Raw genomic sequence first — 57,671 nt, 5'->3', positions numbered from 1 at the left:
GCGTAGAAATACACTTCCAGCACCCGCTCCACGGCTTCAGGCTGTTCTTTGATCCATTTCTCGCTGGCCACCAGGACGCCGGTTTGATATTCGGGCATAAACTCCCAGGTTTTGGCCAGCACGTTCCCCTTGCCCGCTTGTTCCGCCATCGTGGCAAACGGCTGGTGGATAATCGTGGCATCGACTTCTCCGGATTCAAATGTCGCATAACCGGATTGATACACGCCGTTTGGAACGAGCTGCACATCTTTTTTCGGGTCAATGCCGTTCTGGGAGAGCACGTCCATCAACGTCAGGGCCATGCCGCCGATCGGCTGTGCGGAACCGACGACCTTTCCTTTCAAATCGGCTAACGATTTGATCTCGGGCTTGGCGATAATCCAGTAGGCCCCTCGGCTTCTCCACATGTTGCTGACGACTTTGATTTTGACGCCGTTGACTATGGCCGGGATGTAGGTCCCCGGATCTCCGTCGGCAATGTCGACTTCACCCGCCCCGAAAGCGGCTACCGGATTGATCGTATCGACAAAGTTCAAATGAATCCCGGCTTCATCGTACCAGCCCTTGGAGATGGCGAATTGATTGGCGATGCCGGTCATCCCCTTGGAAAAGCCGGCGGTAACCGCGACTTCCTTGTTGTCCCGTCCCTTCCATGGCGGAATGCCTGCCGCGATATCCACAGTCGTATTGTCCAGCGAACTCGGAGCGGCTGCTTCCGCACTCTTGCCCGCTTCCGGCGTAGTTGAAGAAGAAGGTACGGCTGTGGTCGAAGAGCCGCAAGCCGCAAGCGTAAAAACTAAAGATAACGTGATGACTCCGCCGATGGTTTTGTTAAACCAATGATTGTTAAACATCGTTCTCTTTCACACCCTTTATATGCATAAATTTAGGCAATGCGCCCCGGCATCCAGCGGCGGCATGCCAGCCTCTCGATCAAGTTGACCAGTCCGACGAACAGCACGGAAAGAACCGTCACCACAATAATGATCAGATACAGCCTTGGCGTGTTCAAGACAGCCTGGGACTCATTCAACAGGAATCCCAGACCGTTCTTGGCCGCAGCCATCTCGGCAAATACCACGCCGGTGATCGCCGTGGCGGCCGTCACCCGCAGCCCGTTAAATATGGAAGGAAGCGCGGAGGGCAGCAAAACCTTGAATACCGTCTGCGCCCGGCTGGCCTCGAAAACTTTGGCCAGTTTCAAATGCTCCATCCGGGTCTGCTTTGAGCCGGTTACGGTGTTATATAAGATGTTGAAAAAGCAAAACAGAATTACCAGGATGACTTTGCTTTTGAATCCAATGCCGAACCATACGATGAGCAGCGGCATGATGGCCGTTTTCGGAATCGCCATGATAGCGGCCATCAGAGGGTCGATCAGCTTCTCCAATAACGGAAACGAGACAAACAACACGCCGAGGCCGATTCCCGCCCCGGCGGAAATGAGGTAACCGGCCGCAACCTCCTGCAAAGAAACGGAAAGATGCGGCCAAAGGGTATTTTCTTTTGCCATATAAACGAATTCTTGAAAGATCTGGGATGGGGAAGCCAGGAAAACGCCGCTTACCCAATCCTTGGAAACCGCAAGCTGCATACCCGCCAGCAGCGCGGCTACAAACGCGATGTGCACAACTCGGATCCATAAGTTCTTCGTTCTTTTGTCTCTTTTGGTGCGTACTGCCATGCGATGCGCTCTCCTTTCCCTCCCGACGGCTGCAGCTATCTCAAATGATACAAGGAGCCGTGAATTTCTACATACTGCTCGGACACGCCGTCCTGACCGCTGTTCAATCCGATGATGAACGGCCGTTCCCCCCGTTCTTGCAAAACATTCCAGGCTGGTCCGTCGGTTTCGGGCTCAATAAACATGAGTAAAAGATTCTCCAGATGCAAGGCTTGTTTCTTGCCCTTCCAGTAGTCATCGTAAACCGCTTCCCCGGCCTTGAGGCCGAGCCAATTCGTCCAATTCCGGACCGTTTCCTGCAAATTCCGTACCGTAAAAGCCACATAATCCAGGGCAAGCGAGCCGCGCGCGTGATCCGTGATCGTTCCGTTCGACGATAAATCCAACCTTCTGGCCTCATCGGAATCATCCCATTGAATAAAGAAAGGAAGCGGCAGCCCTTCATCCGCTAAGCCGGCAAACAGGAGCTTCCAGCTGAGCAGTTTGCCGTCGGGTCTTCTTCGGGAGCAATCGATGGGACCGACCACCTCCAGGCCTTGACCGGCCAAATGGGCCGCCAGCTCATCGATTCGCTCCGTGCGCAGCGCAATCCGACTGAGTCCCTTCGCATATCCATCCCCTGCCAACGTATCAACCAGCCCAAATCGATGCGTCTCCTGATAAGGCGGCAGCAGCTTCGGATCAAATATCCCGATCCATTCGATATAGCTCAGATCAAAATACGTCAGCGCATTGTAGGTTCCTATCGATTCATGACGACCACCCGTCACCGTATGAATCCCCAGTTTGGCAAGCTCCGCAGGTAGATGCTCGGGCTTGTCCACAAAATGCACCGCATGGTCAAACGTTAAAGCTGTTCCCATCGTTGGTTCCCCCTTTATCGATTACGGATGAATGATAATTTTGCCGAAAAACTCCCGTTCTTCAATCAGCCGGTGCGCTTCCCGAATGTCTTCAAGCGGCAATACGCGGTCGATGACCGGTTTCAGCTTTTTACGGCTAACCAAATCCAGCAAAATATGCAGATCGTTCTCTCCCCAACCGTTGGAGCCGATAATCGAGATTTCCCTGACCCAGACGTACCGCAAATCCGTTACGGCCTCAAATCCCGTGGTCGCTCCGCAAGTAAGGATTCGTCCGCCTTTTCGGGTAGCTTTGATGCTCTGCGGCCAGGTGGCTTTTCCCGTATAGTCCACAACGATATCCGCGCCTTGCTTTCCGGTGATGGCCCACACTTCTTTGGAGAAATCGGCTTTATTGTAGTTGATCACGTAATCCGCCCCGAGCTCTTTCAGTTTCTCCGCTTTGCTGTCGGAGCCTGCCGCCGCGATAATGCGGGCTCCCGCCAGCTTGGCGATCAGTACGGCGGCATTTCCGACTCCGCCGCTGGCCCCCAAAATCAAAATCGTCTCGTTAGCCTGCAGTTTCCCCTGCGTGATGAGCATTCTCCAGGCGGTTCCATAAGCAATGGGCAGGGCTGCCGCTTCGTCAAATGAGATGTCGTCGGGAAGGGGAATCAGGTTATGGGCCGGGACTGCCACATATTCAGCCAGCCCTCCTGTCGTGTCCTCACCCAGTGCGCCTTTGCCCGGAATATGGGGATCAATCAAAACGCGGTCGCCCGGTTGAACATTCGCCACTCCTGGGCCAACCTCTTCTACAACACCGGAAACATCGCCGCCCGAAATATGCGGCAGCTCCAGCTTCCTTCCGGGAATCCCCCTTCTTACGAAAATATCCAGATGGTTAAGAGATACCGACTTCACCTTGACCAAAACTTCCCCCTGATCAGCGACCGGTTTCGGATACTCACCCACGATGACGTTATTGCGATCTCCATGTTCAAGAATAAGCGCTGCTCTCATGATTTTTTACTCTCTCCTTTTTGCAATTGTTCGGCTAACATTTGTTTCATTTTCGTCCGGTCCACTTTCCCTGGGCCCGTGAGCGGAAATGCGTCCAAGTCGTAAATTTCCCGCGGATGCGCGTAGGCAGGCCCCCGCTCAATGAAGAACCTTTTGATATCCTCCCTGGCGATTTTCTGCCGGGTGACGACGAATGCGACGGGAACTTCCCCTTTGAGCGCGTGCGGAATCGGGAGAACGCAAGCATCTTCGATCTGGGGATGCTGCAAAAGGATGTTTTCCACTTCCTTCGGATAGACGTTCTCTCCGCCAACGTTGATCATGTCGTCCTTTCGCCCGACGATATAGACATACCCATCCTCATCCTGCCACCCCATATCACCCGTCTTCAGCCATCCGTCCTCGGTGATCCGTCTTCTTGTCACATCCGGAAGGTTCCAGTACCCGTCCGCGACACCGGGATTACGAACCCACAGTTCGCCGATTGTGCCCTCGGGGACCGCTTCTTCCAAGAGGTTTACGATTCGAATCGAACATCCCGGAAGGGGGAATCCCGCCGACCCCGGTTTATGCTTTCCTTTCCTCGACTCCAAAACAACAGGTCCGCCTTCGGTTAATCCATACCCCTCATAGACCTCGATTCCCATCCACTTCCTGATATCTTCCAGAAGCTCCACCGGGGTATCGGATGAACCGCATACCGCATATTTCAAAGAGCCAAGATCGCAGGAGGCTGAAGACTCCTTCAAATGTGTCACGAGCATGCGGTATAGTGCGGGCACTCCGGAGATATAGGTGCATCGGTGCGTCTCGACCGCTTTTAAAATCTCGGCAGGCTCCGGGGCAGGAAGAATGACGGCAGATGAACCGGAATGAAACACCGCCTTCATGGAAAGCATGGCGTTCTTGTGGTATAAAGGCAGCGAAATCACAATGCGATCTTTCCGCTGAAGCTCCCTGATCTGTGCAATCGCGGCAACATTCCACAACTGCCCGCGGTGAGTGAGGCGGCAACCCTTGGGATTCCCCGTGGAACCGGAAGTGTACGGGAGCAGGCAAAGGTCTTCGGCCCGGGTTGGATACAGTTCCAGGCACGGGTCCTGCAATGGCAGCAGTTCGTCATACGCCAGAGAGTTCAACCCATTCGAAGATGGAAAAGAATCTGCGGTGCAGATCATGCTGACAGCGACGGATACCAGCTGATGAATGACGCGCGCCTTGTCTCCCAAGGAAACGTGATATACCAAAATGCGACTGCCGCTATCCTTGTATATGTAAGCCAGCGTTTCGGCACCCAGCTTCGAATTCATAGGCACCGGGACCGCTCCGATGGACATTAACCCGAAGCATATTTCCAAAAAACGGAAGTCGTTGATGAATAAAACCGCCACGCGATCTCCGGGCTGAATGCCAAGACTGGCAAACAAGTTGCCTGCCTGGTTGATGCGGCTTAAAAGCTCCCTGTAGCTTAAAGTCCTTCCTTGAGCGATGATGGCAATGTCGGAAGGAGCATGAGAAGTCGAGGTGCGGACAATGTCCGCAAAATTATATGTGCTCATAGCTGCTCCACCTTTACAATCTCTTCAAATTTCTATTACCGCCTACTCTTGTTTTGAACTGAACAACCCCCTTCCAATGGCGATTTGCTTGCCTGAAAGGTCGGTCACGACAATGTCCGCAATGCTGACGGTTCTCCCCAGCTTCACCACGGTAGCCGTAGCCAGCAGATCTCCCGCCCTGCCGGGCCGTAAATAGTCGATTTTCAGATCGACCGTCGGCACCGGCTGGTTGAGCAGGCTGAAAATCGCGAAGTAACCTGCAATGTCGATCATGGTTGCGAGTATGCCCCCATGGATATATCCGTCTGCCGATGTATAGAACAGCTCATTATAGGGCAGCCGGATCGTGATCGAGCGGTCCTTGATTTCCTCGAGCCGGATGCCAAGGAATTGGTTGAATTTGGAACCAGTCAAGACAGGCTCCATTTCTTCGCGGCTCAAACAGGCAGCCATTTTGATAGATACCTCCTTTATTGTTTGCCTATGAAACATTTTAATCATACTAAACCGATGGGATTTAAAAGTCTAATTGAACTTTTCTATTTTTGCCTAAAAAATTTCTATAGATCATTGACGCCTTACTTTGTTTAACCTATAGTTCTCACGTGGCCGAGCTCGATTGGCGATTGCTGGATCAAATCTCCCCTATCTCGGGAAGAACCGTGAATTTACAGGAAAACAAATCGATCATATTAGGCGGAAAGCCGTTTAAGATCATGGTTGGCGGCGGACATGCCGCGGGAAGCACGGGATTCTGGAATCAGGAGAAGCTTGCGCTGATTGGCGGGGATATGCTGCTTCAGAAGATTACTCCTAAATTTGCCTACAGCTGTTCCATAAGGTTTTCAACAAGGACAGTGCCAGATTCGCGCTGGGAGAAACGGCATCGCATCTGCGCTTTTTGGAAAGAAAAAAACTCTTGCGATTGCAAGAGCTTAAAGGAAAATATTATTTTTCTTCTATGTAAATGACACAGCAATGCCCTCTATGCTTCCGAAAGAAAGGCAGAGGGCATGTACGTTGCATCGACTTCCGTTATCGCGGGCAGGTTCCGCAATATTCTTACAACACAGTCAAAATTCGGGGCCCATCCTCTGTGATCACAACGGTATGTTCATACTGAACACAAATGGAATGATCCATGGTCCGGGCAGTCCATCCGTCATTTTCAACATAAGATCGCCAGCCGTCCAAAGTCAGCATTGGCTCAATGGCTAGAACCATGCCTTTTTTCAAACGTACCCCTTTGCCTTTAACGCCATAATGGGGAACTGCCGGTTCCTCCCACAGGTCCTTTCCTATTCCATGACCCGTAAATTCCCGAACATTGCCGTACCCAAATTGCTGTGCATGGCTGTCTATCGCAAATCCGATATCGCCCATACGATTGCCAATAGCGGCTTGCTCAATGCCGAGAAATAAACTTTGATGACAGACCTTCATTAAATTCTCGATTTCCTGCGAGACGTTGCCGACGGCGTAGGTCCAGCCGGAATCTCCGTGATATCCATTATAAAACGCGCCAATGTCAATCGTAATGACATCGCCATCAGCCAAAGGAACCGAATCGGGAAATCCGTGACAAATCACGTCGTTCTTGGCCGTGCAGATCGATGCCGTGAAACCATGATGTCCCTTAAAGCTGGGAATTGCGCCTCTCGCACGTATTTTTTCTTCCACCAATCGGTCGATTTACATGGTTGTTATCCCCGGGTTCATGATTTCGTCCAGCATAGCATGGCATTCGGCAACAATTCGGCCGGCTTCCCTCATGAATTCGATTTCTTCATCCGATTTTAAAATAATCATGCGTTTACCCCCTCGCTGCCATTATCCTGCTATCCTGCATATCCCTTTTCTTGATTAAATAATTGTAACGATTGCGGCATTTAGAGCTGCAGAATTTAGTAATTTGAGCACGCTGATAAGGGATAAACCAATGATCGCATTGAAAACACCGTTGCAAATCCAGCCGGTTTTTCTCCATGGCTTCAAGCAAACTTATCAGCGCTTCCATATACACTCGCCTCAGCTGGTCTGGTTCATCTATGAATTCTGTGTACAACAAAATTTGCTGCTGTTCATCAACGGAAGAAAGCCCCCTTTCCGAAGCAAGGCCTACTTTCAACTGAACGGCTTGGTATTCTTTGAACACGCCGTTGATTCTTTGTATGATCGCTGAGTTAAGCCCCAGCTTGTTTTCAACAGCCTGAGCAATATCCAATATAAGTTCTTGCAGCTTCTGCTCCAGGCTCCCAGTCTTGACTTGGTGGTGTTTAAATTCGTTAATTACGGTTAAGAAGAAATTCTCGCGAGACAACGAAGGGCTCATGAATAAGACGCTCCTAAGATAAATTAAATGGATTGATGCACTCAATCCGTTTATACCAATAAAACTGAAAAAAGTCAAACTTTTTCCAACACCTTTGTCCGAAAAATCCATCTCGAATGTAGGTTCAACCTCACCGGCTAGAGGATGCGTGCCTTCGGGCACGCAAACAAAAAACCGTGATAATCACGGTTTCTTACGTGTATGATCTTGTCCTTCAAATCCTCCGCGTGCCCCTTTTCGATCTTGTTCTCCTCGGGTCAACGTTCATCCATTGCATTTCGAATATCATAATCGTTAATATCGATATCCAGAGCCATTCCCAATGCCAACTTTGCCAGCTGGCTGCCCATAAAGGGGCCCATCGTCAGACCGGACGCTCCAAGTCCGTTTGCCGTTATAAGACCGTCCCAGCCGGGAACAACGCCTATCACCGGAAGGAAACCAGGCGTAAAAGGGCGAAAACCGACTCTTACCTCCTGAAACGCGCTGTTTGCTAATCCAGGTGCCAATGCTAACCCTTTATTCAGAATTTCCTGTATTCCGCCTGCCGTTACCCTTGTATCGTAACCCTCAATTTCATTTTCGTGAGTCGCCCCTATTACGATCTTCTGTTGATCGAAAGCCAAGAGATATTGATCAGAAGGAGGCATAACTACAGGCCAAGCGCCTGTGTTTTCTCTGTCAGGAACCTGCAAATGCATAATTTGCGCTTTTTGAAAACGAACCTTAAAGTGAATGCCCAATGGCTGCAGCAGTTGATTAGCCCATGCACCTGCACACACAATGACTACATCAGACGAGAAGCTTTCTGCGCCGACGGTTACTCCTGTTACATGATTCGACTGATATTGAAGTTTGGCATCGCCGTTTATCAGGACGGCTCCGTTTCTTTGTGCCGATCGGACCAAAGCATCGCGCAGCGCACGACCATCTATACGGGCGGCTCCGCTGATGTGTACGGAATGATAACCTTCTTCTAAAAGAGGAAACAGCTCATGGGTTTCTTTTTCATCAAGTCGGGTAATTCCGCCGATCTCCGGTGCATCCGCTTTTCGTAGTTGTGCCCGCTCTTCCATCTTTCTGATTTTCTCCAAATCATCATGAATGTTAAGAGCACCAACTTGAGCATATCCTGTTTCGGTTTCGCCTTCGCTTTTGAGTTCGTTAATCAACCCGGGGTAATAACGTGCGCCTGCCTTGGCCAGCCGGTACCATGCCTGATTACGTCTTTGCGATAGCCAGGGGCAGATAATGCCGGCAGCGGCATCCGTAGCCTGTCCTTTATCATTGCGGTCTACTATAAGGACATCTGCCCCCATCTTTCCCAACTGGAATGCCGTCGATGCCCCAAGAATTCCTGATCCGATGACGATCGCTTTCTTCATGAATTACATCCCTTTCCTCACTCAATGTATCCATTATAGCGAACACTGCATGAAAGTATAATCAAAGTCTGTTAGTTACTCACTAAATCGGCTGTCAGCCGGGGACAAGAACTTATATCGATAATATTGAAAAAGCCGCCAATATGGCGACTTAGTATACATGTATGTTCTTATTAACAATTTATTTTTTTTCCATTACCGCAAAGTAATTGTCTTCGTCATCTGCAAAGTTAAATACTCTGCCGGAAGGCATATTTACAATTTCCCCCACTTTGATTTTTTTATTGGAGAAGTCGCTATGTAATTCATCGAGATTTTCCACAAAAAACATTAAAGAAGGCGTACCCAGGTTTAATCCCGGAGACATTTTGGCAACGATTTCTTTATTGTGCAAAATGATGCTTGTTTCGGCGCCCTTTGTTGGAGCAATTTCAATCCATCTCATGCCCTGACCATTATTTTCTTCGGAAATAACGTCAAATCCTAATTTTTCCGTCCAAAAATTCACGGCCTCGTCTTGGTTATTTACATACAACATAATCTGACCGACTTTAGTAATCATAGATTCTTCACTCCCTTATTTTAAGTGGATACCAAACCCGGATGCTCCTAATCCTTTCCATCGCCAAGGTTTCCGATACCCGATGACAGCTTATCCGATACGGGCGGTTGATTGGAACAAATTTACTTAACGGCCCTGTAACCATAGCCCTTAACGATTTATAACTCGTATGCAGCATCCATGATCTTCCTTATACCATAGCATGTAAAATACGTTATGATTTCTTATCGATTGCGGAGATCGATTATTTGATATCGGCAATAACGATGTGCTTTAATAATGGCATTTTTCGCAGGGCTTGTCATCCCCCATTATCGTGGTTCCTGACCGATTTTTGCCCCGATCGCAAAAGGGACTATCGCATAACGATAGCCCTGTTCGACGACCCCGCTTATTTCCGTGCGAACTCTCTCGGATGACGGCGCATCAGTTCAGGCACGGCGTGCTCCCTCCCCGTCATCTTCAAACGTTCAATGTACATCGGCAAATGACCTTTGGCATGGTATGGCCCGCCTTCCCGGATCACGGTCCACAACGGATCGACGTCGAATTTCATCGTCTCCATCATGTGATCATGCCACTCGTTCAGCAAATAGACGGCTTCCTTGCAGAGATCCCTTCGCTCATGGGCCAGGTTGTTCTGCTCATGGATATCCTTCGACAGGTTAAACAGCATTTCCTTGTCAAACAGGTGATACCCGTCATGATACGTGCGAATGTACAGCCAGTCCCCGAACCGAACGCTGCGCTGGCAGACGTGAGCGCATTGGGACACCACCAAATAATCACGCCCGGCCGGCTTCCCGCTTCGCAAGCTATCGGCATAGCTGCTGCCGTCCCAGCTCTTCATCGGTTCAACGTTTAACAGTTCCGCTACCGTCGGCAGCAGGTCGAGGTGATAGTGGAACGAAGCATCGGCAATACCCTTCTGCAGCCCCGGCCACCGGATGATCATCGGGATGCGGCATGTGGCCTGATCCGCGGTTCCGTGTTCGCCGTAGATACCGAGTTCCCCCATGTTCTCGCCATGGTCGGCGGTAATGATGATGACCAGATCGTCCATGACCCCTTTTTCCTCCAGGAGCTTGAAGATTTTTCCGATATGGCCATCCATGTGCCGGACGCCGCAGTCGTAGCCGTCAATCATTGTTCTCAAATCGTCCATGGATCGAATTTCGCCCGGATGGCGGGGATAATCGGGCGACGTGCCGCTGTTATACATATTGATTTCGTTTGCGCCGTGAGGACCGACCTTTTGCTTGTGAAGTTCCAGAACCTCCTCCGTGATCCAATCCGGAAGCGGTTCGTTCTTGAACGGATTGCCGAAAGACTCCGGTGCGCGGTACGGGGTATGCGGGTCCCAATAATTTACGTACAGCATCCAGTCTTCCTGCTCCCCGTTACGTTCGATCCAGTCCAGCACGACGGGAGTAACCTCCTCGGCGGATTCCATGCCGCCTTTGCCCGTATTATAAATTTCGTTAAATCCGGCATAAAAGGTCCATGCGGAATGCCGCTCGCCAAACGGGCTTACCAATGCCGTCCTCATGCCCGCGCGCCGGAAAATCGCCGGGAAACTCTCCGTGGCCAGCTTGTCATGAAAATCCCGGTCCGCACCTTCATACCGGACGTCGGCAGCCGTTCCTCCATGCCCTACTACGCCGTTATGGATGCCGAAGCGGCCCGTCATCAGCGCGGAGCGCGACGGAAAGCAGGGCGCATCCGAGGTGTAATAGTTGTCGAAGCGGACGCCTTCGGCCGCGATCCGGTCAATGTTGGGGGAGGTATTCCGGTGGTAGCCGTAGCAGCCCAGGTGGTCCGGTCTCGTTGAGTCCAAATCCAGCAGTAACACTCTCATCGATTCATCCATCCTCTCCGGATATGAAATGCCTTTGCAGGTGAATTATAGGCATGCTCCGGTTCCAGCGTCCATGTATATTTCCTTTCTTCGTTGTACATTTCTATATCCATTTTCAAGATCCGTGCAGATTGCCCGCTCGGCATATTTACGTCCCTATCCCGGTATGATAGGGTTTCATTAAGGAAATGGGCAAAGAGGTGTTAAAGATGCTTCAGATGATGAGTGTAAATTTCGATAATCATATTCCCCATTGGCGGACCCAGCTCGAAACGATTACGCATAACGTTCTCGTGGTCGTTCGGGAGGGGCAAGTCCGGTATGAAATCAACGGAAACGTGGTGACCGCCGAAGCGGAAGACGTGCTCTTCATTCCCAAAGGAGCCCGGAGAGCAGGCGAAAATATGAATGGGGTCCCCCACCAAAAGTTTACCGTTTTATTTACGTGCGAGACGGGGGTTCAGACAGGGATTCCATTTGTGGATAAAGGACATTTCGTAAAATTCAAGCTATCCTCGAGTCAATACGCCTATCACCGCTGTGAAAGACTGTATGATGAGATGCGGAGCGGCAGGAACTACCGTTCCATCATCTGCCTCGGCATTCTGCAGGAACTGCTCGGCATGATCGCCAGGGAGCTGGATAGACCTACGCTTACACCGAGCAAGCTCAAATATGCCGAGACGATCAAGGCCTACCTGCTGGAGCATTACCGAGAACAGATCGAGATTTCGCAGTTGGCTGCGCTGATCGGCCGTTCACCCAATTACATCACCGCCGTCTTCAAAGAAGTGTGCGGCCTTTCCCCGATCCGGTATATGCATCAGCTGCGCATGCTGGAAGCCTACAGCCTGCTGCTGGGCTCGGATATGACGGTCGCCGACATATCGCAGTATCTCGGGTACTACGATACTTCGTATTTTCACCGGGTGTTCAAAAAGCACTGCGGCCTGTCGCCGACCGAATACGCAGCGCAAGCGAATCTGGCAGGAACTCCGCTGCTTTTCTCCTAATTCCATGATTGATTGGAGAACCATAATATGGCATGGAAGGCCGGTCCGCTTGCGATACGCGATTTTCTTTTCCTGATACTTTTTACTGCTGCCCGCCATTCCGAACTTTACTTCGGAATACCCGGTCGTCCAGCCATTTCATCAAAATGCTTGCAAACAAGTCGGGATCATCCTGGAATCCCATGTGCGAGGTTGGAGTTTCAACCCGGGTCAAATAGGAGGATTTGGCCTCGTAGCGTGCTTGCAGATGGTCATACAAACCAACGACCTCCAGCATGGGAAGGGTCGCTTGCTTAAGCGTTTCGACTTGATCAGGATGCGAGGCGATCGCGGAAAGCGCTGCGAGGATACCGGCTGCGGAGGATTCCTTGGCAACCTCTATTGCGAATCCGATCTGTTTCGGATCCGACCGCTCTGCAAAGAATCGTGGAATATGGCGCTCCGAAAACGGCCCAACACCATGCTCGATGACTTCCTGTTGCAATGTTTTGCAAAAAGAGGCCAATTCCTCGTTGGCTCCCACCGCTGTAGCATAAGCGAAGACGGCTGCATGTAACCTTTCAGGATACCGTTCGACAGCGGATTGGGCGATATATCCTCCGAGCGAATGGCCGATCCATACCGCTTGATCAATCCCGAGCTCATCCTGCAAGGCAAGCACCGCCTCGGCGTAATGCTCAACGCTTTTCGTATCTTCATCCGGATCGCTCTTCCCCTGCCCCGGTAAGTCTACGGCAATGACATCGTAGTGTAAGGCCAACTTCGGCATAACTTCCTCGAAAATCCTCCAAGTGCCGAGAAAGCCGTGAATCAGGAATAGCGGCTTCCCGGAACCGGCGCGAACATAATGCATCATTATCCTCTCCCCCTTCAGTACTTGATTGAGGTTAGATCAACCTGCCCGTATTCTAGCCGTACAACCAAGCGGCCATGATTTCTTCAGTTTTGGCGACCTGCTGCTCAGTCCATGTACACACGATCACCAGTTCCTTTTTTGCATCAATTCCATCATTTTCATCCACCCAATGCCGCAGCTCGGCAAACTCCCTGCAAGAGATGTTGAAGTAGAGTACTTTAAACATGTTAATTACCCGACACATAGCGAGACGTACTGCAGGATGGAACGGAGAAACCAAATTGCTGGGGAGATATGCCATGGATATTACCGAAGATTTCATTGATGAGCGTTTTAAGGCGTTTGTATTGGAGCAATTTTCCGGAAATCGCGAACGGATTCAGACGGGCGATGTGGAGGGAATCGTAACCCTGGAGATTGCGAATCAACGCTTTTCCAGTCTGAAAGGGATTGAATACTTCGCTTCTCTGGAAGAGCTTGATTGCTCGTTCAATCACTTGACGGAGCTTGACATTAGCAAGAATACGAAGCTGAGAATTTTAGAATGCGGGGGCAACAAACTCATTTCTTTAGAAACGGTTCATAATACGAACCTCGAAAAGCTATCTTGCAACAAAAACGAGATTCATTCATTGGATTTGACGGCCAATGTTAGATTGGAAGCGCTGGATTGCGGTTATAACCGCCTTTGGCAACTGGATGTCAGCAGCAATCCCAAACTCGCCACGTTGGTCTGTTATTGGAATATCCTTTCAGAGCTGCATTTAGAGCAGAACGTCGATTTAAAGGAACTTAACTGCGGCTATACCTCCATGTTTGGTTTGGAGTTGGATCAAAACACACAACTAACGCATCTTGATTGCGGAAACAATTATTTGATCGGCTTGAATATAAAAAATTGCAGGAACCTGGTGGAAATCCGCTGCAATAACAATCATTTACGGAATTTGAATGTAACCGGCAGCCCGGCTTTACGGAGTTTAAGATGCTTCAACAACCATCTCACAAGCTTGGACCTCGGACACAATCCGCTTTTGGCCGAGCTTTACTGCTCGGAAAATAAACTCTCGGAACTGGAAACCCGCCATAATCCGAAGCTGCAGCATCTGAGTTACGCCGATAATCTCATCGTTGAGCCGGACCATGCCATCAAGGGAATGGGAACTTTTCGATACGACAACTCGCTAACTTCCTATAAGGCCATCCTTCATTATAAAGGGAAGGAACTTTCCGTTACGGCGGATGTACCCGCCAAGGCGGACATGAAACGGCTGTCTCCCGTGATCCGAAAAGCCTGGGAACGAATTGACGAACTCCATGGTCAAGCGTTAAACCTGATTGCCCGTACGCATCCAGACGAAGATGTGAACGAATTAGTCTTTTCCGAGCTTGAATTTCATGAAGACGGCACCATTCGATTCGGGTACGATGCAGGAGACACTCCGGCCGGACAACTGATTATTTGCGCGGTATTTAATCGGAAGCTTGAGTTGGACAGCCAACTCGTCTATGAAACTTATTAATACGTTAATTTATCGATGTTCCTGAAAAATACGCCCGACTAACGATCCCGGCCATGGAAGCTGCCGAATTCGGGTCGGGCGAATTATATTTTCCAGGTAAGCAGGATACTTTGCGTTTATGCATGATCGACCAGTCCCTTTGGATAGGTTCAATATCTATATCCTTTAGCCGGATCCATACGTTTCCATCAGGGGACTCTTCTACCGCGTGGCAGATGAGCGCCCTTATACCGAGAGGCAACTGATCATGGATTCCCGGTACACCAAAGCTTCGCGTTTCCAAGTAATAGCAACTTCAACCTCAAATGTCTATGTGTATCGAAATCTATAGATTCGTTTACCTTATTTCATTGGATATGCACTCAGATGTTGGCTCAAACCTGCCCGTGGGCCTTCGGATAAGTGCCTACATCGTGCGGAGCAAAATCAAACGCCCAATCGCCGCTCTCGGCATACTCGAAAATAGGCCGCATCATCCAGAGGCGTTATTAGGATTCGGCCCCACGGTACGCCCTAACTCATAAACGGATGCGTTATTCCATCGAACAACTGGCCGCTCATTATTTCTTGGGCAATCGCAAAAATTTCATGTATTCGACATAACGAGGCTATGTACTTATGCTCATGTTTGCTACTTTTCCAATGTGTGCCATGAACTCCTCCGAATGTTGGTCATTACTAAATTGTCAAACAGCCACGACGTCAGCAGCCAAATCGCGAATTTTAAATAAAGGTACTCTTTTTTCTTTTTTCAAGCTTTTTAAAACCGACATAAACCAAGGCAATACAGATAATCAGCCCAATGATTGCAGGTAAAATAATGGACTTGCCCGAAGTGCCTCCAAATGCCACACTCCATAACATTTTAGCAACAGCCATAAAAACCAGAACGGATATACCAAGCCATAGGCTGCGTTTCCAGAGTGCCATGCTTAAAACCGTTAACGAGACTGGAATTAAAAGAGATATCAGGATTTTGGTTAATCCCCAGTCACCGGTTAAATAATCCTTTTCCATCTGCAGAAAAGCTCTTACCTGATCATCAACAGCAACTGGCGCTGGAAACCAGAACATGCTTGTTAAAAGCAAAAATATCGTTCCAAAAATTCCTGCCCAGCTTCGTCTGTATGAAAAAAAGCAGAAAGGAATCAAAAACAGCGGCCGAATGTACCAACTTAATTGATTTTGATGCCTGGTAAAAGCCCAGTCAAAAAAGCCTGTGTTCACGGCCATCAGTAAGATGAATAATATGGATGATACGCCAAAAACAATGGCTAAAGACTTATCGTAGCGTTTAAGTTTTTCGTTTTTCATGTTTAATTCTCTCCCTTGATTGTATGATTTGCCATTCCATGCCGAATAAAATAAACATAAGTATCAAGGTTGGAAATCATCCTTTCAAACTCAAAATCCTCGTCTTTATCAAAAATTTCATGGAAGTGGCTGAATAGATAGCTTAAAGTTTTAACTAAAAATTCTCTTGAATACTCTTTCTTAAAATTGCCCGCCTTTATTGCCTTGTCTACCATTCCACCAAGAATATCTTTCGTATCGCTGCCAAGATGATCCTGGGCAACTTTATATATTGGATTGCCCTGTTCTTTTGAAAACATCCTGCTAAGCTTATGATATTTGGGGTACTCCAGAGCAAACTCTATGGCAAGCCTTGCCTGCCGTTTAAAATTTTCAAAAATGTCCCCGTCTGTGCATGATTCCGGGTTGTTTGAATTTTTTTCATTTATGAATTTCCATTTTGCATATACTGAGGTTTTTAGCAAATACAAATAAAGTGCCTGTTTGTCAGAAAAGTGGTAGTAGAACGTCCCTTTGCTTATGCCAGCATCTTTTATAATTGTATTTAGTGATGCGTCATCATAACTTTTTGTAGTAAATTCATTTAGCGCAGCTTCAATCAGTTCTGTTTTTCTTTCAAATGTTTTGTCCTTCAATCATGACAGCTCCCTTTAAAACGGCATATTTTATTTATAGACCAGGTGGTCTATAAATAAAATATAATATCACGATAATAATGTCAATAAATAAAAATCGGCTTGCTTTGTGCCGTGAACAATGTCGTAATAACTGTTTTGCGATCATGTCACTAAGGGACGGGAGATTGCATTGAACAGGGAAGAACGGAAGAAAATTCACGGCAAAGCGTTTTTCTTGCGAGATAAGGATGGCTAATCTCTGTAGTTTATACTTTCTTATCTCTTAAAAAAAGCACCCATTAGAATTCCGGATAACCAGGGGTCATCCAATGTGAATTCTAAGGGGTGCACCTTAAAACATGTACATCTAAAAGAACCTAATACAAACTCTCCAGCTCATCAATAAGCGAACCTACGTAGGCTGCAGCGCTGCGGATCGGGTCAGGCTGCGACATATCCACGCCTGCCAGCTTCATTAGTTCGAGCGGGCTCATGGATCCTCCGGCTTTTAACACTTCGAGCCAGCGATCCACGGCAGGCTGCCCTTCCTCTCTGATGAGCTGTGCTACAGCCGTGGAGGCGGTAAGCCCAGCTGCATAAGTGTATGGGTACAAACTTCTATAATAATGCGGTTGACGCATCCAGGTTAACTTGGTATCCTCATCGATAACCACGCCCTCTCCCCAGAACGAAGACAGGATATCTCCCTTCAACTCACACAATTTCACGGCAGTAATCGGCACATTTTTCATGGCAAGATCATAAACCCGGCGCTGAAGCTCTCCTTCGAGCAAATGGGTTACGAAGTTGTGGAAATAGGTGCCAAGCAATTGGGAAATCACCCAGCGGCGCATTCTCGGATCGTTAGAACGTGCCAGCAAATGATCCGCAAGCAGGAGTTCGTTCATCGTTGAAGGAGCTTCAATGAAATACAGTGATGGTCTGGAGTTCGTCAACCGTTGATATTTGCTTGCCAGCATAAAATGACCGGCATGCCCTACTTCATGGGCAAGCGTAAAAGCGCCTCTCATGCTATCGGCCCAACTGATCAAAATATAGGAGTGGACTCCAGGAATCGACATGCAGAAGGCACCCGTTCTTTTCCCTGCGTTATCCGCGTAATCCACCCAACGATTGTTAAAGGCATCCGATACGATCTCCCCGTATTCCGGACCAAGGATGCTTAAGGCTTCCTTGATCAGCCCCCCCGCTTCCTGGAAAGAAATGCCGGGAATAAAATCAGGATCAAGCGGAGCTTTCAGGTCCGCAAACGTCATCTCGTCCAAATGGAGCACGCGTTTCTTGAGTGCGGCATACTTTCGCATGTGAGGCGCAAGCTCTTCCTGCAAAATATTCAAAATGTTGTTATACATTTCCGTTGTGACCTGCTGCGGAGTCAAGAGCATGTCTGTAACGGAATCATATCCGCGCAGACGCGATTCGATCACTTGTCGCTTCACTTCGGTACCGTAAGCTTCGGCAAACGTGTTGCGGTATTTGTATAGCGTCTCGCTAAAGGCCCTGAACGAATTACGGCGCAGATCCGTATCCGGAGATTCAACGTATTTGTTCTCATAAAGCGCAAACGAAACCGGCACTTCTTCCCCTCGGCCGTTCTTCGCAGACGGGAATGTCATATCGGCCAGCTTGCTGCGCTCATAAATTCGGTAAGGCGCCCCTAATACTTCGCCAAATGAAGCAAGAACCTTTTCCGTCTCCGCGGTCAGTCGGTGGGGCTTGGTTTGCAGAAGCAATCCGAGACTGCGTTCGAACTCCCGAAGTTTCGGTTGTTCCATTATGTACTGGTCTATCGTTCCGTCCGGAAGCGCGATAATTTCGGACTTGATAAAGGTAAGAGCCGAACTGACTTCCGATGTCAGATCGCGCGCTTTCGCGGCATTCATCTGATTTTCGGGATTGATGCTGTCTCCGGATTGATGCAGATGGGCATAGGCTCCTACCCGGTTGATTCTGCCTTGCAGCACTTCCTGGGCAAAAAGACAAGCCAGCAGCGTGTCTGCTCCTTCTCCGAGTCTTCCTTCATATTTCGTAACAGAGGAGATGTCCTGCCTTACAGCGTTTAATTCTGCTTCCCATGCCTCTTTTGTCTCAAAAATATCATTCAAATTCCATGTTGTTTCCGTATCCACTTCCGCTCGGGTTAAAATTTTCGACATACGCTATGCCCCTCTCCCATCATAATGAATTGACCAATGTATGGCGCCAATAAATCCCATTGTAACATAGATTCTTATGTTTTTTTCTTGCCTATTAGGTTCATTTTAGCTGATGAAGTTTATCGAGGAGTTCAGATATCGTAACCACCTCAACTTTGTCCTGGATATTTTCATGAGAACAACACACGGCTAACTCATAATCAGGCAGATGTTCATAAAGCTTAAAAAACCAGGTTCCATCTTTTGTTGATGTTTGTAACGATATATTTGTCTTGGATAAATCAAATGAAAAGCTGTCCAAGGGAATGGATAAACCTTTTCCGATTGCTTTAATGTAACTTTCCTTGAGCGTCCAAAATTTATAAAAATATCGCGTCATCATTGGTTTAGGTTGACAAAGTATCTGCCGGGTCTCTAAAGACGTAAAGAATTTTTCGCCGATCCTAAAATCAATCGGTTGTATTTTTTCAATATCAATCCCAATTGGACTGGTGTCCAATGCCACTACGACCCATTGACCGGAGTGAGAGATATTAAAATAACGATGAGATTGATTTTTTAATCGAGGCTTGCCGAACTCGTTATATTCAAAATGAATATCTTTATTTTCAATTCCCCACTCTTCCCACATGGATAATCGAACAAGCAGTTCGCCGATTACCGATCGAATTCTATCCTCGACAAAATGAAATTTATTAACCTTTTTTGCTCTCTCTTGGCTTATATGAGAGAAGAAACGGTTATATAAATCAGGATTTACCTTAAAATCATCTATGTATGCTGCAACTATTTTCATTTCGCTATACCTCTTATCCAGACCGTGGCTTCATAGATTAGAATCTCACTTTTGGAGCTGTTACGCAAGAGGCCAAGGGGGTATGGGGCAATAAAGGTAAGAGCAGCAATTGGACGGGGCCACCCGGATCAGTTCATCCTTCATACGCGGTTTCTCACCATAATGAACATAACAATAGAGGCTTCCCGGTATTTTCGCTGGAAAGCCTCCTTACTATTCATATTGATTATCCTTCTGGAACGTGTTGTGCCTTGATCCTCCAGCCCCCTAACTTCTGCTGCTCTTCCCACAATCTGAGATAGATTCCGCCCATGGACAAAAGTTCTTCATGTCTGCCTGCTTCCGCAATCCTTCCCTGATCTACGACTAAAATCCGGTCTGCCGCCTGGATTGTTTTTAAGCGATGGGCGATGACTATTACCGTTTTATGATATGCCAGCTTGCTGATCGCTCTTTGTAATAACACTTCGTTTTCCGGGTCAAGGGAAGCGGTGGCTTCGTCAAGAATAACGATAGGAGCGTCTTTGAGAATAGCCCGGGCTATTGAAATGCGCTGCTTCTCTCCGCCTGAAAGTGCTGCTCCGCCCTCCCCGGCAACGGTGTCGTAGCCATGCGGGAGATTCATAATAAAATCGTGGCAGTGCGCCGCTTTGGCCGCTTCAATCACCTCTTCGGCCGTAGCATCCGGTCTTCCCTTTCGGATATTGGCTTCGATCGTTTCATTAAATAAATAGGGCTGCTGTTGGACCGTGCTTACCATAGCAAGGAGTTCATCGCTTAACATATCTCGCACATCGATGCCTCCAATCTTCACGGCCCCACCCGATACATCCCAAAAACGCGAAATCAAACCGGCAATCGTCGACTTCCCCGCACCTGACGGACCGACCAAAGCGACCAAATGGCTTTCGGGAACCCGAAAATGAATCCCTTTCAAAATCTCCTTGTTTCCATAAGAAAAATGAACGTCCTGTAACTCGATATCGAACGAGGAAGGATGCTGCGGATGCTCCGGTTCAGGCAGTGCGGGTTCGGCAAACAGCTCGCGGATACGTTCTCCGGCTGAGGCCATGTAACGCATTTGTGTCAGCGCCGTTCCCGCCGACCGTAAAGGCTGATAAAACTTCATGCTTACCACAAGAAAAATCAGGAATGCGGACGTGTCCAGAACGCCGCCTGACAATAAATAACTTCCAATAAATAGTAAAAATACAAATCCGAGCTCCAGAATAATAGAGAACAGCATGACAACTGGAGAGGTTGCCACTTCGACCCGAATGCTGTCGTCTCGAAGCCGTGCCATTGCGGTGTCTAACCGCGAAAACCGTTGTCCTGTCTGATTATGGGCTTTGATCAGCCGGATCGTCTGAACGTATTCCAGCAGACGGGAGTTCACGGCAGCAGCTGCTTCCTGCCGCTTCTTGCTTCTCTTGCCCATCAGACCCTGTGACCAGAACAAGAGAGGAAGAGCCAGCGGTACGGAAACGAGCACCGCAAGAGCCAGCCGCCAGTCAATGAATACCAGAAATAGCGCACTTACGACCGGCAGGATGATCGAACCGATGACTTGATTAAAGAGGTGTGTCAATATCATTTCGATTTCATCCACGTTAGATAACAGGGTATGACTGATATCCCCCTGGTCCCGGCGTGAAAAGTAGCCCATGGGCAGCTTCCGCAAATGTTCGCCTAGACGCAGACGGACATCCTTCATGATGGAAGCTCCGCTGCTTTGAGCCTCAATCTGGCCACGACTGGCAAATAAAGCCTGTAGGGCAAACATTCCGACCAACCATGCCGACCACCAAAAAATTTGCTTAAACGTAACCTCCCCTTGAAACAAAGATGCCAAAATAACATATAAGAGACCGGCCGGAGCCGCGTTGGCGATCATTTCCAGCACGGTATACCAGGTAGCCCTGGACAATAATTTGCCGGACTGTCCCGTAATTAAACGAATGGTTTTAAACATGAGGCTCCTCCTTTCCTTCCAGCGACCAATCTCCGGCATCCCGATGGGCCTTCCACATGCTGGCGTACAGAGGGCAATTCCGAAGCAACTCCATGTGAGTTCCCGTTTCTATGACATGTCCATCGTCAAAGACGACGATACAATCCGCGTCTGCAATCGTGGACAGCCTATGCGCAATAACCACGACCGTCTTTCCCTGAAGCAAACGGCTTAACGCATCCTGTATTTTCGACTCATTTTCCGCATCGGCAAAAGCAAAAGCTTCATCGAGAATCAGGACCGGGGCGTTCTTCAAAATGGCGCGGGCAATGGCAAGCCGCTGACGTTCACCTCCGCTTAAAGGGATTCCCCCATCACCGATCAGCGTATCGTAACCGTCGGGCAGCGAGAGGATGAATTCATGAGCCTGAGCAGCTTGGGCTGCTTGGATCAGCTCGGTATCATCGGCATCATTTTTACCCATCCGCAAATTAGCGGATACGGTATCGCTGATCACCGGCACATCCTGGAATACAAACGATACCAGGTCCATTAATTGCTCGGGTGCGATGGAACGAAGATCGATGCCTCCGAGCGTTATTTCGCCACTGGCAGGATCGAAGAAACGGGCGATTAACTGGGCGGCGGTCGATTTACCCGCTCCGGACGGACCAACAAAAGCCGTCACCTTGCCATGCCCGGCTTTTAGATCGATCCCTTTCAACACCTCCCGGTTGCCGTACGAGAAATGAACCTTTTTGAATTCAATATCAAACCGCTGCGGCTGAACTGTCGTGGAATGTTCAGGTGCTTCTTGCTCATTTTCCGCTAGTACAGCTTCAATGCGGCGAACGCTTTCCAGATTGTTCTGCATCATATGGCTAAGCGTTGAAATTTGCCGTAATGGTGCCGTGAGCCCAACGCCCAGCAGCAGGAAGAGCAGCAAGACAGGGAATTCAATCGCATGATGACTATATAACCATAGCCCTGCAGGCATGATAAATAGCAGCCCCGATTCCAGCAGCAGCAGAAACAAGACATATAACGGCGTCTTTTTGCGGGCGATTTGCGTCCATAAGTCTGCATAATTCTTCACGGACTCATGGTAACGGGCAAATGAATGCACCGTTTGGTTAAACGACTTGATGACCGGCATCGCATGGACAAATTCCACGATGGCTCCGTTCATGTTTTCAGAAAGGTCATGCATTCGTTTCATATCGTCGCTCCGTCTGCCGCGTACTGTCATCAGTCCCTGAACAGCAAACGCGGCAGGGATCGGAAGCAGCGCAGCAATCGCCAATCGCCAATCGACCGCGAACAGATATGCCGCCGTTAGCAGCGGCGCTACGACTGAAGCGGTCAGATCAGGCAGATGATGCGCAATAAATGACTCGATCCGTTCAACATCATCTGCGATAATCTTCTTGAGCCCACCGGAATGCTGTGCACTGAAAAAACCAAGCGGCAGCTTACCCAACTTGTCGATCAGACGGACACGCAAATCATACAACACATGAAACGCCGCAGCGTGCGCCAGCATCGTTGATATCCCCATGAACGCAAACCTGAGTAAAATAGCAACCAGTGCAATCAGTATAAGCTTCTGAACCGCTGCTAAGTCGACAGGCTGTCCAAGAACGACTTCCGCCAATCGATACACGATAACAAACGGAATCAAAGCGCATAAAGCGCTGACTGCGGAGCTGAGACAGGATAGTATCAATTTTCCGCGCTGGTTGCCAGCCAGACGGAGCAAGAATCGAAATGAAGTTGACATGGCCTAGCCCCCTCTCTTGATGTGACGATAGCGCCTGTCTATTTTTTCAGAGCCTTCATGATTTCTTCGATGCCATCAATTTTGGCAAGAGCCATCGGTCCCGGAAGGGAAGGGTCCTCCAGTTCGTAAACGTGATTATTCTTCACCGCATTGAGGCCACTCCACACCTTGCTGTTTTTCATAGCCTCTTTGACGCCTCCTTGAATCGGATTTTGCCAGTTGTTGATGATGAAAAGATGATCAGGGTTGAGCTCGGCTAAACTTTCCAATGTTAAAGGTCCGTCGGATATCATGCCTTCTACCGGCTTTAGTCCAAGCCCCTTATAGAAGGGATCGAATCTGCCGTCCTTCCACGTAATAAACTGCTCCTTGCCGCTGTACATCGCAAACATGACGGATTCCTCGCTGCGAAACGCCAATTGCTGTTTGTATTCGGCGGATTTGCGATCAAAATCTGCCAACACGCTTTTGGCCTTATCCTCTTTGCCGATGACTTCAGCGATTTGCTGCAGTGTTTCCCTCCATTCCCCCGCTTGAGGAAATATAACGGTTGGAGCAATTTGGCTTAATTTCTCATACTGATCCTTCATGTCATCTGCGGCTATAATCAGATCCGGTTGAGCGGACAGCAACCTCTCCAAATCAACTTCCATGCCGAGATCCATGATCTCCTTCCCTTCCACACGCTTGCTGAGACTTGGAAAATTCCGTCTGATCGTTTCAACACCTTGTGCGGCAACAGGGTATTCATCCAAAACGGCTAGGTAGTCGACAAAAGCGATATATGGCGTGGCGATTTTGATTGGCTTTGCTTCAACCACCGTCTCGCCTTTTAAATGTGAAATGGTTCTGGGATATGTAGAAGAGGTGCCATTTTCTTTAGTTTCAGCATGGTTAGGCACATCCTCCTTCCCTACCATAGACCCCGAATTTGTTCCCCCGCAGCCTGCTACCAATCCAATCAGGGCAACAATGATGATGAACGAAACTATTTTTATTCCCCGCATTTCCATTCCACTTCTCCTTTTCCTTGCATCTTGTCGCCATGCATCTTTTCAGAGCTCTTATGCATCGCGATTCATTGCAAATGAGTATCATTATCAATGGGATAATGATACTATCTGTTCTCATCATCCCTCTACCCGTAGCCGGAGTATTAAACTGGTTAGCGGGAATTTCAGGTACAAAAAAACTGCTCAGAAAGAGCAGTTTAGGGGAATTCTCTACTTATTTCCTATTTCTTTTTCTACCATCTATTGTTCTGAAGCTAACAGAGAGGCAGGAGCAGGCTTTTTGACGAGTTTGCCGGGATTGACCCCGTATTTTTGCCGGAACACCTCTGAGAAGTAACTTGAATTGGAATAACCAACGGCGCATGAGGTCTCATTAACGTTCAAATTGCCTTGTTGCAATAAGAGTAAAGCCTTCTCCAACCTTATATCTCGCAAATAACCGAATACGGTTGTTCCGAACATTTCTTTGAATCCGGACTTTAATTTGCAATCATTCATGCCGATCAATCGGGAGAGCTCAATCAGCGTCGGCGGATCTATCATACGTTTTATCATGATGTCCCGCGCTTCCCTGATTTTTTGCATATCGCTTTTAGACAACTTCGTCATCCCTGAAGAGCCGTCTGTCAAAAATGATTGAAAGGCCATGGATAATAGCTCTAACACGCTGCATTCGATTTCCAAATTTTTGGTGCCGCGATTTTGAAGAGATCCCAGCATTCGCTCAAGAATAATTGAAGCAGCCGGTTGCAGCGTTTCCTGGAAGGCACGAAACGACGCTTGTCCCAGTATGCGGGTAAAATCAGCGGACCTCCCGCCCCCGCCCTCTTCCATGAATCGATGAAAGGTTGAAACGGGAATACCTATGCCCAGCATAAGAAGAGGCTCATTACCGTTAAATTCAAAATGAACTCCGACTTCCTTCATGAATTGAAGGGTACAGCTTCCCGGAACAAATTCATACCGCGCACCTTCAACCATAATCTCTCTTCTTCCTTGCAAACAGAAATTCAGCTCAACCATTGCGGTTTTCGTAACAAGAGGCAAGCTGCAATCCTGACGAAATGTAAAATCGGATACAACCAGATCGATATCAGAACGCGGGACGAAACGACGAACGCCTCCCTCTCCTCTTCTCGAATGGAGCGCCATGTGTTCCGTACGGTCCAAATTCCTTCGCGGCAGTTCGAGTCCATCGAAAAAAAGGTTGAAATTGTGATGAAAATTCATGTCAGTCATTGCTCCCGCACTCCGATCAAGTTTTATAATAATGATAATGATTCTCATTATTATAATGGATCATGTCTCTTTTGACCATCCTGGCCAGGGGCTCTGCTTCGTTGATAGTTTGGTTTAAGGAGACTCGCCTTCACATCCATTTCGGCGATCAAGCCTTTCCGCCAGCCCATACGTCTTTGACGTAACGTCCTTCGGCCTCAAGTTGATCGAACCATGCTTTGGCCTCCGTATCGCTAACGCCATGAACCGTCTGATAGCATTTCCGCAAGGTGGCCTCTACATCCGGAGCCATTCTGCTTCCGTCGCCGCACACATAGAACTGGGATCCCCGATCCAGCATGCCGATGATATCCATTTCCCGCTCCTGCATCAGATGCTGGACATACGTTTTCGGCTGTCCCGGTATCCGCGAAAACGCGGTATGCACCGTAACAAGCCCCTCTTGCTGGTACTGCTCCAACTCTTCAAGGTAAATATGATCGGCTGCGTCGCGGCAGCCGAAATAGAGATGCGCCGTGCCTAGCTGGGCGCCTTCCCGCGCGAGCGCCCGGCGAGCCTGAAGGAACCCGCGGAACGGGGCGATCCCTACCCCAGGTCCAACCATAATCATCGGAGTTCCCCGATCTTCAGGGGGCCGGAAGCCGGACTCAGGCGTCCGGACGAACATCATGACGGAATCTCCCGCCTGCAGGCCTGCAAGATAATTGGATGCGACGCCGCGGTACTCGCCTTGGCCGCTCCAGGCCGGACCTTGCACCACGCTAACCGTAATGCTGGCCTGCCCCGGGTGCACGCGCGGAGAACTGGAAATCGAATAGTATCTCGCTTTCAGCGGAGGCAGAAGCTCCAAAAACCGTTCGAACGGCATTTCGCACGCTGCATATTTTTCCAGCAAATCAAACATCGATATCCGCTGCTGCAAGACATTCGATTTGTATGCCTCTTCCTCCAACAAGGCTTCCAGCTCATGCTTATGAGGCGGGCATGCTGTTCGCGCGGCAAGTTCCCGTATCTGCACCCGGGTCGCGGCCTCTTGCAATTCCACGCTGCGGTTGAGCAGATCGTACAGCTTGACGGGGCGATCCAGCGGCAGGTGCGCCACGCGCAAGCCGGACGTTTTCAGAATGACATGGTCATTGCCATCCAAGCCGAAACGGCTCAAGACCCGTTCGACGAGCTCCTTCCGATTTTGAGGGAATACGCCCAAATGATCTCCCTCTTGATACGTAATCCCCTCCGGAAGGGCAATTTCAATATGGCGCGTGCTGCGTCCGTTCCCATCTTTTTGAAGCTCGCGGTTCTCAACGACCTTGGCATAGTGTGCATCGTATGATTCGGCAAGCGGCGCTTCAATCATGCCTCGGACCATTTCCACGGATAGATCGGGGCTAGCTTGCTGTTCCATGGCTTTGAAGCTCAGTCCTAACGAGCCCATAACCGCAGGCCAGAGCTGATCGCGCCAGGTCTCCACCTCGGTCTCGAAATCGCCGCCAACATCGCCGCCGCCATGCGGTAAAAGCCGCTCCGCTCCTTTGGCCGCCATCTGCTCGTCAATCCATATCGGAACGCTCTGATACGTACTGGCCCAGTTGCGGTCGCCGCAGCCGAAGACGCAATAGCGAATCCCGTCCAATTCGCCAGGGTTAACTTCACGAAGCCACTGTACGAAGCCGCGCGCATTATTGGGCGGCATGCCGTTATAGGAAGACGTAACGATATATATCACGCCCTCCGCAGGCATCTTCCCTGCATAATCGTTCAGCGGAGCTACTTTGCTCAGGAAGCCCTGATAACGCGCCGTGTCCGCCAGCTCGCGGGCAATCCCCTCGGCCGTGCCCAGATCGGAGCCGTACAGCACGAGCAACGGGGTACCATGGCTCTCCGCCGGCTCCAATGCTTCCCGTTCAACCGCGTTTTTCTTCGGTGCTGTCGTCCCCCTCCCGCCGCCTGCGAAAATAAAGCCGGTTTGTATACTGCGGGGACGAATTTTCATCGTGAAGCCATCGGGTTTCACCGTTAACGTCTCTTTCACCTTCAACTGGTAATCGGTATGATCGATGAACTCGAAATGTTTGAGCAGCATTCCCAGCACCAGCGTCGCCTCTTGCAGCGCAAACTGCTGGCCGATACAGGCCCGCTGGCCGATTCCGAACGGTTTGTATGCATCATGCGGCACCCGGCTCGGGTCTTCGAACCGTTCCGGACGGAACATCCCGGCATCCTCGCCCCATGCAGACATGTCACGATGCAATTGGGGGATCAGGACAACCATCCGGTCCCCTTGGTTCACCGCATATTTTCCCGCAAGCACCGTATCCTGCTTCGCTTGTAATGAGAATCCCGGGGCCGTCGGCCACAGACGCAGCGCTTCATCGAGAATCATGCGGACGTACTTCAAGTTTTTCACCTGAGCGTAAGTGGGAATCGGATCCGTCAACACCCGGTCCACCTCTTCGTATCCCTTTTGCAGCTTCTCGGGGTTGTTTAACAGATAATACAGAGCAAATGATAATAAACCGCTTGTTGTCTCATGTCCTGCGATCAAGAACGTTATAATCTGGTAACGAATGTTCGTGTCATCCAGAGCTTCTCCCGTCTCCGGATCTTTGCCTTTCAGCATATGGGCCAGCAAGTCATCCTCTTCTTGATGACCTCGTGCCTTACGTTCAGCGATAATTTTATCTACCAAGGAGAACATGAATTCGAGATCCTGCTGGAGCTGGCGTCTGGACTTCACCATCAGCATATCCTGAATGCCGAGGCGCTGAGCCTGGCTCATCGTCTCGCTGAGCGCCCGCACCATGCTGGTGACGAACGGATGCGATTGCTCACGGTAGAAGCTATTAAACCGGTAGTTGAATCCGCATAAGCCGATCGTATCCAGTGCCAGACGCGTCATATCTTCCGGCACGTCCACGCATTCATCCGGATTAAGCCGCGACCACTTCTGTACCAGTTGAATCGCAATCTCCAGCATTTTATCGAAATATCCGCGCATCGCCGTCCGGCTGAAACTCGGGAGCAAAACATTGTGAGCTTTCCTCCAATTCGGCTCTTCGGTTTCAGAAGTGAACAACCCGTCTCCCGCGATGGCCCGCACCTTTTCCAGCACGGTTTTTTCGACGATCTTGTCAAAACGAGCCGAATCGGTAAGCTCCTTCACCAATTCATAGCCTGACACAATGTGCAAATGCCCCACCGGCAGTTTGACGCGATAAAAATCACCGTACTCTTCCGCCAATTTCATGAACGATTGAATGGGCATTTCCGTATCAAGCTGGGGCAGATTGCCGAGCGGGCCATATGTTTTCGGCTGTGGAATCGCAATTGTCATTACTACGCCTCCTCATGGTTAACAAAATTTACGGAATGAATATTCATTCCGGTTATAATATGAAAAACGAACGGGTCAATGGACCCGTATCGCATTCCAACAACATTCCTCCACCCCTGCAAGAAGTTCGCTTGTCTCCTCCAATACGCCCGATCTTATCGTTTCGAACAGCTTGACAAGAGCGCCATAGAAAATGGATATTAGCGCATTCGGCGGCAATGGGGAGATTATGCCTTGCTGCTGTCCCTGGATAATAAATTGACGAATCACTCCCATGCATTCATCGAACAATTCCAGGCTTTTGCCATCCAACAGGCGGGGATTCAAGTGCGAATCAATGAACGAAAACGCTTCTCTGTTTTCTTTGGCAAAGTGGATCGTTTGCGTAAAAATGTGATGAAATTGCTCCCGCACGGTTTCGGATTCGGAGAAATTTTGAGTTACCGTTTGGAAAAATCGTTCCACGCATGTTTGAAACAACGAGTTCAGAAGGACCTCTTTGTTTTCGAAATACCGGTAAATGGTGCCTGCGCCCACTTTTGCACTATCCGCTATCATGGGTACGGTAGTTGCATCAAAGCCACGCGCCGTAAACAAATGCAATGCTGCCTGTAAAATATCTTCTCGCTTATTCGTCGCCACAAAACTCACCTTTCTCTCGGAATGAACGTTCATTCCCCTAAATTTTAAATTATTTCCATTGGGAGTTCAAGATCTGAGGTATGAATTCGCCAAAGCGTCAATTTACGAGATCAGTCAAAATCCCCCGGCAAAACGCAGATGTTTGTCAGGGGATCTCTATAACCCTACAGTTTCATTATTCGAGAAAACATTTGGCGATTAGCGTCCGTTGACAAACATAGATTAAGATTGTAATCTAATAACAATATATAGACTACATTTGTAATCTTTGGAGGTGTTACATATGGAAGAGCAGCCCCGAATCTCAGATGCGGAGTGGGAAATTATGAAGGTAATCTGGACAAAATCACCCGCTAGTGCATCAGATGTCATTCTTGCGCTACGGGACCACAAAACGTGGAAAGACAAGACGGTTAAGACTTTGCTCGGCCGACTAGTGAAAAAGGGCATCCTCTCGTTTGAACAGATCAACCGGGTCTATTATTACTTTCCTGTACGAAGCGAAGAGGAATGCAAGCGTTCAGAACGCCAATCCTTTTTGCAACGCGTATATGGCGGCGCACTAAAACCGATGCTGGTTCACTATCTGGAAGAAGAAAAGCTCTCCTCCCAAGAGATTGACGAGTTGAAGAAAATCCTTTCGGAAAAGGAGAAATAACCTGGTGGATTGGCATTCGGCAACGCTTTATCTCAATCAAGCATTTTCGTATATACTGCAAAACTCCATTCAGGCCAGCCTTCTCGTCTTCCTGATCTTGCTCTGCAAGCGGCTTGGCAAAGAACATTTGCCCGTCAGATGGCACTACGCCGTATGGTTCCTGCTCGTTTGGAAGCTGGCGGTTCCGTGGTCGGTCGGTAGCTCAGTCAGTTTATTCAACTGGCTGCCCGCGCTATCATTGGACAGCATGGAGGAAACCCAGCCGCTAGCGGCATCCGGCTCTTTCCAGAATACTGAAGTATACTATCCGTATCATTCCGTCCCCCACCGAAATACATACCTTTCTACTGAGGCGATCTTTTCATGGTTCAATATCCTCTCTCTCATCTGGATCGGCGGGGTCATGATTCTTGTTGCCACCACGATTTGCGCCACTTATAGATTTCTCTCCCGGTTTAAAGACGATTCGTCTGTTCAGGATCCGGCGATTTTACGAGTCTATTCCCAATGCAAGCAGCAGATGGGCGTCACCAAACGCATACCTTTACGGATAAGTCACCGAACGGCAAGCCCTGCTTTAATGGGGATATGGAAACCGCAAATCAGGCTGCCTGCAAGCATTTTGGAAAAACTTGACGAGGAGGAGCTACGGCACATTTTATTTCATGAACTAGCGCATTGGAAAAGACGAGATATTGGCGTTAACAGCATCATAAGTTTGCTCTTGATTCTAAATTGGTTTAACCCGCTATTATGGTATGCCGCTTCCCGCATGCGTCAAGATCAGGAAATGGCTTGCGATGCTCTGGCCCTCACTTATTTGCAGGAAACGGAAGTACCGCGCTATGGCCGTACGATGATCAAAATACTCGAGCTGTACGCAGAATCAAGACAAAAAAACTTAACGGCCGGGTTTTCCAGCTCAAATAAACATATAAAAAGGAGAATCGAAATGATTAGCAGGTTTAATAAACGCGCTTATAACTGGACAGTATCAGGAATCATTGTCGTCATGGCTTTAGGTGTTTTCACTCTGACCGGTGCACAAAAAGCACTAGGGAAGGAACTCACCTTCGTCAAGCCCGTAGCAGGTAACATCCACAGCATGCCTGATCAATACGGAATCAACATCTTGAACCGTTTAAACACGCCGATAAAAGCAGCCGCGGCCGGCAAAGTGCTCAATGCCGAATACAATACCTCATTGGGCAACCATGTCGTTCTTGCGCATGAAGATGGGTATCAAACCGTTTATTCTCACTTGGAAAAAATGGAGGTTACCGCTGGAGCTACCGTCACTCAAGGTCAGATCATCGGTCTCTTGGGCAGTACGGGGAAAAGCACGGGACCGCACCTTAATTTCCGAATTCTAGTAAACGGCACACCCGTCGATCCAATGGAGCTTTTGGCAACCGAAACAACCAAAAAGTAGCCAGTAGAGCCTCGCTTTGAAAAAAAGCGACAGGTAGGCATTGATTTATCCGATATAAGCACGCTATGTGCGTTTAACCTAAAAAACCGTCAAGGCATTTTCTTGACGGTTTAATTGATTTTAGAGTGGTTGCTGCATTATCTAGCGGCTTCGGTGACGATTACCGTAAATTAAGAATCTCATATACGCAATGCTCATCCCCATTTACGTTACATTTCACTTCACGTACAGTCACATTCTTATTCGTTATACTTCGAAGAGCACCTTCCAGGATAGCCCCTTCCAAATCGCACACCATCTTCCCTTCCAGTACAGGAAGCCCTTTGCAGAAACAATCATCGACAGCAATCCGCATTGTTAATTCATCCTGATATACGATTTTCGGAATACCAATCCTTAGCTCTTCAAACATAGACAGGATATCCTCTACTGTAGAAACAGGCAGCGAGGCGCCGATTTTACGTCCGATCGTGACGGTTGTTCCCTTCCCGCCCATAGGTAATGCTTGCTGCATGCCAATTAATCGAATTGTTCGGAACAGCTCCAATGGCACCTGGTCCCCCAGTTTCTTCCGACCAATCAACTTCATGTCCTCGTAAGTAAAAGTTTCTTTCATGCCAACTGCGCCTCTCTTAGTATGCTGTATTGGTAATTGCCTCCAGTCTACCATAACCGAATAACAAACTAGTGATCCTGAGCACATTTTATGAATAATCGTGACTTTTTTAACACCAGCAAAAGCAACCGTTTGTCGATCGATCTACCTTGAACCTCTCGCCGCTTAACGATCTACTGTCATTATTACCGACCATGATTCAAGATTTTGCGGGACAATACGAAAATAGAGGTATCGTTATCAATATCCTGTTCCATCGGTTGTATGGATGAAATAAGGGTAGAAAGGCAGGTATGCAAACTTAATCTTTTTGCTTACAATAGTAAGGTTGGAAAGGAGTGTATTATGAGTTTTATTAGTGGCTTCAGTTTCATTTTATTTGCAATCTTTGCCATATTATTCGCAAGGGAGAAAAGGCGGATTAGCCTCTCGTTCCTGTTTATAGCAGCTTTAGGGAACATAGTGATGGACTTGGTAGTCTTCTCTAGCCAGATTCCATGGGTAAATCTGGTTGTGGCCGCAGGCGTGTTGGCCTTCTTTCCGTTAAGCATCCTGTTTATTAGCATTTATTTGCTGCTTAACGGGAAAATAATGCTGAAGCGGGAAAGCAAAAAGCTCGCAAACATGCTGTCTTTGATCGTGAGTCTTGCCATATTCACGATGGTCGGACTCTTTATTTATTTCTTTATTATTTCGTTCAACAGCAGGTACGCTATTTATTACATTGGATCACTGCTTATTTTTATGTATTTTTCCTTTGTGTTTGTTAGTTTTCTGGCTTATGCGACGTTCTATCACTTCTGGAAGATAAGATATCAGCCGGATTTCATAATCGTGCTTGGCTCTGGCCTGATCGGAGGCGATCAAGTACCGCCGTTATTGGGATCGCGCTTGGATACGGGCATCGAGCAATATATGAAGTACAACCAAGAACCTAAGATTATCGTATCGGGTGGTCAGGGACCGGATGAGCTGCTAAGTGAAGCTGCGGCCATGAAAAAATATATCGTGGAGAAAGGCATTCCTGATGAGGATGTGCTTGCTGAGGACAAGTCGAGAAACACGATGCAAAACATGCAATTCTCAAAATCGATTATGGACTCCATCAAGCCTGATCATAAAAGCATATTCGTAACGAATAATTATCACGTGTTTCGCGCGAGTATCTATGCGCGACTCGCAGGTCTGAAAAAATGTGAAGGAGTCGGAGCCAAGACGGCAAGATACTACTTGCCAAGTGCTTTTATACGAGAATATATCGGCATTTTGACGATGTACAAATGGTGGCACATTGCGGTAGTTGGACTAATTGTGCTGCTTGTCTCGATCATACCCTGATTTGATCCGCATGCGAAAGCCGCACCGAGAATGGACCAAGCCGGCCCCATCCATGGATGGGGCGGCTTGATTGAATAAACCTGATCTAACCATAAAATAAATCCAGAATCTTCTTATGCGCTCTTTGATTTTTTCCGATTAGAATTGGCAAACGCCTCTTTTTGAAAACTATTCTTCTCACGATTATCGTACATGATCTTGATGTCCATAAAATCACTTGTCATATCAAAAAAACAGAAAATTCACCTCTGCTTTTTTGATAATTTCATGTGCAATATCGGGTAAGGACGGCCTTCACTATCTGTCGGTTCTTCACTTATGATCGAAAAACCGCTTTTCAAGTAGAACATCTTCGCATTCTCATTTTGTTTATTAACATCTACGGTGGTTACGCCAAAATGATCGATCAAAGTTCGGATGATTTGTTTTCCGTATCCTTTTCCGATTTCCCCGGGATCCAAAAACAGCATTTCCAAGTGATTTTTATTTGTAGCCGAAAATCCAATGAAAGAATTCTCAACGTACCAAAGCCTCACATCAAGATGAGGCAAATATAAGTGGATTTCTTTCTTGATTTCCTGCTTATCTTTGATACTTACAAAGCTGTGGGTAGCTGTTACGGATTCTTCCCAGAGTTTCAAAATGATATCATAATCAATCGTTGTTGCGCTTCTGTTTTGCATATGTTCATCTCCTTTTCTATTATATCACTCTCCTTTCCATTCTTTGTTTGATGATGGTTATCGTGTATCTCCACTCCTGATGATTTTTCATGTTTACTGCACTTCTTTCATTTGTTATTTTAAAACCTGATTGCTTTACTTATTATACCCGTCTTTACCTTTACCTAGGGAACGAAAGTGTAGGATTTCGGCAGGATTCCTTGAACGATAAGAGAAGCATTAATACACTAGTTTCATATTTTATGTAGAAGACTGGAAGTATTAGGCAACAATGAAATGAATATCAAAAAACAAATATCAAGGAGACCTTTATTCTAATGTATAAGGACCAAAAACAATTTCAGCCGGAGGCATTATCCTCTTTCCTGGCCCGATTGAATCGCATGGACTCTCACCATGTCGGATATTGCGGGGAACAAGTTGAGGAAATCTACAGCACTCTTCAAGAGGAATTCGTCGAATCAGGCAATTTGAACCGATGGTTTACGATCATGACCGATCAAAGCGAGATCGTGGGAGTTTTAGGGTTTAATGTGGATGAAGAGAACCGGTCGGCAGAGCTGTGGGGACCTTTTATTGATGCGGAAGGCGAAACATGGGCTTCGATAGCTGAACAGTTATGGACTGCCGGAGTAGCCAAGCTTGAAGGCAGTGTCGATCGTTATTATGGATTTTATAATATGGAAAATCATTCTGCCGCCAGGTTTATGGAAGCAAAAGGCGGGAAAACGACAGGAGAACACATTGTACTAAGAGCTGAGGAACCTGCCTTTCGGGATCATAATTTCCCTTCTTTGCAGGACATGGACCCGGCCTACGAAGAACAATTCATGGAGCTACATGAGACAACGTTCCCGAATACATATTATAATGCCAAACGAATATTGCAGCAGGTGAATAATCATCGCAGATTGTTTATTCTCACAGATCAAAGCCAGCTCGTTGGCTATGTTTATGTGGAAGGGAACTCCGAATTTAAAGAAGGCAGCATCGAATACATAGCGGTGTCCAAAAATTTCCGTCGAAAGGGCTTTGGACGAACGCTGCTCGGGCAAGCACTTAATTATTTATTCCACGAGGTAGAATTAGACGAGATTTCGCTCTGTGTCGATTATGGAAACCAAAGCGCTATACAGTTGTACCACAGCGCAGGTTTTAAGACGGTGCATCGACTTAGAGCCTACGTTTTGTCGTAGAAGGAATGCCCCTTATCGCTTAAAGGGCATTCCTTTATTTTCTGCATTCATGAACATTGCATCTGACAGATGGGAATCAGATTACGTTTTGGCAAATTTTCATTCATTTCTTCATTGTTACCATCATAAGTCCTGCTGATTTGAAATTCTGGACTGGATTGCGTTCTGTGCCATTACGCCTCGCTTTATTCTGATTCCCAGCAACCAGGGTGCCAAAGCGGTTAATTAGAAAAAAGAACCGAATAACACACATTAAATTGTGTTGTTCAGGTTCTTTTTTTGAAATCAGAAGCGAGCAAACTCTAGCTAACGCCTCACTTCTTTATTCGTTTAGACGGATGAATGGTATCGATGAAAAGTATTCCGTCATATTGATCCCGGGGGATCATTTCCTCTTCAAGCACTCCCCATGCTTTCGCGATAAGAGGAGTGAACATCCACGAGTTTCCTTTGTTCATTTCCTGCCGGCTCATGTCAATGAAGGTCACCGGCCCTTTTCCGGCCTTTAAAATATCCTCCAAGCTTCCTGCCCGATGCGGCAGCGCTACCGTTTCCGATTCGCCATTATTTTTGCTGGAGCTTCCCTGAAATGCATATAGACCGATGGTATAACTCTCCTTTTTTAGCTGAAAAGGAATCATCTCCCCCATCGTAGGGTAAGGGTTGTTATCAAAATCAAAGCCATTATGTTCTGTGATCATGGTCGAATTATGCTTGCGTATGTGATAATTGTGTCCCCATACGATGATTTTTTCATTCGGATACAAGGTTCTCGCCAGCCAAGCCAGATTATCTGCCATGATTCTATCGCGCTCATAGCTCGCTTGCTTCAAGTGTTTCTCCGGCTCCTTACCCGCCATGAATTGTACGGATTTCGGGATATAAGAATCCAGCATATCCACCCGGTTCTGCAATATACGCTTCATTCTCGGCACAAGCTCGGGATGTTCCTTGCAAGCTTGGCTTAACTTCAATTGATTTTTCTTGATAAACTTCTGAAAATCGATGTACTTTCTCTTTATTTTGGGTTGTTCGCGATTGAACTGCTCTATATTATCGATCATATGTAATCTTAAGTACTCTCGTTCGGTTTCCGCAAAGGCTTTGGCCTTGCTTTTATCCACTGTGGAAAACCATTTCTGGGCAAAATCTATAAAAGTTTCGCTCGTTCCTTGCGCGTCCACGCCTGTCAGAATTAACGGACGCTCCGTTTTGCTCCGTTCCGCAATGTATTCGAACAACGGCAAGTTTTCTTCGACCTGCCATACGCCAAAAATCGAGTTTTTCATAACTTCATGGGGCTTTTTATGGTTTGCCTTCATATATGCTGCGGTAGTATCCCCCAAGTTTGATTCAAATGCAAGTACATTATAGCCCAGTTCTTCATGCAAATATTGTATCAGCCTAACCTTGACGGAGTTGTATTCGGACGCCCCGTGCGAAGCTTCTCCAAGGCTGACGATGCGCTTATCCTGCAATAACGGCTTCAGAAAAGCCAAATCAGCAAAGTGCTGGAAGCGGTCCTCGCTTTTTCCCGATGAGATTTCCTGGCGCGGTTTTATCGTTGAAATGGTTACCGCGTTCTCGCTCACCCACTCTTTCCATCCTGCAATATCCTGTTTAGTGCCAATCGTGCCAAATGCTGCTTCGCGAACGGATTCTGACATATAGGCAGTACTGCTGCCCGAGGATAACCCGATCACGCAAGCCGCCGACGCCATGATCAATGCTTTAACTGCTTTTTTCAATTCTCTTCACTCCTGATGTATTATTTCGTACGTCATACATCCTATCAGAGCGATTTTAAATGAAGGTTCATCCTGGTTTAAAATCCGTTTAATTTTTCGTAAAACGTAATCAAAATCGATTTCCCTGATTTAACCGTTACGTAAACTGCCATTTTGATAAAAATCCATAAAATCACGGATGCTTTCCGCAAAATGGTCGGGTCTGCATGTCAACTTCACGGGTGTGTAATCGGGCAGCCAATGAACTCCGACCGTAAACACTTTTGCTTGCAGCCCTGCCAGTATATCCGCATCGCTGTCGCCGATAAACATGGCCTCGGCATGGGATACATCCAGCTTCGCCAATGCTTTGTTCAATCCTTCCGGGCTAGGCTTGGGTTCAATGACATCATCGCCGGTAATGGTCGCATCAAAGATGCCATCCAGCCCAAGCATATCAAAAGATATTTGCAAACTTCTGGAGGCTTTTCCTGTCACGATCCCCAATTTGGTTCCTGCTTCCTTTAACAAACCCAACAGCTGGACAATTTCTTCGTTATGTTTTACAAGCTCTTTGTGGTGTTTCAGGTATTCCTCGTAGTAGATTTCAATCCCCTGAGCTTTATCCGGATGAACGAGATTTTCATGAATGATGCCAGTCTCGGATGGACCGAACATCGCAAGTATTTCTTCCTTGGAAACCTCTTTTTGATCTAATATTCTAAAAACGCTTTGAAAAGCAAAAAAGCAAACCGGAAGTGTATCCGCGAGAGTCCCGTCAAAATCAAATATAACCGCCTTGATATGAACCCCTCCCCATCATTTCAAAAATAGCTAATCGAAAACCGTTTCCTTATTAGGCTTTTTGAGAAACTCAAACATCAGTTTTATCTGGGACTCCGTATTCCTGTTGGTTGAAAGAGCGGGCAGAGCCTCCTCCGGAAAGAACTTTATGGCCTCCGTTTCGATTCCTGAAGTTGGAGTACCCCCGACAATCTCGCAGCGAATGAATATTTTATAATAGTGGTGGGCTTCCGGCGGATGAGGGTGTTTATTTTTATCCAATAAAGCCAGCAATTTCACCGGCACGGTCTCAAAACCGGATTCCTCCCGTATTTCCTTCACGACGTTTTCCGCTGGAGATACGCCTATTTCACAAAAACCCCCGGGTAAGGACCAGCGTTCATCCATCTTTTCCTTGACCATCAATATTTTATGATCCTGGAAAACCACTCCGCGAACATCTGCTTTAGGCGTCGGGTAGCCTGTCTCGTTGGCAAATAAATCCCTGATTTTGTGCAACTGCGTTCCTGTGTGTTCGTTCATAATCTCCAGACTGATATTCCGGAGCTCTTCATAACGCTCTATATCATAAACATCTTTTGAAAAGGTCAGCCCGGCTTGAGCTAAAGATTGCAGCCTTCTTGCCCAATCCAGCCATTTATCGCTCATAAGACCACTCCTATTCGTAACGACCGTACCTGAACGCTCTATTTCTGATCCGTGTCTTCCGTGAGCAAACGTTCGGCAAAAACGGATAATCCTCTTTCGTAATCCTCTTTAAAACTGCGTATCATTTCAATGTGCGGAATGGCATGGGCAGGCAGGTTTTTGGCACACTCCTTACGAATTTCATGCGCTTTGCCCGAGATGAGTTCATTTTCATATAAGACAATCCGGTCAGGATTCAATAAAGAAACATAAGAGCGGACCACTCGAGCGTAATAATCCACGATATCCGCTCCCTCAAAATGCGTTTTTGCATATTCAAAATTATGCTCAATGGGAAGATAATGAAGCTCACCTGCGAAAGAGGATACTCCATTCCAAACCTTGCCATCTATGACGATACCGCCGCCAATTCCAATTTTGCCTAGATAGATACAAACTACGGCTCTGGACGAATGCCCGTAATTTGACCAATACCCGGTAGATACAATTTGCATATCCCCTTCTACAACAGCCGGAAGTCCGGAAATATGATTAAGGTATGCCGTCAGGTTTACGCCCCGCAGCTCATCGTACCCAAAGGCTTCGGTCACAATGCCTTGATGTACTGTGCCGGCCAGCCCCATGGCGATTGCGCCGAGCTGCGGGTAACGCGCCTGTACACGCATAACCAGCGTGTCAATCGTTTGCAAGATTCCCTTACAGTTTTCTGTACCGGAATCCAAGGGTTCTCCAAAAAGATCATGAACGATCCAATTTAGCTCCTGTGCTTCCAAACTGATGGAAAGTGTCACTTTAAACGTTGGATTCATTGCATAGAGCTGTGCGCAACGCCCGCCCGTTGATTTTCCAACGCCTTTGTCCATCAATTCGCCCGCTTTGACCAAGCTGTCCACTACACGGCTCACGGTTGGAAAGCTTAAACCGGTTTCCCTGGCCAACATATTTTTGCTCATGATGCCTTTTTGTTTTAACACACGGCGTATCGTATTGGTATTGATGTTTTTGATTTCCGCTGCGTCAGCCATGAAGCCTCCATACTTTTGTTCATTCTTTTTAATACTTCTTTAATATGTTGGGATCATAATACCACTTCATGCTTTTGATTACAAGAGTAACGTTTAACAACCTTAACCAAAAATTTGAGCAGCAATAGCATAAAGCGTATCCGGTAATTGAATTGAATTTTTAATCATTACCGGCGGACTTTGCGCCACAACTCCTCCCCCTTCGATCGATCTTAACCGTGTACAAACCTTCAATTATCCATCGTCACACTGGACACAACATTCCGTCAACATATTAAGTTTACATAATAATTTTTAAGTGAACCAACTTCCATGAACCCTATTTCGCTTCGAGAGTACATAACTAACCCTCGACGGCCCGAGGGTTAGTTATGTATTTTCATAATAACAGGTTAGAAAAATCGAATTACCCCTCACTGCAACAGTTGTACTTCCAAAAACCTCAATCCGCTCTCTCCGTCCGTATCACTGCCTTGCTCTGTGCATCCCATCGCCAGGGCGAAGTCTCCTGCAGATGTATTCCGCCGACCCACTTATCCAGTTGGCCCGCTACGGCGAAATCTGCTTTTCCAATCAATACGTCCTGTCCCAGCTGCGTCAACTGCAGCACGCTTTCACGGAATGAAAGTGAAGTCCTCTTGAAGTCGGCAAACGGTGTTTTGCCCTGAACCTCCAGTAAAGGATTCGGCCCTTTCGTCAGGGAGCTCAGAACGTACCAGAACTCCAGGTCACCCATTCCTAGTACATGAAGCCGGTCGCCTACGCTTTGGAACAGCTCATAAGGCGTGGGGATTCCGTCTGCAATAGTCTCCAACGTGACTTGTTCAACGATCCCTAGTCCATTAAACACGGAAGGCAGCCGGGCCAAGTGCATTTCGAAGGCTTCCCTTACAAAAGGTAACGCCGAAGTATCCCTCACCAGCAGATGTACAAGTTGTTCGGGCTGATCGGCTGCATAGGCTTCCCACACTCTGTTGCCCAGCTCAATCTCAGCTTCGCCAATGGACTGCCATGTACCGGATAAAGTTTCAAGCTGCTCCGTGCTCAACTGGCCTAATCCTCGGAACAACGGGATTCCCGGATAAGACCCGATGCACAGCAAGCTAAGTTTCGTGCTCTTAAGAAAGCGTCCCTTAAACCAATGCAGTAAGTAACAAAGCATGGTTTGGTCAAATAGATCGTGTTCAAACCAGAACACGATTTCATCATATTTTCCAAAACCCTGAAGCTTCTGCTCCTGCGCTTCACAAGTCTGCATAAATTCGAACTCCGGGATGCCAAGTGTCCGTTCCAAATACGTCGCCCTCGTCCTCCTGTTATTGAGCTCGTCCATTTCCTTAAATACCGGACCAAATGGATAGAGCTCACGCCATACCAATATTTCTCCTTGGATATTCCCCTGCTTCAGTTTGTCTGCAACCGAATCTCCGTTAACGATATGAAGCATGCGCGTACCTCCCTCATAAAGATCAGTGAACACGGAGACAAAGTCGGCAACATGAAGGGTGCTTTTCAGATTCCGGCGCGCATCAAAGAGTCTTTTTTTCAATGCCGGCAAAGATACGCCCAAGATGTCCGAGATTTCGCGGACGCTGTATCCCTGAAAATAGTATAGCTGTACCGCAATGCGCTGGCTTGAAGGCAGATCCGCAATGGTTGCATGAAGCTTTCCGACAAGATCCCTTTTCTCTACAATCGCCTCCAGATTTCCTTGGTTACCGCTGGACAGCTCTAACTCTTGAAGCGGAACCGTCCGTAAAGGCTTGCGCCGTAAGTAACGAAAACACTGGCGTTCCACGATCACTTTGAACCACCCGGGAAAACGCCGGGGCTCCTGCAGCTTATGCAAATTCATAAAAGCTTCGGCAAACGCCTCTTGAGCCGCATCCTCCGCCAAATAGGGATCATGTAATTTCTCATAAGCCACTGCTAGCGCCATGCCGCTAAAATGACTGACCAGTTCCCCATATGCTTCCTTACTCCCTCTCTTCGCCTCTTCAATCCAATGATGCACTTCCTCCGGCACCTCCTTTGTCTGTGTCTATACATTAAGTGCCGCTGATCCTAAAAAAGGTTACCGAATGTCTTTTATTTCTTTTTTGCCAGGCTTCGTTGCGCACGCGTCACGATTCGCTTCGTTTCCTTTGTTTCCGAAGATTCCAGCCACGCCTTGCATACCTGGATCACCCAGTCCGGCTTTGTTTTGCTCGCATCATTCAACCAGTTTCCAACAGAGTCCTGAACATATTTAGCCGAATCGGATTTGACTGCCTCCAGCAATGGAAGGGCAATTTCGGGATGATCCTTCAGCTCGGAAATGTGCTTGGCCCAGACTCCTTGCGGACGGGTCGATTCGATGGCAAATCTCCGGATATAGGCATTCCCATCCTGCACCCAATCGCCCAATATGCGAATAGATTGACTTAATTCTTTGGAGACGGTATCTCTAACAGCCATCCATGCAATTTCGCGTACTCCAAAGTGATCATCCGACGCAAACGGACGAATAAACGCCAATTTTTGTTTGAGATCGGTCTCATCGAGTCCAACAATGTAAGCCGCCCAGCACCGCACGCTATCCGATCGATGGGTGGAGAGCCTGTCGAAGATTCGGGAGCTTTCTTCTTTCGGCAAGAGTTTAAATAGATGGAGCCATTCCATCGCTACCGCAGGTATGACCTTCATGATTTTATTCTTTGAAACCGGCCCCAGCCCTGTCAGCATCGTATCTGAGTATTGTTCTAACCCGAGTTCGGAAAGTACATGCTTTAGCAGTATGATATGATCGATGGCGAGCCATTCGGTCAAGTTAACTGTTTCTAACTGTCCTCTATGTAATAATTCGATTACTTCGACAGGGATGTCGCTAACCTTACGAGCCCCTTTCCTATCGATAATTGTGTTCGATATGTATATTGTCTTGTCATTTTTATGCATCCGCATCCGACCTCCGTTTCTACCAGAATTCACCTTGAATTTCGAGACCTGTATCGATTGATATACCCGACTCTTTTCATCTCTCACCGGCAAAAACAGGTTCTGGCATATAAACGGTACTTCAATTCTTGCAAAGATGATGTAATGCAGTTTACTGCTTTCTACCCTTGCGTGTTCATTTTTGAAAAGAGTTTATCTCGATGAATGTAGATCGTCCTAAAACCAGTCTTGATCGTTTTTTCTTCAACCAACTCTTGCAGTGCATGCGTTACAGCCTCCCTGGTTGCTCCGACCAAATGCGCAATTTCTTGATGGGAAAGAGACAAATTGATTCTGTAATAATCATCTTCGCCCTGTATTCCAAACTGTTCGGATAACTTAACGAAGAGGTGTAAAATTTTATCGTGCAGCATTCCAAGAGCCAGATTTTGAGCGAGGCTGCTCATGCGGGCCAAACGCTCGCTTAAGGCATTGACCATATTCATCATAAAACGAGGCCGCTCAAGAAGGTAGTTCTCGAATCGCTCCTTGTCCATCATGCAGATGTCGCTCTCCTCGATCGTTTCGATGAACAAATCCCGAGTCCCCAGCGAGATGCCGTTCATTTCACCGAATACATTGCCTTCGCTTAAAATATCCAAGGTGAACTGCTTGCCTGCGGTATTAAGCTGGTATAAACGGATTTTCCCTCTTTTCACGAAATATAGCCTTTCCATAAACGTTTCCGGCGTTTGAATAAACGTATTTTTCGGAAAAGTCGTGATTGAAGTGAGCTCGTCCATTACGATTAAATCTTCTTGCGATAGTGAATCCATTAAATCGAACTGCGACAAATATTGAATTTTATCCATTCTTCCTCCCCGGCTGTAGATAATACACATTTACTATGGGATCTTTTTCACCAAGTCGAATGAGGGTGGTTCCGAATTGATTCAATCGTTTTCAAATCAACCGGAATATCTAAACTTCGCAGTGCCATCAATACAGCACCGGAGACCGCCGATAGCTCGGGATTTTTAAAACAATATCGTTTGTTTTTGCCGGTTTGTAAACGTTCAATAAACTTGGATTTCATATAAGGGCTTTTGATGACGCTTCCTATACCCGTAACTGAGATGAGGTCGGATTGGAAGAACGCCCCTAAAATCTCTACGCCTACCATAATTTGGTCAATGGCTTTATCGCATACGATCTGACCCAATCGGCTTCCTTCCTGTGCGCCATTGGTGACGATTGAGGCCATTTCCCCAAATTTTTTATCCCGTTCCTTTCCATCCTCAATAAATCCTCGAGCCGCTAGGGTTCGCAGCCGATCAACGTTTTCAACATTCCAATAGGATAAAATCTTACATATCATCGCCTCATCCGATCGTTGAATATTCCCGGCCAGCAGTTCGAAAATGGCGTCATACGAAAGAAATCTTGCAGCACTCGAAGCATAATGATGGAAGTCAATATTTTTAAGTTGATCCCCTTGTTCCGTGACCGCAAAAATGATCGAACCCGTACCTGATACGACTACGATACTGGGCTTCCCCAAAAAAGCTCCCGCATGCGCAACGACGGAATCGTTCACATACCATTTCGGACAATGTAACCCCTCTACCTCGGTTAAACGTTGTACCCACTTTAAGTCTTGCTCGGACTCATAACCCGCGATCCCTGCATATATTCCTTTGACTTGACCAGCGCCGCAGTCGGCTGTGGAAAGCGCCGCTTGAATGGTTTTTTGAACATTTTCGTGGGCGTTCCCGTCTTTATGGATCGACGATGGCCCGCCTTCCGCATAGGACAAAATATGTCCTGCCAAATCGCTGACCATGACTCGCGTTTTCGAACCACCGCCGTCGATTCCAATAACTGCTTCATGAACCATTTTAAAGACCTCCTGTCTATCAACTTATGAAAAACTCAACTATTCACGAATATAAACACAAAGTTTACTTATATTATCAATCCATCCCCCACAGTAAAATAGACCCCTTAACTACCAGCTTGTTAGCATGCCGTTTCGGGTGTCTGCTTCATTGTTTTTATTTTCTTCATTCAACTATAAATCCCTTCTTAATTAAGCTATGGTTCGTTGAAGATAAGCAAACCTCCCGTTAGACCTATTAAATCTAGGTTTGCTTCTAATGGGAGGTTGTATCTCTGCTTATCCAATTCAAATTATTTTCTTTCTCTATTTGTTTCCGTTTGCCATATACCTTTTATCTTGGCGTAATTACGTTCAGGCAATATAAATACTTCAAAGTCCTCTTCGGGCCCCAACGTTAGCCTGCAGCGTGATGTCTTGTTATCGGATGTTATCCTCTATTCGAACTTCATTAATGTGCTATTTAGATTTGTATATTAATTTATTTATATAATTGTATTTGGGTATCGTACCTTTAGGGACTACTAACTCAATTCCTGTATATTTATTGTCATATAGATCGGTTATACAGTCTTGGATTTCTTCTCTTGCTATCGCTTTATCACTTCGGAACAGTATAGTCCAAGTACCTTTGGATTGACTGATTGTTACAGAGTTATTTGGCTCTAAATGATCTTCAATAATGTTATTAGTAGCCAGCTTTATACCTAACCACTCGTCCTCTGAATCAAATAATAACCTGCAGGACAAATCAGTCTCTCCACCATTATTTAATTGGATGCATTGCTCTCTTGAAAAGAAGTAAAGGTAAATAAGTCTCTCATTCACAAGGGTTATTTTCATTCTCTTTTCCTTTCATTTTTTATGCTCAGGACGATTTCCGATAAAAGATCGAACGCATCGATTCATAAGCACCCTGTTATAAGCAGAATCAGTCTATCTTATTTAGCCCCTCAAGATGCTCTACGCAATTAAACAAACCGCAATTCCAGCCCGAATCATTATGATTTATGATTGTGATAGAAGTATTGCCAATTGGACCATCTATATGAATATCAGCGATCAAACTTTTTAGTATGAATTCGATTAAAGCTCCATGACTTACGATTAATATTTTTCTTCCCTTTAAACGTTCAGTAATTTCCTCAATGAAGGAAAGCCCTCTTTGGACGATGGATTGATCTGTTTCTATTCCCAATGATAATTCTTCCCAACCCGTACCCCATTTGTTAATTCTCTCTTCTAAAGTAGTACCTTCCGTCTCGCCCTTATACATTTCCCTTAATCTAATATCTGTTTGAACCGGTTTCCCAATGATTCCCGCGATAATTTCTGCCGTCTCCACAGCCCGTGAAAGGTCACTTGAATATATGTAATCCCATTCTTCATTTGTCAACCGCTTTGCCAAAGCCCGTGCTTGCCATCTCCCCGTTTCATTCAAAGGTATATCCGTCTGCCCTTGAGCACGTCTTTCCGTGTTCCACATGGTAATCCCATGTCTTACTAATCCAATACATGTCATATATTGAACCCCTTTTGTTGAATAATACACCCGGTCTTTCAGATAACGTAATTTCTATACCCCCTTAAATCTTTTCCATAAGCAGTCAAATAAATGATCTCCATCAACGATCCAGTATTGTTCTTGATCAGGCACTATGTTATAAAAATCTTTGTATTCCCCCACCCACCCTTTAGGAACATAATCCTCAAACGACATAGGTTCTGGAAAGAGAGAGTAAAATATTCGATCATCAAAATTCACGTAAATCGTAGGCATATATTCTAATACATCATCGAAACTTTGGAACGCACTATTGAGATCTACAAGCATTTCTGTCAACTCGCTTGTCGATACTTTATAATCAACGATTTGATCTAAAAATGTTTCTGCAGTCGTTTCATTCAACACTTCAATGCCGAACCTATCTTCCATTTCAATATTTAAAAACCAATATTCCCGTTCAGTGATATACCAACTCCAAGTTCCATTAAAGACGACGCCGACTATTAATATTTGTGCATATTCAGGCATAAGTTTCATATGATTTCTCCAAATTATAAGAAGATTATTAATACTAATTATCTTTATGTTGAATTAGATTTTCATCTTTATCGTAATACTTATAATCTAGAAATTCGTAATCACCTGTATCGGATTGAGGTAAATCAACCCAGGTGACAGTTTCCGTAAATGGGGTGAATTTTTGTTCTATTGTTTCCCCGTTTACATTTACTTGTATTTTAGCGATTTTATTATGGTTATTAGCCATAAACATAAATTTCTTTCCTTTTATTAAAGGTAAAAATAAACGAAAAGAATCTTTGTTACCAGCTTCAATATGCCTCCATATATAGTTGCCTTTTTGATTTTTATGAAATTCAATATAGGCCGGACTATTGTCACCCAAAAAGCCCACGATTCTTACTTCATTGAAATCTTTAACCCCAAGAATTTTAATTTTTTGATCTTTATACCCTTTAATAGATTTGATTACCTTTACTATAGAGTCTTTATCATTTCCATATACCTCTTTTGAATGGTTAATATAATAAAAGGAAGCAGCAACCAGTGTTACCGCGATAAAAATGATCCCGAAAATCCTCTTGTTCATCAACTTCCCCCTCTAATGAAATCCTCTGATATCATTTAACTGCATGGTAGGAAAGCAATTATAGGTAAACTTTAATTTTCAAACGATGTCTTTGCTTTCTCTGAACAATCGCAGCGTAAATGCGGTATTAGCTTGAGTCATTGTCCCCAATGAATCACTTGGATAAATTCTGGATTACGGCAGCCACTTTTTGCAGAGCATTTTTATGATCACTCTTTTTCATGTTTTCAATCATTGCGATTCTCTTTTCAAACAGACTATTTACTGCCTCAACAAATGATTCATCATTCATATCTTCCTCAAGAAGAACCTCACAAAAACCTGATGAGCGAAACGATGCTGCATTCAATATCTGATCCCCCCTACTTGCATTCTGAGAGAGAGGGATTAATAACATCGGTTTTTTCAAAGCAAAAAACTCAAATATGGAGTTAGATCCCGCTCGTGAGATTACAATATCAGCCATGGCTAAAATATCGGCCAAATCGTTATCGACATATTCAAACTGCTTGTATTCTCGATGATTATAGGAACTATTCATTTGTCCTCTTCCACAAATATGAACTACCTGATATTTATTAATCAATAGATGTAAATTTCTTCGGAGAATTTCGTTTATCCGTTGCGAACCCAAACTCCCGCCCATACATACGATGATTGGCTTACTTCTTGTAAAATTACATAGAGTCAAGCCGTGGGCACTTCTTCCATGCAAAAGTTCTTCTCGCACAATTGCGCCAACATAAACAGCTTTGCTCCCTTTCATATGTTCTTTGGCTTCCGGAAAAGTCACGCATATTTTCGAACAAAAAGGAATGGCTATCTTATTGGCTAAACCAGGAGTGATATCGGATTCATGAATAATAACGGGGACCCGGTTTAGCCACGCCCCTAAAACTACTGGAACCGAAACGAAACCGCCTTTGGAAAAAACTACGTCCGGTTTCATTGATTTTATATGTTTAAAAGCTTGAAAAACGCCTTTTATAATACGGAAAGGGTCTTTAATGTTTTCCAAGTCAAAATATCTTCTCAGTTTCCCCGTAGATATGGGAATGTACTCAACATCATCAAACTTCTTCAATAACTCCGCTTCAATCCCGTGCGCGGAACCCATATATTTGACGTCCCAGCCCATATCAAAAAAAATGGGCATTAAAGCAATATTAACCGTAACATGACCAGCAGAGCCTCCACCAGTGAATAAAATACGCTTTGTCATAAAAAACCTCACTACTCCCGGGACCGAGGGTCGACTTGTCGGCCTGACGCGGGAATGATTTGTTATCGGATAGATTTGACAGGACGTCGATCCACAGTTTTTAATCTTTTCAAGTCATGACTAATCAATTTAGAGGCAAATCGAAATATAGATATACTATGCTGACTATTAGACGCACATTCTTGAACTGATTGGATCAAAAAATGATTTCGCTGATCTCTCATAACGTTTAGGTATTCACGAAACACCCTATCCTTAGATAGGCTCTTATCTGAGGCTGGGGTGTTTGTTGACTGAGCTTCTTCCACGATTATACATCGGTCAACCGAGGGGCGATAGTCCTGAAGCGATAACGCCTTGTTATGCAAATCATAATTGAAATACTCTCAGTTCCTTCTATCCTCTTAGGATTTACTAGTTTCTCCGGTAATTCTTCCAGGATGCTTGTGTGTAAAATTAAATTTATTACTTTTCGGAATTATATTCCTTTTTTATACATATGTGGTAAAGTAAAAATCAAAAGTATAAGCGGTTAAATTTTGAGGAAGGAGGATTTCTTTGTTTTTCAGTGCTTTCCCCTATTGTCATTCCAAAAAATAAGGAGTGTAGCGATGATTACTCGAAGCAAAATGATGGCTTTAAGTTTGTGCATCTTTATGCTGCTCACTTTATTGCCTGTATCAGGCTTTGCCGAGACTGAAACCGAGACCGGGACTGAGATTGAGCTTGAGGTTGAAACTCCCGCAGCCGCTCTGCCGAGTCCGTGGAAGCAGCAAAATATCGGTTCGCCGGCAATAACGGGCAACGCTTCTTTCGACCCGGCTGTTGACCAATTTACCGTAAGCGGTGCGGGCAAGGACATTTGGGGCAAATCGGATCAGCTCAATTATGTGTATCAGCCCTGGACGGGGGATGGCTCCATTATTGCCCTTGTCTCTTCCCAGACAAATACGCACGATTTCGCAAAGGCAGGTATCATGATAAGGGAAACGCTCAAGGCTGATTCCAAGCATGTCGATTTGCTGTTGACGCCTTCCAACGGGTTCACGTTCCAGTACCGGACTGAAACGGGCGGAACCATGCAAAGCGAGAAAATTGCTTCGACGAGCCCGGCCTGGGTCAAGCTGGAACGCAAAGGCAACGTCATCAGAGGATATGTATCCAATAACGGTTTGAACTGGGGCGATTTGGGCAACTTGACCCTAAACATGAATGCCTCGTTGTATGTAGGATTGGCTGTCACCAGCCATAATGAATCCAAATTAAGCACGGCCACCTTTGACAAAGTGAAAGTCAATGCCTCCGGAGATGTATACCCGCCAACCGAACCGACAAACTTGCAAGCAACCAGCGTAACGGATACAACGGCCAGCATATCCTGGACCGCATCGCTCGATGATGTCGGCGTGAAGGATTATGACGTGTACAAAGACAATGCGTTGGCGCAAGCGAATGTAACGGGCACTACCTACACCTATACCGGCTTAACGCCGAATACCACATATAATTTCACGGTCAAGGCCAGAGACACAGCGGGGAACATTTCCAATGCCAGCAGCCCTCTAACCGTGAAAACGACGAACCAAACCGATACTCAGCCCCCGACTGCTCCGACAGGACTTGAAAGCTCAAGCAAAACATCTTCATCAGTCAGTTTGCGCTGGACGTCATCAACAGACAACGTAGGCGTCTATGAGTACGACATTTATAGAAACGACACATTAGCCGGCAGCACGCCTGCGACATCCTTCAACGTGACAGGACTTAAGGCAAATACCACATACAACTTCACCGTTAAAGCAAGGGATTTAGCAGGAAATGCATCTGAGGCCAGTAAAGCGTTGTCCGTTAAAACCAACCCTGCCTCTTCCGATCCATACCTTCCAGAGGTTGTCGCAGACAACTTGGAAACGCCATGGGCTATCGATTTCGCGCCAGATGGACGGATCTTCTTTACGGAACGCAACAGCGGCAGGGTTCGTGTCGTTGAGAACGGGAAATTGAAATCAACGCCAGTCATTACGCTGGGCTCTCCTTTTTATTATATGCCTAAAAGCGAAGGCGGCTTATTGGGACTGGCGCTCGATCCTAATTTTGCCACCAATCATTACATGTATATCTACCATTCCTACAAAACATCAGACAACAAAGTAGCCAACAGGGTCGTTCGTCTTAAAGAGAACAACAATAAAGCTACCATAGACAAGGTTCTTATGACTGATCTTCCTGGTGCGGTCTATCACAATGGCGGCCGTTTGAAAATAGGCCCGGACAACAAACTGTATTTCGGTAACGGCAACTACGGAAACAAAGATGATACCCTGTCTTACCTCGGAGGGAAAATATTCCGCCTCAACTTGGACGGTACCATTCCTGGCGACAATCCGTTTGGTGCCTCGTCTCCGATTTATAGCCGTGGACACCGGAATCCTCAAGGATTAGCATGGCAGCCTGGAACGAACCGGCTCTTTGGATCGGAGCATGGCGAGTCCTCTAAGGACGAGATTAACTTCATTCAACCCGGTAATAATTACGGTTGGCCTAAATATGAGGGCGGGAATCAGAATCAACCGGGCATTACGCCTCCGCTTATTTATGCGAGCGGCACAACGTGGGCCCCTTCCGGCATAACTTTTGTAACCCAAGGGCCATGGGCAGGCAATCTTCTTGTTACCAACCTAAAAGGCAAACAGCTCATTCGTATGGTCATTGAAGAAAAGGATGGCAAGCCGACGATCAGCAGTAATAATCTTAATTACTTGTTTGTGAATAAATACGGCCGCATTCGCGACATTGTCGAAGCGCCGGACGGTTCGCTTTATTTCGTCACCAGTAATAATGGCGACAAAAATGGGAACGGCACTCCGGATAAACTTGTTCGATTGGTCCCTAACTTTTAGCGAACTTCAATAAATAAAAAAGCTATGCAGCTCAGCGCGTGCCGATGCTCAATCGGCGCGCGCTATTTGAGTTTGTCTTTGTAATGAGGAATGCTTTTTTATCTTTTTATTAAATGGGAAGTATGTTTTATAACAATAATATTATAATAAAATGCAATAATAATTTATTGTATTACAATAAATTATGTGTTAAATTCAAGTGACGAAAAATAAGTGAGGTGCTTGCTATGAAACGAGGTTCAACAATCTTTTTAAAAATAGCTGTTTTTCTTATTGGAACTCCAGTTCTTGCTTTATGTATATTTGGCTTACCTTGGTTAGCTAATAATCCGGTAAATCCAGATTATGCCCATATCCTATATCCCATCGTAATCATTATGTATGTATCCGTGATACCGTTTTTCGCTGCGTTGTATCAGGCGTTCCGACTTCTAAGCTACATTGACAAGGACAATGCGTTCTCTAACATTTCTGTAAGAGCTTTAAAGAAAATAAAATACTGTGCCATCACAATCAGTGCCTTGTATGTGGTAATGATGCCGTTCGTTTATCTCGTAGCAGAAAAAGACGATGCCCCGGGTCTCATAATAATCGGAATGGTCCCTGTCTTTGCTTCAATGGTCATCGCAGTCTTTTCTGCAGTTCTTCAAAGGCTTTTGCAACAAGCCATCGATATAAAATCAGAAAATGACCTAATAGTTTGAGGTGAATAACATGGCCATTATAATCAATATTGATGTGATGTTGGCTAAAAGGAAAATGAGTGTTACAGAACTTTCGGAAAGGGTCGGCATAACGATGGCTAATCTCTCCATATTGAAGAATGGTAAGGCAAAAGCGATCCGATTAACCACTTTAGAGGCGATTTGCAAGGCTTTAGAATGCCAGCCTGGAGATATTTTAGAATACAGAATTGACGAAGACACGTAACGTCTTCCGATACTTCGTGCTTCTTGTTATCCTGCAATCGCCGAGTTCGACGGACTTAGCCTCGCAGGGTTCTTCACTGACTTTTCTTCTCTGCTTCATACTATTTGCAAACCGAGGGCAAAGCTGGCAGTGTAGATACCGTGTTATGTGCTGCCGTCGTTTTCCAGGGTAAAAAAGCAGCCCGCATGGGGCTGCTTCAAAGTACAAAATATAGGACTACTATCGTATCTTCCCTCATTCCGGTACTAATTTCAGCTCATTTCCTGCCTTTCGGTATTCATTCGGTACGATACTCGTGATATGGTATTGTCCGGTAGTCCAGTCATCCACCTGGTCATGATACCACTTGCTTAACACATTTCCGGATTGGCCGGGTCCCACCACATTAAACGAGCGGGTCGGATCGGACATATCGATGACCGTTCGCCACGGTGCCCCATGGGTGACTTCTCCGCTCTCTGAATTCCAACCTGCAGCCCCGACGGTGACCCACCCGCCACCCATCGAGGCGGTCTTGGCGTTAAAAATCAGATCCAGCGGCTTCACAGTGCCAAGAGGATGGGCAAAGTCCACCTGATGGAACTTGCCCCATCGCCATTTGTCCGGATGTTTGCCCTGCAGTGAAGCAGCCTGATCCACAGCCAGCTGAAATGCCTGCAGCGCCACCTTTTCGATTCCGCCTTTTTCGTCGATCCATGGCTCCCGCTCACCTTGAAGCGCCCTGCGGAGCATTTCATCCTTTACGACGGACTTATTGTTAAACAGATCCATCATGTCAGCGTTGATTTCGGGTTTGAACAGCACATCATCAAAACTCTGCATCCATAGCTCATAGCCTAATGGCGCAGCCTGTTCCGGATCATTCACTTTATTCCAGTCTTGCAAAAGCGAAAGCGTATCCCGGTCGATCTGCCGCAAATCCGGCGAGTCTTCGATCTTGGCAATCAGCCTATCCAAAAACTCTTCCGCCTGAAGGTTATGGCGGTCAAATTGAAGTTTTTTCATATCCCCTACGGTCAGCTTATCCTTGGCAGACAGCATCTGATGGATACGCGCTTCGCGGTATGGCTGGGACCAATCGTCCGTCAGATGATACGGATAGCTGTCGCCGATCACTTTATTGTTCGCCGTAGCGATAAACCCTACCTTTGGGTTAACGGTTGTGGGCAGTTCATCCCATGGGATATATCCCGTCCACTCATATTCATCGGTCCATCCCGGTACCGGAACCGAACCGTCGCCTTTTTTGCGGATCGGAATCAGGCCGTTCCCACGGTAGGCAATCGTGCCGTCCGTAGAAACAAAAACAAAATTTTGTGCAGGTGCTTCAAAATACTTCAACGCCTGCTTAAACTCCTCCCAGTTCCGCGCTTTCGCAAACATCTGAACCGCTTCGAGCTCCGTCGTTGCATTCAGGGCGGTCCATTTCATCGCAAGCGCCGTTTCCTGCCGCTGGTCATGCGCGAATTCAGAGATAATCGGCCCATGCCGGGTCACGACAACTTCATACGGCACCGGAGCCTCGCCTTTTACCTTAATCTCCTCTTTATAAACCTTGGCATCCTCCCATTTGCCCATATATTCGAATTGATTGGGATTGTCCGGGTTTCTTTTTTCAATATAGAGATCCTGCACGTCCGGCTTCAAATTCGTCACGCCCCAGGCAATCGTGTCATTGTGCCCGAGAATAATCCCCGGAACGCCCGCAAAAATCACGCCGCTTACGTTCAACCCCGGCGCCGAGAGATGTGTCTCATACCAGATGGACGGCGTACTTAACCCTAAATGCGGGTCATTGGCCAACATCGGCTTGCCGGAAGCCGATTTCTCTCCCGATACGACCCAGTTGTTGCTGCCGTTATACGGATTTCGCGGAACCGCGGCGGCAGCCAGCGCCGTCAGATCAAGCGGATGTTCTTTCAGCGCCTGGATGATCAATGCACCATTCTTCGGATAGGTTGGCATAAGCGACTGAAATTTCTCGGCGGACAGCTTCTGCGCCATGGCATATCTGAAAGCCTGCCCCTCCCAGTTGCCCGCCAGATCATAGGCCATGTATTTGCCGATCGTCAAGGAGTCCACCGGCTGCCATTCCTCGGGTTCATACCCCAATATCGCAAATTCGACCGGCAGCGACCTAGTGGCTTTGGCATGTTTGATATAATTGTTGACGCCATCCGCATACCATTGCAGCACCTGTCTGGACTCTTTCGAGTAAGCATCAATAGATACCTCTGCCGCCCTCCGTAAACTGAACGCACGGAAAAATTTATCGCGGTCGATAGCCTTAGCCCCCACCACTTCACTAAGCTGCCCGGAAGCCTGCCTGCGGCTTAAATCCATCTGGAACATGCGATCCTGCGCTGTTACGTAGCCTTGAGCCATGTAGAGATCATGTTCGTTTTGCGCCTCGATATGCGGCACGCCGGAAGCATCCCTCCATACCGTAACTTCCTTTTCCAGTCCAGAAATGCTGAGTTTCCCCTGAACGACAGGCAGACTTTTATTCACGAACCAATATACGTATCCCCCTGCGCAGGCAATCAAAAGCACTAAAACCAAAACAATGATTCCGGTAACGCGCGGCCAACGTTTCTTGCGCCGTTTCACGCTTGGAACAGTTACTGCGGCCAAAAGCTTCATGCGGGACCCCCTCCAGACTGGATATTCTTGAAATAAAATCCGTTATAAATAGTTAAGCGCTTACAAATGTACTGAATATCTATTCATTATTATATTAACGAATACTTTATTCAATGTTCACATTCGTTATTATCAAAATGTTTTGAATCTTCTTCAAAACTGGCTTTTTGTATTTCAGCAAGTCTTGGTACATCATTATCTTCTGCTCCGCTTACCAGAGGTACGCCCGCAGTTTAGCCACGTTGTATATTACAGGGATATACCATCTTCATTTTTACCTTCATCTTACCTTTTTTCTTATAGTCAGGTTTCAATTCGATTAGCTTTGATACATTTTTTCATTGTGTTATTATTCCACTTTTCCAGATGTAGTCAGATAGCCTCACGTTTTACGGATTCTTGATAATGCTGAAACTTCTGACCTTTATTCGCCATGAAAAATGCACCCCTTAGATTTCATCGGATTAACCAAGGGGTTTTTCCAATGTCTCTTCTAAGAGGTGCACTTTATCAACCTTTGGGTGGTTTTTTACTTTCTCTTGTTGTTATGATTTAATGTATGTTATTAGAGCAAGAATGAATGTTCCAAAGAGGAGCATGATCGTTATTACATCTTTTGCCTCCATGGCTTCACCTCCTTTCAAAGGGAAACCATGCCCACCCAGTTTTCAATTGTAGTTATATCTTACCTTCTTAATATCAACGTTCTGATTTATCATCGCCAAGTTGTTGCACTTGCAAATGGTTGATCTTCTGTATCATTTATTTCTTGAGAAGAAATCATCTATACGTTTCTGAGATTCTTTCGGCGAAATCAACTGAACCGCTTCTCCATTTTCATCACAGGTGAAAATCCCCTTAAACGCTTCCGGCATAGCATTGTATTGTTGTTCCAACTGATCATTAAAAGTCTTGAAGCATTCATAATTGTATTGTCTCAATAAGTACTGCATCAAAAAAGAAGAACGCAATATTTCATACTCCTGATAATTATATGGCGTGCTTTCTGGACGCTTCTTTAGAAGCTCCAGCATTTTTTTCATGAGGACAGCAACTTCATTCTGGTCGGCGTATGCTGCATAACCTCTGACCGCAGTTAGCTTCATATCAAGATAGCGTTCTTTTTTAAATGCCTTAAGAAAAAAGTCCTTTCCATCGGTAGGAAGATTGAAAATTAACTGCTTTAAAATCGCATTGCGTTTTGCTATATCTTTAATGGATACGTATTGCTCCATTAGCACATTTGTATCGTCCATAATGCAATCCCCCTACAAAAAATTGTGTGTACGGCATCTATGCGCTTTTGATGGAATTATTTTTTGACTACCTTATATCTTATAAATAATATCCAACTTCCCTTGCTTTACACATCACGCGACCAAGTGTCGAACGGCTCGCAGCGTAGATAAGATGTTATCTGATATCGGCGCCTTCTCAGAATGGCCTTTCAAATATTGCTTAGCTTATGATGTGCTCAATCATTTTCAATCCAATATCTTTGTATTATTATTCCGTCTACTATGTCTTCTGAATCTAGCCTTCCACTATTTTTTATGATAGTCCTTGCTGATCCTACATTGTCTTTATCGCATGTTACTAACACTTTTCTAATACCTTGTACTTTGGCTTTATCTAACGCCATGGCCAATAATCGAGTTGCATTCCCTTTCATTCTCTCACTCGGTCTAATTCCGTATCCAATATGCCCTCCAGTATTAAGTAATTGCTCATTCAATTCATGTCTTATATTGCTTGCACCCAGTACTCTTCCTTTTTTATTCACTAATAAGAAAGTCGAACTGTTTACTTTATTTTCCCCTAGGTCTTTACTAGTTTTTAATTTATGTATCTCATCTAGAAACGAATCAAAATTACTGCAATCCAATCTCAGTACGAACGGAATCATTCTCTCACCAGTGCTTCTCCATTCGTTAATCATGTCTAGATACTCATCCTGATATTCTAAAGAAGGTTCGATTAACTTCAATTCATCCATAAACGATCTCCCTTTTATATAAATTTGCACCGGTTTCTGATAACGTTTCTGTACTCACGAACCCGAGAGGCTTAAGGAGCGAATGCAACTGGGTGGCTTTTCTACTTAGCTTGTAGGGTTATCTGCCTGAACTCACTTAAATTATATTCCTTCATTACTTATTTCAATATAAAAAAATCAAATAAGATAATTAATGGGCTCACAACAAGTGCTATAATACCGCCTAGTTTTATAGATTCTATTGATCGTACTCCAAAAGGTTTGAGTCTCAAAATAAATTCGGGGTAGTTTATCTGTATTATTGCACTTATTAAGCATATCAAACCGATTAATGATATTGGGCTCATGCAATAATTTCACCCGCTCATAGTTTTTAATGGTTCAAAAAAATTATAATTGCGATATTTCTGGTGTTAATAATATAGTTGCATGAATTTCCGATAACGGTCCAACGTTCACGACGTCCACCGTAGATGGGTGTATTCGTGACGATCTCTTGGACCAAGGGCCAGCGCCCCGCAGCGTAAATGTTTTGTTGGTATTCTCAGTTCATACCCGACTGGTTCGGGGATGAACTTTTTCTTTTATACTGGAGAAAACACCGGGCTGAAAAACATATGTTTTGTTAGGACACAGATCCTGTCGCATAAAGTGTTGTACGCCCTAGCCTTTTGTTCATACCCCGATTCAGCTGGTTGGGTCTAGAACACGTATCACCGTGCCAACCTGTGGAGAGCAAAAGTGCTTGCCCCGGTTTATTTAAGGAGGTTATATGAATCAACCTGTTCTAAGTATCGATGTTGCGAAAGGAAAAAGCGTTGCTGCTGCGTTTCTTTCTTACCAAGATTGTATGTATAAACCGTTTCCGTTTTACCATTCAGAAGAAGATCTTCAGCGGGTCCTGGCTATTCTGGAGGAATTGAAG

General features: G+C 46.4%; 50 protein-coding genes and 2 pseudogenes (1 of these 52 running past the window's edge). 9 read left to right on the top strand and 43 right to left on the bottom strand.

What is annotated here, in order from left to right; genetic code table 11:
* From XI25_RS00850 to XI25_RS00795, 11 genes and pseudogenes are all read right to left on the bottom strand, one after another.
* On the bottom strand, positions 1-854 hold the 5' portion of the coding sequence (locus tag XI25_RS00850) for an ABC transporter substrate-binding protein (protein ID WP_046676928.1). It extends 280 nt beyond the left edge of the window; the window shows 854 of its 1,134 coding nt (coding positions 1-854); it begins with the start codon at positions 852-854; its stop codon lies beyond the left edge, outside the window.
* Between the two features lie 32 nt (positions 855-886).
* Positions 887-1,684 carry an ABC transporter permease gene (locus tag XI25_RS00845; protein ID WP_046676927.1) on the bottom strand — a complete coding sequence of 266 codons (798 nt, stop codon included), beginning with the start codon at positions 1,682-1,684 and terminating at the stop codon, positions 887-889.
* A 35-nt stretch (positions 1,685-1,719) separates the two neighbouring features.
* A complete protein-coding gene (locus XI25_RS00840; RefSeq protein WP_046676926.1) occupies positions 1,720-2,547 on the bottom strand; it encodes a VOC family protein in 828 nt (275 codons plus the stop codon).
* A 21-nt stretch (positions 2,548-2,568) separates the two neighbouring features.
* Positions 2,569-3,549 (bottom strand): zinc-binding dehydrogenase, encoded by a 981-nt coding sequence (locus XI25_RS00835; RefSeq protein ID WP_046676925.1) that lies wholly within the window; start codon positions 3,547-3,549, stop codon positions 2,569-2,571.
* Positions 3,546-5,108, bottom strand: a complete 1,563-nt coding sequence (locus XI25_RS00830; protein ID WP_046676924.1) for a class I adenylate-forming enzyme family protein — start codon at positions 5,106-5,108, stop codon at positions 3,546-3,548. The genes XI25_RS00835 and XI25_RS00830 overlap by 4 nt, the downstream gene beginning before the upstream one ends.
* Before the next feature lie 42 nt (positions 5,109-5,150).
* Complete coding sequence (locus tag XI25_RS00825) at positions 5,151-5,561, bottom strand: PaaI family thioesterase (protein WP_052759397.1); 411 nt, start codon at positions 5,559-5,561, stop codon at positions 5,151-5,153.
* 609 nt (positions 5,562-6,170) lie between these two features.
* A pseudogene (gene map, locus XI25_RS00815) lies at positions 6,171-6,917 on the bottom strand (type I methionyl aminopeptidase).
* Between the two features lie 4 nt (positions 6,918-6,921).
* Positions 6,922-7,440: a hypothetical protein gene (locus XI25_RS00810; protein ID WP_046676922.1), complete on the bottom strand. Its 519-nt coding sequence runs from the start codon at positions 7,438-7,440 to the stop codon at positions 6,922-6,924.
* A gap of 257 nt (positions 7,441-7,697) precedes the next feature.
* Positions 7,698-8,825, bottom strand: a complete 1,128-nt coding sequence (locus XI25_RS00805; RefSeq protein ID WP_046676921.1) for an NAD(P)/FAD-dependent oxidoreductase — start codon at positions 8,823-8,825, stop codon at positions 7,698-7,700.
* Between the two features lie 181 nt (positions 8,826-9,006).
* Positions 9,007-9,387: a VOC family protein gene (locus XI25_RS00800; RefSeq protein WP_046676920.1), complete on the bottom strand. Its 381-nt coding sequence runs from the start codon at positions 9,385-9,387 to the stop codon at positions 9,007-9,009.
* 391 nt (positions 9,388-9,778) lie between these two features.
* Positions 9,779-11,245, bottom strand: coding sequence for a sulfatase family protein (locus XI25_RS00795; RefSeq protein ID WP_046676919.1), 1,467 nt, complete (start codon positions 11,243-11,245; stop codon positions 9,779-9,781).
* Positions 11,246-11,454: 209 nt separating this feature from the next.
* Here XI25_RS00795 and XI25_RS00790 point away from each other — a divergent pair, with 209 nt between their 5' ends.
* A complete protein-coding gene (locus XI25_RS00790) occupies positions 11,455-12,258 on the top strand; it encodes a helix-turn-helix domain-containing protein (protein WP_046676918.1) in 804 nt (267 codons plus the stop codon).
* Positions 12,259-12,340: 82 nt separating this feature from the next.
* Here the strand turns inward: XI25_RS00790 and XI25_RS30905 are convergent, their stop codons facing one another.
* Together XI25_RS30905 and XI25_RS33230 are read right to left on the bottom strand one after the other, a co-directional pair.
* Complete coding sequence (locus XI25_RS30905; protein WP_052759396.1) at positions 12,341-13,114, bottom strand: alpha/beta fold hydrolase; 774 nt, start codon at positions 13,112-13,114, stop codon at positions 12,341-12,343.
* A gap of 52 nt (positions 13,115-13,166) precedes the next feature.
* A complete protein-coding gene (locus tag XI25_RS33230; RefSeq protein WP_160308868.1) occupies positions 13,167-13,340 on the bottom strand; it encodes a hypothetical protein in 174 nt (57 codons plus the stop codon).
* 73 nt (positions 13,341-13,413) lie between these two features.
* Here XI25_RS33230 and XI25_RS00775 point away from each other — a divergent pair, with 73 nt between their 5' ends.
* Positions 13,414-14,637, top strand: coding sequence for a leucine-rich repeat domain-containing protein (locus XI25_RS00775; protein WP_046676916.1), 1,224 nt, complete (start codon positions 13,414-13,416; stop codon positions 14,635-14,637).
* Between the two features lie 377 nt (positions 14,638-15,014).
* Here XI25_RS00775 and XI25_RS36665 read toward each other — a convergent pair.
* The 11 genes and pseudogenes from XI25_RS36665 to XI25_RS00725 form a co-directional block, all read right to left on the bottom strand.
* Positions 15,015-15,113, bottom strand: a pseudogene (locus tag XI25_RS36665) (glutaminase domain-containing protein); the annotation flags it as partial.
* Positions 15,114-15,360: 247 nt separating this feature from the next.
* On the bottom strand, positions 15,361-15,951 hold the full coding sequence (locus XI25_RS00770) for a membrane protein (RefSeq protein ID WP_046676915.1): 591 nt from the start codon (positions 15,949-15,951) through the stop codon (positions 15,361-15,363).
* Between the two features lie 2 nt (positions 15,952-15,953).
* Positions 15,954-16,586, bottom strand: a complete 633-nt coding sequence (locus XI25_RS00765) for a TetR/AcrR family transcriptional regulator (protein ID WP_046676914.1) — start codon at positions 16,584-16,586, stop codon at positions 15,954-15,956.
* Positions 16,587-16,945: 359 nt separating this feature from the next.
* Complete coding sequence (gene pepF / locus XI25_RS00760; protein ID WP_046676913.1) at positions 16,946-18,745, bottom strand: oligoendopeptidase F; 1,800 nt, start codon at positions 18,743-18,745, stop codon at positions 16,946-16,948.
* Positions 18,746-18,845: 100 nt separating this feature from the next.
* Complete coding sequence (locus XI25_RS00755) at positions 18,846-19,541, bottom strand: 4'-phosphopantetheinyl transferase family protein (RefSeq protein WP_046676912.1); 696 nt, start codon at positions 19,539-19,541, stop codon at positions 18,846-18,848.
* A gap of 226 nt (positions 19,542-19,767) precedes the next feature.
* The gene (locus XI25_RS00750; RefSeq protein WP_046676911.1) at positions 19,768-21,513 is read right to left on the bottom strand and encodes an ABC transporter ATP-binding protein; all 1,746 of its coding nucleotides are present in this window, start codon (positions 21,511-21,513) and stop codon (positions 19,768-19,770) included.
* Complete coding sequence (locus XI25_RS00745; protein ID WP_046676910.1) at positions 21,506-23,272, bottom strand: ABC transporter ATP-binding protein; 1,767 nt, start codon at positions 23,270-23,272, stop codon at positions 21,506-21,508. The genes XI25_RS00750 and XI25_RS00745 overlap by 8 nt, the downstream gene beginning before the upstream one ends.
* A gap of 38 nt (positions 23,273-23,310) precedes the next feature.
* Positions 23,311-24,285, bottom strand: coding sequence for an ABC transporter substrate-binding protein (locus tag XI25_RS00740; RefSeq protein WP_442950345.1), 975 nt, complete (start codon positions 24,283-24,285; stop codon positions 23,311-23,313).
* A gap of 240 nt (positions 24,286-24,525) precedes the next feature.
* The gene (locus XI25_RS00735) at positions 24,526-25,212 is read right to left on the bottom strand and encodes a helix-turn-helix transcriptional regulator (protein WP_327204703.1); all 687 of its coding nucleotides are present in this window, start codon (positions 25,210-25,212) and stop codon (positions 24,526-24,528) included.
* 460 nt (positions 25,213-25,672) lie between these two features.
* A complete protein-coding gene (locus tag XI25_RS00730; protein ID WP_046676908.1) occupies positions 25,673-28,858 on the bottom strand; it encodes a bifunctional cytochrome P450/NADPH--P450 reductase in 3,186 nt (1,061 codons plus the stop codon).
* Between the two features lie 75 nt (positions 28,859-28,933).
* Positions 28,934-29,500 carry a TetR/AcrR family transcriptional regulator gene (locus XI25_RS00725; protein ID WP_082112166.1) on the bottom strand — a complete coding sequence of 189 codons (567 nt, stop codon included), beginning with the start codon at positions 29,498-29,500 and terminating at the stop codon, positions 28,934-28,936.
* Positions 29,501-29,783: 283 nt separating this feature from the next.
* Here XI25_RS00725 and XI25_RS00720 point away from each other — a divergent pair, with 283 nt between their 5' ends.
* The gene (locus XI25_RS00720; RefSeq protein ID WP_046676906.1) at positions 29,784-30,158 is read left to right on the top strand and encodes a BlaI/MecI/CopY family transcriptional regulator; all 375 of its coding nucleotides are present in this window, start codon (positions 29,784-29,786) and stop codon (positions 30,156-30,158) included.
* 4 nt (positions 30,159-30,162) lie between these two features.
* Positions 30,163-31,590, top strand: a complete 1,428-nt coding sequence (locus tag XI25_RS00715) for a M56 family metallopeptidase (RefSeq protein ID WP_046676905.1) — start codon at positions 30,163-30,165, stop codon at positions 31,588-31,590.
* Positions 31,591-31,750: 160 nt separating this feature from the next.
* On the opposite strand, the gene XI25_RS00710 is transcribed toward XI25_RS00715, so the two are convergent.
* Positions 31,751-32,206 (bottom strand): V4R domain-containing protein, encoded by a 456-nt coding sequence (locus tag XI25_RS00710; RefSeq protein ID WP_046676904.1) that lies wholly within the window; start codon positions 32,204-32,206, stop codon positions 31,751-31,753.
* Between the two features lie 465 nt (positions 32,207-32,671).
* On the opposite strand from XI25_RS00710, the gene XI25_RS00705 reads away from it, so the two are divergent.
* Complete coding sequence (locus tag XI25_RS00705) at positions 32,672-33,544, top strand: YdcF family protein (protein ID WP_235439603.1); 873 nt, start codon at positions 32,672-32,674, stop codon at positions 33,542-33,544.
* A gap of 242 nt (positions 33,545-33,786) precedes the next feature.
* Here the strand turns inward: XI25_RS00705 and XI25_RS00700 are convergent, their stop codons facing one another.
* Positions 33,787-34,227, bottom strand: coding sequence for a GNAT family N-acetyltransferase (locus XI25_RS00700; RefSeq protein WP_046676903.1), 441 nt, complete (start codon positions 34,225-34,227; stop codon positions 33,787-33,789).
* A 317-nt stretch (positions 34,228-34,544) separates the two neighbouring features.
* On the opposite strand from XI25_RS00700, the gene XI25_RS00695 reads away from it, so the two are divergent.
* Positions 34,545-35,423, top strand: coding sequence for a GNAT family N-acetyltransferase (locus tag XI25_RS00695; protein ID WP_046676902.1), 879 nt, complete (start codon positions 34,545-34,547; stop codon positions 35,421-35,423).
* A gap of 314 nt (positions 35,424-35,737) precedes the next feature.
* Here XI25_RS00695 and XI25_RS00690 read toward each other — a convergent pair whose 3' ends face one another.
* From XI25_RS00690 to XI25_RS00630, 13 genes are all read right to left on the bottom strand, one after another.
* Entirely contained in the window at positions 35,738-37,171 is a 1,434-nt protein-coding gene (locus XI25_RS00690; protein ID WP_052759395.1) for an erythromycin esterase family protein, read from the bottom strand.
* A gap of 129 nt (positions 37,172-37,300) precedes the next feature.
* Positions 37,301-37,954 (bottom strand): HAD family hydrolase, encoded by a 654-nt coding sequence (locus XI25_RS00685; protein ID WP_046676901.1) that lies wholly within the window; start codon positions 37,952-37,954, stop codon positions 37,301-37,303.
* 30 nt (positions 37,955-37,984) lie between these two features.
* The gene (locus XI25_RS00680; RefSeq protein WP_046676900.1) at positions 37,985-38,602 is read right to left on the bottom strand and encodes an NUDIX hydrolase; all 618 of its coding nucleotides are present in this window, start codon (positions 38,600-38,602) and stop codon (positions 37,985-37,987) included.
* Positions 38,603-38,640: 38 nt separating this feature from the next.
* Positions 38,641-39,627 carry an ROK family protein gene (locus XI25_RS00675; protein ID WP_046676899.1) on the bottom strand — a complete coding sequence of 329 codons (987 nt, stop codon included), beginning with the start codon at positions 39,625-39,627 and terminating at the stop codon, positions 38,641-38,643.
* A 442-nt stretch (positions 39,628-40,069) separates the two neighbouring features.
* Complete coding sequence (locus XI25_RS00670; protein WP_046676898.1) at positions 40,070-41,641, bottom strand: sigma-70 family RNA polymerase sigma factor; 1,572 nt, start codon at positions 41,639-41,641, stop codon at positions 40,070-40,072.
* 74 nt (positions 41,642-41,715) lie between these two features.
* Positions 41,716-42,564, bottom strand: a complete 849-nt coding sequence (locus XI25_RS00665; RefSeq protein WP_235439602.1) for a DNA alkylation repair protein — start codon at positions 42,562-42,564, stop codon at positions 41,716-41,718.
* A gap of 161 nt (positions 42,565-42,725) precedes the next feature.
* A complete protein-coding gene (locus tag XI25_RS00660) occupies positions 42,726-43,415 on the bottom strand; it encodes a Crp/Fnr family transcriptional regulator (protein ID WP_046676897.1) in 690 nt (229 codons plus the stop codon).
* A 47-nt stretch (positions 43,416-43,462) separates the two neighbouring features.
* Positions 43,463-44,440: a BadF/BadG/BcrA/BcrD ATPase family protein gene (locus XI25_RS00655; RefSeq protein WP_046676896.1), complete on the bottom strand. Its 978-nt coding sequence runs from the start codon at positions 44,438-44,440 to the stop codon at positions 43,463-43,465.
* 459 nt (positions 44,441-44,899) lie between these two features.
* The gene (locus tag XI25_RS00650) at positions 44,900-45,283 is read right to left on the bottom strand and encodes a hypothetical protein (protein ID WP_046676895.1); all 384 of its coding nucleotides are present in this window, start codon (positions 45,281-45,283) and stop codon (positions 44,900-44,902) included.
* Positions 45,284-45,371: 88 nt separating this feature from the next.
* A complete protein-coding gene (locus XI25_RS00645; RefSeq protein WP_046676894.1) occupies positions 45,372-45,962 on the bottom strand; it encodes a histidine phosphatase family protein in 591 nt (196 codons plus the stop codon).
* Positions 45,963-46,016: 54 nt separating this feature from the next.
* Positions 46,017-46,484 (bottom strand): hypothetical protein, encoded by a 468-nt coding sequence (locus XI25_RS00640; RefSeq protein ID WP_046676893.1) that lies wholly within the window; start codon positions 46,482-46,484, stop codon positions 46,017-46,019.
* Positions 46,485-46,518: 34 nt separating this feature from the next.
* Positions 46,519-47,055, bottom strand: a complete 537-nt coding sequence (locus XI25_RS00635; RefSeq protein WP_046676892.1) for a hypothetical protein — start codon at positions 47,053-47,055, stop codon at positions 46,519-46,521.
* 154 nt (positions 47,056-47,209) lie between these two features.
* Positions 47,210-48,277, bottom strand: coding sequence for an undecaprenyldiphospho-muramoylpentapeptide beta-N-acetylglucosaminyltransferase (locus XI25_RS00630; protein ID WP_046676891.1), 1,068 nt, complete (start codon positions 48,275-48,277; stop codon positions 47,210-47,212).
* Between the two features lie 611 nt (positions 48,278-48,888).
* Between XI25_RS00630 and XI25_RS00625 the strand changes: the two genes are divergently transcribed.
* From XI25_RS00625 to XI25_RS00615, 3 genes are all read left to right on the top strand, one after another.
* Complete coding sequence (locus XI25_RS00625) at positions 48,889-51,177, top strand: PQQ-dependent sugar dehydrogenase (protein WP_046676890.1); 2,289 nt, start codon at positions 48,889-48,891, stop codon at positions 51,175-51,177.
* A gap of 227 nt (positions 51,178-51,404) precedes the next feature.
* Positions 51,405-51,881 carry a DUF2975 domain-containing protein gene (locus XI25_RS00620; protein ID WP_046676889.1) on the top strand — a complete coding sequence of 159 codons (477 nt, stop codon included), beginning with the start codon at positions 51,405-51,407 and terminating at the stop codon, positions 51,879-51,881.
* A gap of 10 nt (positions 51,882-51,891) precedes the next feature.
* Positions 51,892-52,107 carry a helix-turn-helix domain-containing protein gene (locus tag XI25_RS00615; RefSeq protein ID WP_046676888.1) on the top strand — a complete coding sequence of 72 codons (216 nt, stop codon included), beginning with the start codon at positions 51,892-51,894 and terminating at the stop codon, positions 52,105-52,107.
* 234 nt (positions 52,108-52,341) lie between these two features.
* Here XI25_RS00615 and XI25_RS00610 read toward each other — a convergent pair whose 3' ends face one another.
* The 4 genes from XI25_RS00610 to XI25_RS00600 all read right to left on the bottom strand — a co-directional run bounded on the left by XI25_RS00610 (position 52,342) and on the right by XI25_RS00600 (position 56,746).
* Positions 52,342-54,750 carry a penicillin acylase family protein gene (locus XI25_RS00610; protein ID WP_046676887.1) on the bottom strand — a complete coding sequence of 803 codons (2,409 nt, stop codon included), beginning with the start codon at positions 54,748-54,750 and terminating at the stop codon, positions 52,342-52,344.
* 545 nt (positions 54,751-55,295) lie between these two features.
* Positions 55,296-55,349, bottom strand: coding sequence for a putative holin-like toxin (locus tag XI25_RS33940; RefSeq protein WP_235439613.1), 54 nt, complete (start codon positions 55,347-55,349; stop codon positions 55,296-55,298).
* Positions 55,350-55,508: 159 nt separating this feature from the next.
* Positions 55,509-56,006 (bottom strand): hypothetical protein, encoded by a 498-nt coding sequence (locus XI25_RS33935; RefSeq protein ID WP_235439601.1) that lies wholly within the window; start codon positions 56,004-56,006, stop codon positions 55,509-55,511.
* 218 nt (positions 56,007-56,224) lie between these two features.
* On the bottom strand, positions 56,225-56,746 hold the full coding sequence (locus XI25_RS00600) for a GNAT family N-acetyltransferase (RefSeq protein WP_046676886.1): 522 nt from the start codon (positions 56,744-56,746) through the stop codon (positions 56,225-56,227).
* Between the last annotated feature and the right edge of the window lie 925 nt (positions 56,747-57,671).

Origin of the sequence: Paenibacillus sp. DMB20, from assembly GCF_000987955.1 — a bacterium.
Lineage (GTDB): Bacteria > Bacillota > Bacilli > Paenibacillales > Paenibacillaceae > Paenibacillus_AQ.
Note: the sequence above shows the minus strand (reverse complement) of the source record. Positions and strands in the feature narration are given on the sequence as shown.

Excerpts from the sequence above, each read along its gene's own strand:
- XI25_RS00770 (WP_046676915.1), bottom strand. The coding sequence starts at position 15,951 with ATGAAAAACGAAAAACTTAAACGCTACGATAAGTCTTTAGCCATTGTT.
- XI25_RS00735 (WP_327204703.1), bottom strand. The coding sequence starts at position 25,212 with ATGAAGGAAGTCGGAGTTCATTTTGAATTTAACGGTAATGAGCCTCTT.
- XI25_RS33935 (WP_235439601.1), bottom strand. The coding sequence starts at position 56,006 with ATGGACGATACAAATGTGCTAATGGAGCAATACGTATCCATTAAAGAT.
- XI25_RS33230 (WP_160308868.1), bottom strand. The coding sequence starts at position 13,340 with ATGTTTAAAGTACTCTACTTCAACATCTCTTGCAGGGAGTTTGCCGAG.
- XI25_RS00615 (WP_046676888.1), top strand. The coding sequence starts at position 51,892 with ATGGCCATTATAATCAATATTGATGTGATGTTGGCTAAAAGGAAAATG.
- pepF (WP_046676913.1), bottom strand. The coding sequence starts at position 18,745 with ATGTCGAAAATTTTAACCCGAGCGGAAGTGGATACGGAAACAACATGG.
- XI25_RS00790 (WP_046676918.1), top strand. The coding sequence starts at position 11,455 with ATGCTTCAGATGATGAGTGTAAATTTCGATAATCATATTCCCCATTGG.
- XI25_RS00800 (WP_046676920.1), bottom strand. The coding sequence starts at position 9,387 with ATGATTACTAAAGTCGGTCAGATTATGTTGTATGTAAATAACCAAGAC.
- XI25_RS00755 (WP_046676912.1), bottom strand. The coding sequence starts at position 19,541 with ATGAAAATAGTTGCAGCATACATAGATGATTTTAAGGTAAATCCTGAT.
- XI25_RS00795 (WP_046676919.1), bottom strand. The coding sequence starts at position 11,245 with ATGAGAGTGTTACTGCTGGATTTGGACTCAACGAGACCGGACCACCTG.
- XI25_RS00665 (WP_235439602.1), bottom strand. The coding sequence starts at position 42,564 with ATGCATAAAAATGACAAGACAATATACATATCGAACACAATTATCGAT.
- XI25_RS00640 (WP_046676893.1), bottom strand. The coding sequence starts at position 46,484 with ATGAAACTTATGCCTGAATATGCACAAATATTAATAGTCGGCGTCGTC.
- XI25_RS00645 (WP_046676894.1), bottom strand. The coding sequence starts at position 45,962 with ATGACATGTATTGGATTAGTAAGACATGGGATTACCATGTGGAACACG.
- XI25_RS00700 (WP_046676903.1), bottom strand. The coding sequence starts at position 34,227 with ATGCAAAACAGAAGCGCAACAACGATTGATTATGATATCATTTTGAAA.
- XI25_RS00655 (WP_046676896.1), bottom strand. The coding sequence starts at position 44,440 with ATGGTTCATGAAGCAGTTATTGGAATCGACGGCGGTGGTTCGAAAACG.
- XI25_RS00695 (WP_046676902.1), top strand. The coding sequence starts at position 34,545 with ATGTATAAGGACCAAAAACAATTTCAGCCGGAGGCATTATCCTCTTTC.
- XI25_RS00720 (WP_046676906.1), top strand. The coding sequence starts at position 29,784 with ATGGAAGAGCAGCCCCGAATCTCAGATGCGGAGTGGGAAATTATGAAG.
- XI25_RS00825 (WP_052759397.1), bottom strand. The coding sequence starts at position 5,561 with ATGGCTGCCTGTTTGAGCCGCGAAGAAATGGAGCCTGTCTTGACTGGT.
- XI25_RS00750 (WP_046676911.1), bottom strand. The coding sequence starts at position 21,513 with ATGTTTAAAACCATTCGTTTAATTACGGGACAGTCCGGCAAATTATTG.
- XI25_RS00840 (WP_046676926.1), bottom strand. The coding sequence starts at position 2,547 with ATGGGAACAGCTTTAACGTTTGACCATGCGGTGCATTTTGTGGACAAG.
- XI25_RS00740 (WP_442950345.1), bottom strand. The coding sequence starts at position 24,285 with ATGGAAATGCGGGGAATAAAAATAGTTTCGTTCATCATCATTGTTGCC.
- XI25_RS00805 (WP_046676921.1), bottom strand. The coding sequence starts at position 8,825 with ATGAAGAAAGCGATCGTCATCGGATCAGGAATTCTTGGGGCATCGACG.
- XI25_RS00635 (WP_046676892.1), bottom strand. The coding sequence starts at position 47,055 with ATGAACAAGAGGATTTTCGGGATCATTTTTATCGCGGTAACACTGGTT.
- XI25_RS30905 (WP_052759396.1), bottom strand. The coding sequence starts at position 13,114 with ATGATGCATTATGTTCGCGCCGGTTCCGGGAAGCCGCTATTCCTGATT.
- XI25_RS00675 (WP_046676899.1), bottom strand. The coding sequence starts at position 39,627 with ATGGCTGACGCAGCGGAAATCAAAAACATCAATACCAATACGATACGC.
- XI25_RS00650 (WP_046676895.1), bottom strand. The coding sequence starts at position 45,283 with ATGAAAATAACCCTTGTGAATGAGAGACTTATTTACCTTTACTTCTTT.
- XI25_RS00620 (WP_046676889.1), top strand. The coding sequence starts at position 51,405 with ATGAAACGAGGTTCAACAATCTTTTTAAAAATAGCTGTTTTTCTTATT.
- XI25_RS00845 (WP_046676927.1), bottom strand. The coding sequence starts at position 1,684 with ATGGCAGTACGCACCAAAAGAGACAAAAGAACGAAGAACTTATGGATC.
- XI25_RS00810 (WP_046676922.1), bottom strand. The coding sequence starts at position 7,440 with ATGAGCCCTTCGTTGTCTCGCGAGAATTTCTTCTTAACCGTAATTAAC.
- XI25_RS00705 (WP_235439603.1), top strand. The coding sequence starts at position 32,672 with ATGGACTTGGTAGTCTTCTCTAGCCAGATTCCATGGGTAAATCTGGTT.
- XI25_RS00680 (WP_046676900.1), bottom strand. The coding sequence starts at position 38,602 with ATGAGCGATAAATGGCTGGATTGGGCAAGAAGGCTGCAATCTTTAGCT.
- XI25_RS00745 (WP_046676910.1), bottom strand. The coding sequence starts at position 23,272 with ATGTCAACTTCATTTCGATTCTTGCTCCGTCTGGCTGGCAACCAGCGC.
- XI25_RS00625 (WP_046676890.1), top strand. The coding sequence starts at position 48,889 with ATGATTACTCGAAGCAAAATGATGGCTTTAAGTTTGTGCATCTTTATG.
- XI25_RS00775 (WP_046676916.1), top strand. The coding sequence starts at position 13,414 with ATGGATATTACCGAAGATTTCATTGATGAGCGTTTTAAGGCGTTTGTA.
- XI25_RS00630 (WP_046676891.1), bottom strand. The coding sequence starts at position 48,277 with ATGACAAAGCGTATTTTATTCACTGGTGGAGGCTCTGCTGGTCATGTT.
- XI25_RS00660 (WP_046676897.1), bottom strand. The coding sequence starts at position 43,415 with ATGGATAAAATTCAATATTTGTCGCAGTTCGATTTAATGGATTCACTA.
- XI25_RS00835 (WP_046676925.1), bottom strand. The coding sequence starts at position 3,549 with ATGAGAGCAGCGCTTATTCTTGAACATGGAGATCGCAATAACGTCATC.
- XI25_RS00710 (WP_046676904.1), bottom strand. The coding sequence starts at position 32,206 with ATGAAAGAAACTTTTACTTACGAGGACATGAAGTTGATTGGTCGGAAG.
- XI25_RS00600 (WP_046676886.1), bottom strand. The coding sequence starts at position 56,746 with ATGGATGAATTGAAGTTAATCGAACCTTCTTTAGAATATCAGGATGAG.
- XI25_RS00610 (WP_046676887.1), bottom strand. The coding sequence starts at position 54,750 with ATGAAGCTTTTGGCCGCAGTAACTGTTCCAAGCGTGAAACGGCGCAAG.
- XI25_RS00830 (WP_046676924.1), bottom strand. The coding sequence starts at position 5,108 with ATGAGCACATATAATTTTGCGGACATTGTCCGCACCTCGACTTCTCAT.
- XI25_RS00730 (WP_046676908.1), bottom strand. The coding sequence starts at position 28,858 with ATGACAATTGCGATTCCACAGCCGAAAACATATGGCCCGCTCGGCAAT.